The organism is Kribbella sp. NPDC026611 (assembly GCF_040638345.1).
Classification (GTDB): domain Bacteria; phylum Actinomycetota; class Actinomycetes; order Propionibacteriales; family Kribbellaceae; genus Kribbella.
The window spans coordinates 1-55358 of sequence record NZ_JBEZYC010000003.1 but is presented as its reverse complement, the minus strand read 5'-3'; the positions used below and the strand labels follow the sequence as shown (position 1 = coordinate 55358).

General features: G+C 68.6%; 55 protein-coding genes (1 of these 55 running past the window's edge). 34 read left to right on the top strand and 21 right to left on the bottom strand.

Annotation, left to right across the window (positions count from 1 at the left end):
* The 3 genes in view from AB0E69_RS12100 to AB0E69_RS12090 are tightly spaced (at most 20 nt apart) and all read left to right on the top strand, a layout consistent with a single transcriptional unit that may run on beyond the window.
* On the top strand, positions 1 to 130 hold the 3' end of the coding sequence (locus AB0E69_RS12100; RefSeq protein WP_360143145.1) for a hypothetical protein. 407 nt of this gene lie to the left of the window's left edge; 130 of the gene's 537 nt are visible here — the last part of the coding sequence; the start codon falls outside the window, past its left edge; it ends in the stop codon at positions 128 to 130.
* A gap of 20 nt (positions 131 to 150) precedes the next feature.
* Positions 151 to 1338 carry a hypothetical protein gene (locus tag AB0E69_RS12095; protein ID WP_360143143.1) on the top strand — a complete coding sequence of 396 codons (1188 nt, stop codon included), beginning with the start codon at positions 151 to 153 and terminating at the stop codon, positions 1336 to 1338.
* A 6-nt stretch (positions 1339 to 1344) separates the two neighbouring features.
* Positions 1345 to 2442, top strand: coding sequence for a histidine kinase (locus AB0E69_RS12090; protein WP_360143141.1), 1098 nt, complete (start codon positions 1345 to 1347; stop codon positions 2440 to 2442).
* A 122-nt stretch (positions 2443 to 2564) separates the two neighbouring features.
* On the opposite strand, the gene AB0E69_RS12085 is transcribed toward AB0E69_RS12090, so the two are convergent.
* Positions 2565 to 2888: a rhodanese-like domain-containing protein gene (locus AB0E69_RS12085; RefSeq protein WP_360143139.1), complete on the bottom strand. Its 324-nt coding sequence runs from the start codon at positions 2886 to 2888 to the stop codon at positions 2565 to 2567.
* Positions 2889 to 3013: 125 nt separating this feature from the next.
* Between AB0E69_RS12085 and AB0E69_RS12080 the strand changes: the two genes are divergently transcribed.
* Together AB0E69_RS12080 and AB0E69_RS12075 are read left to right on the top strand one after the other, a co-directional pair.
* On the top strand, positions 3014 to 3913 hold the full coding sequence (locus tag AB0E69_RS12080) for a hypothetical protein (protein ID WP_360143137.1): 900 nt from the start codon (positions 3014 to 3016) through the stop codon (positions 3911 to 3913).
* Positions 3914 to 3985: 72 nt separating this feature from the next.
* The gene (locus AB0E69_RS12075) at positions 3986 to 4945 is read left to right on the top strand and encodes a hypothetical protein (protein ID WP_360143135.1); all 960 of its coding nucleotides are present in this window, start codon (positions 3986 to 3988) and stop codon (positions 4943 to 4945) included.
* A 46-nt stretch (positions 4946 to 4991) separates the two neighbouring features.
* Here AB0E69_RS12075 and AB0E69_RS12070 read toward each other — a convergent pair whose 3' ends face one another.
* The gene (locus tag AB0E69_RS12070) at positions 4992 to 5849 is read right to left on the bottom strand and encodes a DNA-formamidopyrimidine glycosylase family protein (RefSeq protein WP_360143133.1); all 858 of its coding nucleotides are present in this window, start codon (positions 5847 to 5849) and stop codon (positions 4992 to 4994) included.
* A gap of 116 nt (positions 5850 to 5965) precedes the next feature.
* Between AB0E69_RS12070 and AB0E69_RS12065 the strand changes: the two genes are divergently transcribed.
* Together AB0E69_RS12065 and AB0E69_RS12060 are read left to right on the top strand one after the other, a co-directional pair.
* Positions 5966 to 6112 (top strand): hypothetical protein, encoded by a 147-nt coding sequence (locus AB0E69_RS12065; protein ID WP_360143131.1) that lies wholly within the window; start codon positions 5966 to 5968, stop codon positions 6110 to 6112.
* Between the two features lie 175 nt (positions 6113 to 6287).
* Positions 6288 to 7454 carry a DUF418 domain-containing protein gene (locus AB0E69_RS12060; RefSeq protein ID WP_360143129.1) on the top strand — a complete coding sequence of 389 codons (1167 nt, stop codon included), beginning with the start codon at positions 6288 to 6290 and terminating at the stop codon, positions 7452 to 7454.
* Here AB0E69_RS12060 and AB0E69_RS12055 read toward each other — a convergent pair.
* Positions 7442 to 7705 (bottom strand): hypothetical protein, encoded by a 264-nt coding sequence (locus tag AB0E69_RS12055; RefSeq protein ID WP_360143127.1) that lies wholly within the window; start codon positions 7703 to 7705, stop codon positions 7442 to 7444. The two genes, AB0E69_RS12060 and AB0E69_RS12055, sit on opposite strands and share 13 nt — an antisense overlap.
* Positions 7706 to 7787: 82 nt before the next feature.
* On the opposite strand from AB0E69_RS12055, the gene AB0E69_RS12050 reads away from it, so the two are divergent.
* The 5 genes from AB0E69_RS12050 (at position 7788) to AB0E69_RS12030 (ending at position 11877) form a co-directional block, all read left to right on the top strand.
* A complete protein-coding gene (locus AB0E69_RS12050; protein WP_360143125.1) occupies positions 7788 to 8741 on the top strand; it encodes a helix-turn-helix domain-containing protein in 954 nt (317 codons plus the stop codon).
* 106 nt (positions 8742 to 8847) lie between these two features.
* Complete coding sequence (locus AB0E69_RS12045) at positions 8848 to 9138, top strand: hypothetical protein (protein WP_360143123.1); 291 nt, start codon at positions 8848 to 8850, stop codon at positions 9136 to 9138.
* Positions 9139 to 9256: 118 nt separating this feature from the next.
* The gene (locus tag AB0E69_RS12040) at positions 9257 to 9952 is read left to right on the top strand and encodes a PadR family transcriptional regulator (RefSeq protein WP_360143121.1); all 696 of its coding nucleotides are present in this window, start codon (positions 9257 to 9259) and stop codon (positions 9950 to 9952) included.
* A gap of 147 nt (positions 9953 to 10099) precedes the next feature.
* A complete protein-coding gene (locus AB0E69_RS12035; RefSeq protein WP_360143119.1) occupies positions 10100 to 11077 on the top strand; it encodes an ATP-binding cassette domain-containing protein in 978 nt (325 codons plus the stop codon).
* Positions 11074 to 11877, top strand: coding sequence for an ABC transporter permease (locus AB0E69_RS12030; protein ID WP_360143117.1), 804 nt, complete (start codon positions 11074 to 11076; stop codon positions 11875 to 11877). The genes AB0E69_RS12035 and AB0E69_RS12030 overlap by 4 nt, the downstream gene beginning before the upstream one ends.
* 86 nt (positions 11878 to 11963) lie before the next feature.
* On the opposite strand, the gene AB0E69_RS12025 is transcribed toward AB0E69_RS12030, so the two are convergent.
* The gene (locus AB0E69_RS12025; protein ID WP_360143115.1) at positions 11964 to 13037 is read right to left on the bottom strand and encodes an adenosine deaminase; all 1074 of its coding nucleotides are present in this window, start codon (positions 13035 to 13037) and stop codon (positions 11964 to 11966) included.
* A 76-nt stretch (positions 13038 to 13113) separates the two neighbouring features.
* Between AB0E69_RS12025 and AB0E69_RS12020 the strand changes: the two genes are divergently transcribed.
* Positions 13114 to 14112: an NAD(P)-dependent alcohol dehydrogenase gene (locus tag AB0E69_RS12020; RefSeq protein WP_360143113.1), complete on the top strand. Its 999-nt coding sequence runs from the start codon at positions 13114 to 13116 to the stop codon at positions 14110 to 14112.
* On the opposite strand, the gene AB0E69_RS12015 is transcribed toward AB0E69_RS12020, so the two are convergent.
* Positions 14102 to 14572: a nitroreductase family deazaflavin-dependent oxidoreductase gene (locus AB0E69_RS12015; RefSeq protein WP_360143111.1), complete on the bottom strand. Its 471-nt coding sequence runs from the start codon at positions 14570 to 14572 to the stop codon at positions 14102 to 14104. The two genes, AB0E69_RS12020 and AB0E69_RS12015, sit on opposite strands and share 11 nt — an antisense overlap.
* Before the next feature lie 111 nt (positions 14573 to 14683).
* Between AB0E69_RS12015 and AB0E69_RS12010 the strand changes: the two genes are divergently transcribed.
* Positions 14684 to 15370, top strand: coding sequence for a TetR/AcrR family transcriptional regulator (locus AB0E69_RS12010; protein WP_360143109.1), 687 nt, complete (start codon positions 14684 to 14686; stop codon positions 15368 to 15370).
* Here AB0E69_RS12010 and aat read toward each other — a convergent pair.
* Entirely contained in the window at positions 15363 to 16028 is a 666-nt protein-coding gene (aat, locus tag AB0E69_RS12005) for a leucyl/phenylalanyl-tRNA--protein transferase (RefSeq protein WP_360143107.1), read from the bottom strand. The genes AB0E69_RS12010 and aat overlap by 8 nt on opposite strands.
* 128 nt (positions 16029 to 16156) lie before the next feature.
* Between aat and AB0E69_RS12000 the strand changes: the two genes are divergently transcribed.
* Entirely contained in the window at positions 16157 to 16852 is a 696-nt protein-coding gene (locus AB0E69_RS12000; RefSeq protein WP_360143105.1) for an EcsC family protein, read from the top strand.
* Complete coding sequence (locus tag AB0E69_RS11995; RefSeq protein ID WP_360143103.1) at positions 16852 to 17238, top strand: VOC family protein; 387 nt, start codon at positions 16852 to 16854, stop codon at positions 17236 to 17238. Before AB0E69_RS12000 ends, AB0E69_RS11995 begins: the two co-directional genes overlap by 1 nt.
* Here the strand turns inward: AB0E69_RS11995 and AB0E69_RS11990 are convergent.
* Together AB0E69_RS11990 and AB0E69_RS11985 are read right to left on the bottom strand one after the other, a co-directional pair.
* A complete protein-coding gene (locus AB0E69_RS11990) occupies positions 17213 to 18052 on the bottom strand; it encodes a helix-turn-helix transcriptional regulator (RefSeq protein ID WP_360143101.1) in 840 nt (279 codons plus the stop codon). The two genes, AB0E69_RS11995 and AB0E69_RS11990, sit on opposite strands and share 26 nt — an antisense overlap.
* A gap of 160 nt (positions 18053 to 18212) precedes the next feature.
* Positions 18213 to 19139, bottom strand: coding sequence for a hydroxymethylglutaryl-CoA lyase (locus AB0E69_RS11985; RefSeq protein WP_360143099.1), 927 nt, complete (start codon positions 19137 to 19139; stop codon positions 18213 to 18215).
* Positions 19140 to 19226: 87 nt separating this feature from the next.
* Between AB0E69_RS11985 and AB0E69_RS11980 the strand changes: the two genes are divergently transcribed.
* From AB0E69_RS11980 to AB0E69_RS11940, 9 genes are all read left to right on the top strand, one after another.
* Positions 19227 to 19898, top strand: a complete 672-nt coding sequence (locus tag AB0E69_RS11980) for a GNAT family N-acetyltransferase (RefSeq protein WP_360143097.1) — start codon at positions 19227 to 19229, stop codon at positions 19896 to 19898.
* 110 nt (positions 19899 to 20008) lie between these two features.
* Complete coding sequence (locus AB0E69_RS11975; RefSeq protein WP_360143095.1) at positions 20009 to 20521, top strand: DUF4365 domain-containing protein; 513 nt, start codon at positions 20009 to 20011, stop codon at positions 20519 to 20521.
* A complete protein-coding gene (locus tag AB0E69_RS11970; RefSeq protein ID WP_360143093.1) occupies positions 20518 to 21627 on the top strand; it encodes a hypothetical protein in 1110 nt (369 codons plus the stop codon). The genes AB0E69_RS11975 and AB0E69_RS11970 overlap by 4 nt, the downstream gene beginning before the upstream one ends.
* A gap of 39 nt (positions 21628 to 21666) precedes the next feature.
* The gene (locus tag AB0E69_RS11965) at positions 21667 to 22290 is read left to right on the top strand and encodes a hypothetical protein (RefSeq protein ID WP_360143091.1); all 624 of its coding nucleotides are present in this window, start codon (positions 21667 to 21669) and stop codon (positions 22288 to 22290) included.
* A complete protein-coding gene (locus AB0E69_RS11960) occupies positions 22287 to 25451 on the top strand; it encodes a DUF87 domain-containing protein (RefSeq protein ID WP_360143089.1) in 3165 nt (1054 codons plus the stop codon). The genes AB0E69_RS11965 and AB0E69_RS11960 overlap by 4 nt, the downstream gene beginning before the upstream one ends.
* Before the next feature lie 199 nt (positions 25452 to 25650).
* Positions 25651 to 26496 (top strand): hypothetical protein, encoded by an 846-nt coding sequence (locus AB0E69_RS11955; protein WP_360143088.1) that lies wholly within the window; start codon positions 25651 to 25653, stop codon positions 26494 to 26496.
* On the top strand, positions 26496 to 27920 hold the full coding sequence (locus tag AB0E69_RS11950) for a hypothetical protein (protein ID WP_360143086.1): 1425 nt from the start codon (positions 26496 to 26498) through the stop codon (positions 27918 to 27920). The genes AB0E69_RS11955 and AB0E69_RS11950 overlap by 1 nt, the downstream gene beginning before the upstream one ends.
* A 691-nt stretch (positions 27921 to 28611) precedes the next feature.
* Positions 28612 to 29163: a MarR family transcriptional regulator gene (locus AB0E69_RS11945; protein WP_360143084.1), complete on the top strand. Its 552-nt coding sequence runs from the start codon at positions 28612 to 28614 to the stop codon at positions 29161 to 29163.
* Between the two features lie 89 nt (positions 29164 to 29252).
* Positions 29253 to 30800: a molybdopterin-dependent oxidoreductase gene (locus tag AB0E69_RS11940; RefSeq protein ID WP_360143082.1), complete on the top strand. Its 1548-nt coding sequence runs from the start codon at positions 29253 to 29255 to the stop codon at positions 30798 to 30800.
* Here the strand turns inward: AB0E69_RS11940 and AB0E69_RS11935 are convergent.
* A complete protein-coding gene (locus AB0E69_RS11935; protein ID WP_360143080.1) occupies positions 30781 to 31311 on the bottom strand; it encodes a helix-turn-helix domain-containing protein in 531 nt (176 codons plus the stop codon). The genes AB0E69_RS11940 and AB0E69_RS11935 overlap by 20 nt on opposite strands.
* An 80-nt stretch (positions 31312 to 31391) precedes the next feature.
* Between AB0E69_RS11935 and AB0E69_RS11930 the strand changes: the two genes are divergently transcribed.
* Positions 31392 to 32264: an NAD(P)H-binding protein gene (locus AB0E69_RS11930; RefSeq protein WP_360143078.1), complete on the top strand. Its 873-nt coding sequence runs from the start codon at positions 31392 to 31394 to the stop codon at positions 32262 to 32264.
* A gap of 17 nt (positions 32265 to 32281) precedes the next feature.
* On the opposite strand, the gene AB0E69_RS11925 is transcribed toward AB0E69_RS11930, so the two are convergent.
* A complete protein-coding gene (locus tag AB0E69_RS11925) occupies positions 32282 to 32887 on the bottom strand; it encodes a TetR/AcrR family transcriptional regulator (protein WP_360143076.1) in 606 nt (201 codons plus the stop codon).
* 56 nt (positions 32888 to 32943) lie between these two features.
* On the opposite strand from AB0E69_RS11925, the gene AB0E69_RS11920 reads away from it, so the two are divergent.
* The 3 genes from AB0E69_RS11920 to AB0E69_RS11910 all read left to right on the top strand — a co-directional run bounded on the left by AB0E69_RS11920 (position 32944) and on the right by AB0E69_RS11910 (position 37070).
* Positions 32944 to 33654: a hypothetical protein gene (locus tag AB0E69_RS11920; protein WP_360143074.1), complete on the top strand. Its 711-nt coding sequence runs from the start codon at positions 32944 to 32946 to the stop codon at positions 33652 to 33654.
* The gene (locus AB0E69_RS11915) at positions 33651 to 35714 is read left to right on the top strand and encodes a YhgE/Pip domain-containing protein (RefSeq protein WP_360143072.1); all 2064 of its coding nucleotides are present in this window, start codon (positions 33651 to 33653) and stop codon (positions 35712 to 35714) included. The genes AB0E69_RS11920 and AB0E69_RS11915 overlap by 4 nt, the downstream gene beginning before the upstream one ends.
* 63 nt (positions 35715 to 35777) lie before the next feature.
* Positions 35778 to 37070 (top strand): DUF222 domain-containing protein, encoded by a 1293-nt coding sequence (locus AB0E69_RS11910; RefSeq protein ID WP_360143070.1) that lies wholly within the window; start codon positions 35778 to 35780, stop codon positions 37068 to 37070.
* 85 nt (positions 37071 to 37155) lie between these two features.
* On the opposite strand, the gene AB0E69_RS11905 is transcribed toward AB0E69_RS11910, so the two are convergent.
* From AB0E69_RS11905 to AB0E69_RS11875, 7 genes are all read right to left on the bottom strand, one after another.
* Positions 37156 to 38397 (bottom strand): hypothetical protein, encoded by a 1242-nt coding sequence (locus tag AB0E69_RS11905; protein ID WP_360143068.1) that lies wholly within the window; start codon positions 38395 to 38397, stop codon positions 37156 to 37158.
* Positions 38394 to 39296 (bottom strand): carbohydrate ABC transporter permease, encoded by a 903-nt coding sequence (locus tag AB0E69_RS11900; RefSeq protein ID WP_360143066.1) that lies wholly within the window; start codon positions 39294 to 39296, stop codon positions 38394 to 38396. Before AB0E69_RS11900 ends, AB0E69_RS11905 begins: the two co-directional genes overlap by 4 nt.
* Before the next feature lie 12 nt (positions 39297 to 39308).
* Positions 39309 to 40199, bottom strand: coding sequence for a sugar ABC transporter permease (locus tag AB0E69_RS11895; protein ID WP_360143064.1), 891 nt, complete (start codon positions 40197 to 40199; stop codon positions 39309 to 39311).
* On the bottom strand, positions 40199 to 41569 hold the full coding sequence (ngcE, locus tag AB0E69_RS11890; protein WP_360143062.1) for an N-acetylglucosamine/diacetylchitobiose ABC transporter substrate-binding protein: 1371 nt from the start codon (positions 41567 to 41569) through the stop codon (positions 40199 to 40201). Before ngcE ends, AB0E69_RS11895 begins: the two co-directional genes overlap by 1 nt.
* Positions 41570 to 41703: 134 nt before the next feature.
* Positions 41704 to 42363: a putative N-acetylmannosamine-6-phosphate 2-epimerase gene (locus AB0E69_RS11885; RefSeq protein ID WP_360143060.1), complete on the bottom strand. Its 660-nt coding sequence runs from the start codon at positions 42361 to 42363 to the stop codon at positions 41704 to 41706.
* Positions 42360 to 43247, bottom strand: a complete 888-nt coding sequence (locus tag AB0E69_RS11880) for a BadF/BadG/BcrA/BcrD ATPase family protein (protein ID WP_360143058.1) — start codon at positions 43245 to 43247, stop codon at positions 42360 to 42362. Before AB0E69_RS11880 ends, AB0E69_RS11885 begins: the two co-directional genes overlap by 4 nt.
* Positions 43244 to 45877 carry a hypothetical protein gene (locus AB0E69_RS11875; protein WP_360143056.1) on the bottom strand — a complete coding sequence of 878 codons (2634 nt, stop codon included), beginning with the start codon at positions 45875 to 45877 and terminating at the stop codon, positions 43244 to 43246. The genes AB0E69_RS11880 and AB0E69_RS11875 overlap by 4 nt, the downstream gene beginning before the upstream one ends.
* Before the next feature lie 109 nt (positions 45878 to 45986).
* Here AB0E69_RS11875 and AB0E69_RS11870 point away from each other — a divergent pair, with 109 nt between their 5' ends.
* Entirely contained in the window at positions 45987 to 46817 is an 831-nt protein-coding gene (locus tag AB0E69_RS11870; protein ID WP_360143054.1) for an LLM class flavin-dependent oxidoreductase, read from the top strand.
* A gap of 90 nt (positions 46818 to 46907) precedes the next feature.
* Entirely contained in the window at positions 46908 to 47993 is a 1086-nt protein-coding gene (locus AB0E69_RS11865; RefSeq protein ID WP_360143052.1) for a glycoside hydrolase family 172 protein, read from the top strand.
* Here the strand turns inward: AB0E69_RS11865 and AB0E69_RS11860 are convergent.
* A complete protein-coding gene (locus AB0E69_RS11860) occupies positions 47990 to 49417 on the bottom strand; it encodes a gamma-aminobutyraldehyde dehydrogenase (protein WP_360143050.1) in 1428 nt (475 codons plus the stop codon). The genes AB0E69_RS11865 and AB0E69_RS11860 overlap by 4 nt on opposite strands.
* Positions 49418 to 49431: 14 nt before the next feature.
* Positions 49432 to 51084, bottom strand: coding sequence for an amidohydrolase (locus AB0E69_RS11855; protein WP_360143048.1), 1653 nt, complete (start codon positions 51082 to 51084; stop codon positions 49432 to 49434).
* 99 nt (positions 51085 to 51183) lie between these two features.
* Here AB0E69_RS11855 and AB0E69_RS11850 point away from each other — a divergent pair, with 99 nt between their 5' ends.
* Positions 51184 to 52563, top strand: coding sequence for an aspartate aminotransferase family protein (locus AB0E69_RS11850; RefSeq protein WP_360143046.1), 1380 nt, complete (start codon positions 51184 to 51186; stop codon positions 52561 to 52563).
* A gap of 685 nt (positions 52564 to 53248) precedes the next feature.
* Positions 53249 to 53380, top strand: a complete 132-nt coding sequence (locus tag AB0E69_RS11845) for a hypothetical protein (RefSeq protein ID WP_360143044.1) — start codon at positions 53249 to 53251, stop codon at positions 53378 to 53380.
* On the opposite strand, the gene AB0E69_RS11840 is transcribed toward AB0E69_RS11845, so the two are convergent.
* Positions 53377 to 54099 carry a Type 1 glutamine amidotransferase-like domain-containing protein gene (locus AB0E69_RS11840; protein WP_360143042.1) on the bottom strand — a complete coding sequence of 241 codons (723 nt, stop codon included), beginning with the start codon at positions 54097 to 54099 and terminating at the stop codon, positions 53377 to 53379. The genes AB0E69_RS11845 and AB0E69_RS11840 overlap by 4 nt on opposite strands.
* Positions 54100 to 54246: 147 nt before the next feature.
* On the opposite strand from AB0E69_RS11840, the gene AB0E69_RS11835 reads away from it, so the two are divergent.
* Entirely contained in the window at positions 54247 to 54708 is a 462-nt protein-coding gene (locus AB0E69_RS11835) for a hypothetical protein (RefSeq protein WP_360143040.1), read from the top strand.
* 99 nt (positions 54709 to 54807) lie between these two features.
* On the opposite strand, the gene AB0E69_RS11830 is transcribed toward AB0E69_RS11835, so the two are convergent.
* A complete protein-coding gene (locus AB0E69_RS11830) occupies positions 54808 to 54990 on the bottom strand; it encodes a hypothetical protein (protein ID WP_360143038.1) in 183 nt (60 codons plus the stop codon).
* Positions 54991 to 55358 lie beyond the last annotated feature (368 nt).

The following is a 55358-nucleotide window of genomic DNA, read 5'->3' as shown; positions in this document are numbered from 1 at the left end:
GGTCGCGGGCGCCCTGCCGATCCTGCTGCCGGGTCTCGCGCTCTTCTACGGGATCGGCCTGTTCGTGCAGAATCGAGTCACCAAGCAGTCCGCCGGGCGCACGCCGGTCCACCAGCGCGCAGCAGCTTGAGCGGGACGGGAGAGTCGGCCATGGGTGGGGTCCTCGGCAGCGCTTACAAGGGCTTCAGGGTCTTTCGCGGGGTCAAGCTCCGCGACTGGGGGCTCGCGGGCGGCCTCACCGCGCTCGGGTTCGCGCTGATGCTCGAGAACGTGCAGTTCTCGGACGAGCGGGTCCGGTCCGCCATCGCGGAGGGATCGATGGCGCACCCGATGAGCTCGCACTCGGCCTGGATGATCCCGGTGTTCCTGGCGGCGTCGGTTCCGGTGCTGTGGTGGCGGCGAAACATTCTCGCCGTCGCCACGGCGTCCGTGCTGGCGATGGGGTTGCACGTCCTGCTGTTCGGCTGGGTGACTCGGTGCGGGGCCGGTCTGCCGCTCGCCTTCGTGCTCGCGTTCCTGGGGGCGGTCGCGGGGACGCGGGCGACGGCGTGGGTCGTCGGCGGGTTGAGCGTCGTGCTGACCTTCCTGGTGCTGGTGGTCGATGCGACTACCGGTCCCGGTGCGATGGCCCTGGCGCTGCCGATCGTCTGCATCGTGTTCGGCGTCGGGCTGGCCGCACGGCGCCGTACTGCGTTGAACCGGGAGCTCGCGGACCGCGAGACAGAGCTGCGGCGGTTGCGGGACGAACGGGCCGCGCTTGAGGTCGCGGACGACCGCGCACGGCTTTCGCAGCAGCTCGACGGGCTGTTGCAGGAGCGGCTGGCCGGACTGGGTACGGCGGCCGAGTCGGGGCGCGGGTTGCCGCCGGCGGAGGCTCGGGCGGCGCTGGAGTCGATCGAGTCCGGGAGCCGGGAGACGCTGGACGACATGCGGGAGATCGTCGGGCTGCTGCGCGGTGACGACGTCGCGTTCACGCCGGCGCCGACCGTTGCGCATCTCGACACGTTGCTCGCCCGGTTGCGGACCGAGCACTCGCGGTTGATCGTGTCCGGCGATCCGCGGGCGTTGCCGGCGACTGTTGAGCTGTCGGCTTATCGGATTGTTGAACATCTGGTCGCGGCGCTGGCCGATCAGAAGGACGCGCCGATCGAGGTGACGGTGCGGTTCGCGCCGGACGCGCTCGAGCTGCGGGTCAACGGTCAGGTCGGCGCGACGGCCGATCTGAAGGCGGCAGTGGCGCGGGCGAAGGAGCGGGCCAAGCTGCTCGGCGGATCGGTCGAGGTGAAGGTCAGCAAAGGCCGGGCGGGTGCCGTGGCCCAGCTGCCGGTGATCGGCTGAGCTGCCATGCGCCGGTTGGAGCAGGTCGCGATCGTGCTGCTGGTCGGCGCGACCATCGCTCTGCCGACCGCGGTGCACGGCTGGCCCTCGGATCTGCTGGGCAACGTGTTTACGGGGTCGCTGCTGGCCGGCGGTCTGATGCTGCTGTGGTGGCGGAGCCATCCGCGGGTGGTCGCCGTACTGGGCGGTGCGTTGTGGACCGTGCCGGCGGTGCTGTCCGACTACGGGTGGTTCCCGGATCCGGCGTTTGCGGTGCTGGCGTTGCTCACGCTGGTCGCCGCGCTGGGGTGGTCGGGGCGTGCTGCGGTGGTCGGTGCTGGGGTGCTGGCGACGTACCTCGTGGCGTTGTGGATCGTGCTGCGGGACGGGTCGGAGGTGCCGCTGCTCATGTTCAGCGTGCCGAGCTTCCTGGCCGGGACGGTACTGCGGTTGCACCGGGAGGCGGCTGAGGCGCTCGACCGGCGCGGGCGGGAGCTGGAGGAGGAGCGGGAGCTGTTCGCGGAGCTCGCCGTACGGCACGAGCGGGCACGGATCGCGGCGGAGCTGCACGACATCGTCGGGCACGCGATCAGCGTGATGGTGATCCAGGCGGCGGCCGGTCAGCGGCTGGCGGAGCGGGACCCGGTGCGGACCGAGCAGGTGTTCACTGACCTGGCGGAGTCGGCTCGGCAGGGGCGGGAGGACCTGCAGCGGTTGGTGGAGCTGCTGGGTGGGGTGGAGGTCAGTGGGCCGGACCTCACGCTGATCGAGGAGGTCGTGACGCGGGCGGCCAGGGGTGGGCTGGACGTGTCGTGCCGGTTCGAAGGGCCGCTGGAGGGGTTGGCTGCGCCGACGGCACAGGTGGCGTTTCGGTTGGTGCAGGAGAGTCTGACGAACGCACTGCGGTACGCACCGGGGGCGGCGGTGCGCATCTGCGTGGCTGGGTCGGGGCGTGGGGTCACGGTCACTGTGGACAACGACAGCTCGACGCGGGAGCGGCCACCGCTCTCCGGCACCGGGCGGGGGCTCACCGGCCTCCGCGACCGCATCCAGGACCTCAACGGACACCTGACCGCCGGGCCCACTCCCACCGGCTGGCAGGTAAGAGCCACCATGCCGGCGTAGAACGCCTTACACCAGCCTGCCTCGTCCCGGACCGCCTGCCTCGTCCCGGACCGCCTGCCTCCTGCGGACCCGCCTGGCTCGTGCCGGAGCGCCTGGCGGGTGGCTAGCTGGTGCTCGAGTGGCTAGTTGGTGCTGACCGGGCGGCCGGAGGTTTGCCAGGCGTGCATGCCGCCGTCGAGGTTGATCGCGTCCCGGCCGAGCTGGTTCAGGAACTGGGTGGCCATCCCGGAGCGGCCGCCGACCGCGCACACGCAGAGCACCTTCTGGTCGAGCGGTACCTCGCCGACCCGCTCCTGCAGCTCACCGAGCGGGATGTGGTTGGCGCCGTCGATGTGGCCGCGGTCCCACTCGTCCGGCTCCCGGACGTCGAGCACGAAGGCTCCCGCCAGCAACTCGTCGTCGAGCTCGGCCACGACCACCGAAGGGATCTCCTGGTTCTGGAACATGACACCAGCATCTCAGACCACCCCCAGCCCGCTCGGTGGCCGGTTCCGGTTGACCGCTGCCCGGAGTGCGGATCGCGCATTGACACCGGGCGGCGGATTTCGGACCGTGGCTCGAGGAGGCTGCGGTGGCTTTGATTCAAGGGATCCCGGGGGAATTCGAACCGCAACCCTGGGGAGAGGCGATCCTGCGGAACCGGGAGCTGCTGCTCCGGATCCTGCGCCGGCCGGCTGACCGCGAGGTACGCCTGCCCGGTCTGGCCACCACTCCGCTGCACGTCGTCGAGGACCGGACCGGCCGGGCGCTGACCTGGCGGCAGGACGGCGACGATCTGGTCGTCCGCCTCCCCGCCGCCGACACCGACACCGACACGGTCGAGTCGCCGGTCGTCCGGGTCGCCCTCGAAGGCAAACTCCGGATCGTCCCGCCAGGAACCGTCACGGCCAATGCCGACGGCGTCCTGGACCTGACCCCGGCCGCCGGGCCGGGCCCATCGCCGGGCGAGGCTGCATCCCGCCACCCGGGCGCACAGCGGGCGTATCTCGTGGCCAGGCGGGCGGCCGATGTCGGCGTCCGGTTCGTCGGCATGGCCGACCCGGACAGCCTGCACCACATCCGGCTCGGCGGCCGCCGGTACGCCGTGAGCGGGCAGCAGCTGACCCGGACCACGATCGGGCCGTTCCCGATGCCGGCCTTGCGGGTCGTCGCGCTGACCGTACCGACCGGCGTACGGCGGGTGCTCGTCGCGCCGGTCGGGACCGTGCTCGCCTCCATCCACCCCGGCCGCGACGAGGTCACCGTCGTCATCACGAACTTCGGCCGGATCCCGGCGCGCGGTGAAGTCGAGCTGCCGCTCCCGCCCGGCTGGTCGGCCGCCGAGCAGGCCTGGACCTTCGACGGACTCGACCCCGGCCACTCGATCGGCTGGGCGACCCGCTTGTCCGGACCACCCGGCCGGCACGAGCTGCGGGCGCGTTTGGACGCAGGCCGGCGCTCGGCGTCGTCACCGTACGTCGTTCACCTGTGACGGGTTGCATTCTGACAGCGATTCCCCTCTACTGAAAGTGATCGATCTACCGCCCCGATCGAGGAGTCACCCATGCGCAGAACCACCGTCCGCCTGCTCGCCGCCGGGATCCTGCTGATCACCGGCGCGACGATCGCCCCAGCCGCCCCGGCCGGTGCAGCACCCATCACCCCGGCCTCCGATGCGACCACCGCCGTACGTGCACCTGCTCTCCCGGCCAAGACGGCGCCCGGCGCACTGGACGCCACCGGCTACTGGACCGCCGAGAAGATGCGGAACGCGATCCCGGCCGACCTGCCCACCGGAACCGCTCAAACCCCCACAAAACAAGGCACTTCCAGCGGTATCGCATCCACGCCGCACGCGCCGCTCGGGCACAAGGTGAACGATGTCGTGCCGAGTACCGCGGGGAAGTTGTTCTTCAGCGACAACGGGCTGAACTACGTCTGCTCGGCGTCGACGATCTACAACAACTACAAGAACCTGATCATCACCGCCGGCCACTGCGTGCACAGCGGCCAGGGCGGCGGCTGGCACTCGAACATCGTGTTCGCCCCGGCGTACTACAACGGCCAGTCCGGCTACGGGCTGTGGAACTGGAGCTCGGCGCGCGCGTTCAACTCCTGGATCACCAGCAGCGACTTCTCCCACGACCAGGCGTTCGTCACGTTCCAGCAGCGCAACGGCGCCAATCTGGTCGACACGGTCGGCGGCAACGGCCTGGTCTGGGGCAACAGCACCAGCCAGCCGAACACCCGTATCTGGGGCTGGCCGGCCGAGGCGCCCTACAACGGTGAGGTCCCGTACTACTGCGACGGCACCACCTACGCGTGGGGCGGCTCCGACGCGGCCCTCCCGTGCTCGATGAACGGTGGCGCCAGCGGCGGCCCCTGGCTGAAGGACCGGATCGACGCCAACCTCGGGTACGTCTTCGCCGTCACGTCCCGGCGGACGACGAGCGGTACGCCGACGCTGCTCTCGACCCCGAACACGCCCGACGTGAAGACGATGTTCGACCAGATGACCACCTGAGCTGGAAGCCCCCGCCCGGGTGGGTATGAGCCACCCGGGCGGGCACCTACTTGAGCAGCTTGGAGAGCCTGCGGTCGGCGAGCGGCTTGCCGCCGGTCTGGCAGGTGGCGCAGTACTGGAGCGAGGAGTCGGCGAAGCTGACCTCGCGGACGATGTCGCCGCAGATCGGGCATTTCTCGCCCTTGCGGCCGTGGACGCGGAGGCCGGACTTCTTCTCCGACTTCAGGTCCTGGACGGCGAGACCGGCGGAGCGGTTGACCGCGTCCTGCAGGGTCTCGCGCATCGTGTCGTACAAGGTCTGGAGCTCGTCCTCGGACAGGTTCGACGCGGGTTTGAACGGGCTCATCTTCGCGACGTGCAGGATCTCGTCGGAGTACGCGTTGCCGATGCCGGCGATCACCGACTGGTTCCGCAGTACCCCCTTGAGCTGGACGCGGCCCTGCTGCTTGAGGATCTCGCCGAACTCCTCCAGCGAGAGCGTGAACGGATCCGGCCCGAGCCGCGCGATCCCGGGCACCTCGTTGACGTCACGTACGATGTACACCGCGAGCTTCTTCTGGGTCCCCGCCTCGGTCAGGTCGAATCCGGAGCCGTCGTCCAGCACGGTCCGGAGCGCGATCGGCCCCTTCCCCGGCCGCACCAGCCCGGTGTTCTGCTCCTCTTTCCACCGCAGCCACCCCGCGCGCGCCAGGTGGATCACCAGGTGCACGCCCTGCGCGGAGATGTCCAGGAACTTCCCGTGCCGCTGCACGTCGTCGATCAACAACCCGACCATCGCCGACACCGGCGGGTCGTAGGTCTTCAGCGCACTGATCGCGGTGATATCGGCCCGCACGAACGCATGCCCCACTGCGCGCTCCCGCAGGAACACCGCCAGCGACTCCACCTCAGGCAACTCAGGCACCCTCCCAGTGTGCCCGAAGCCGGGGACAGTTTCCCGGGGTGGTTCGGGGATACACCTATGGAGGGTGGTTGCAGAGGCGGCTACCGTCGGTGTCAACAGAGCAGGGAGGTCCCCCGATGGGATTCGTGAAGACGCTGGTCAAGGGCGCCGTGGTGGCGACGCTGATGAACGTTGCCCAGAAGCAGCTGAGCAAGCCGGAGAACCAGCAGAAGATCAAGGAAGCGTTCCAGAAGGTCCAGGAGCGGGCCCGCGGCAGTCACTGACCTACAGCGGTAGGTGCGCCTGGAGGGTGCAGGTGGCGGCGAGACGGATTCCCACTCAGCCGCCACCCACCGTCGGCGCCGCGAGCCGGGCCGGGGGGTAGTAGGCGAAAGTCCACCCCTGGAACGGGTTTTAGGCCGACTGTGTCCGCAAGGCTGCCGTGGTGAGCTGGGCGGCATGGGCCAACCGCGGATTCAGGATGTCGACGCACTCCGGGGATTCGCCTTGCTGGGCATCCTGATCGTCAACATCACCTATGCCGCCTCCGGTTTCCCGATCCACCTCGCCGCGGACCCGGCGTACTCGTCGTGGCTCGACCACACGGTCACCTGGATCGGGATGGTCTTCTTCGACATGAAGTTCTACCTGCTGTTCTCGTTCCTCTTCGGCTACAGCTTCCAACTGCAACTGGAGGCGGCACAGCGGGCCGGTGCCTCGTTCAAACCGCGCATGCTGCGCCGCCTGGCCGGCCTGTTCGTGATCGGCGCGCTGCATGCGGTCTTTCTGATCACCGGCGACATCCTCACCGTCTACGCGCTCATCGGCCTGGTACTACTGGCGATGCGCGGAGTGAAGGACCGCACCGCCCTGATCACCGCGGGTGCGATCTACGCCTACCTCTTCGTCACGCTGGGAGCTGCAACGCTCTTCGTCGACACCACGTCGATCCTCGACCCCGGTACGGCGGTCGCTGCGGCGCACCAGACCACGCAGAACCTCGCCGGGTCCCTCAGCGACATCATCGGCGAGCATGTCCGCGCCCTGCCGACCTTCGGCCTCGCACAGCTCACCGTTCAGGGCCCGACCACCCTGGCGGTCTTCCTGCTCGGCATGGTGGCCGGCCGTCATCGCCTGTTGCAGAACCTCAACGGCACCGAGGCCGTACTGCGAGCACTTCAACTGGTCGGCTTCACAGTCGGTCTCGCCGGCGGGCTGTACTACGCATCCGCTGGCGGCAACGAGAACACCGGTGCGGTCCTGATGAGCGTGCTGACAGCACCCCTGCTCAGTGCGGCGTACGCCGCCACTCTCCTACGAGTCATGCACTCCGACCGCGGTCAGGACGTACGACGAGTGCTCGCACCGGCGGGCCGGATGGCCCTGTCCAACTACCTGGGCCAGCAGGTGGCCACGACGCTGATCTTCACGGGCATCGGGCTCGGTCTGGTCGGCGAGGTCTCACCGCTGGAGACCATGGCCATCGCCGTCGCCATCTTCCTCGGACAGGTCCTACTGAGCCACATCTGGGTCAGCCGCCTGCGCTACGGGCCGGTGGAGGGCGTGCTGAGGGCGGTCACGAATGCGACCGCCCTCAGTTGGCGCAAGGTGGATCAGGCCGCGTGACGGCCGTGGTTGTTCAGCAGGCGGGCGGTGCGAATCGCGTGCACCGACCCGGTGGTCGAGGCGGGCTTGTGGTTGAAGGGCTTGGCCGCTGCGCCGAGGGCGAGCAGGTCGAGCTTGGTCCGGGCCAGGTCGCGGTCGTCAGCGAAGCCCTTGGAACCGGTGGTGAGACCGGCGGAGTGGCGACGGTTGCTGATCTCCAGAGCCGCGATCACGGCCAGCACGAGTACTGCGAAAAGGACGTATCCGGTCATGGCAGTAAGTATTCTACCATCCAGATCCCGCCACAACTGGCACTATTGACATACTCCCACAAGATCCTGCCATACTGTCGGGATGCTGCAGAAAATCGCCGTCGTACTGATGGAGGACGTCGCCCTGTTCGAGTTCGGGGTGCTGTCCGAGGTGTTCGGGATCGACCGCACCGATGACGGAGTGCCACCGTTCGACTTCAAGGTGTGCTCGACCACGCCGGGCGTGCCGATGGACACCAGCAGCCACTCGCAGGTGATCGCGCCGTACGGGCTCGAGGAGCTCGAGGACGCGGACCTGATCGGGGTCCCGGCGACCACCTGGCGGCACGAGTACGACGAGCGGGTGCTGGACGCGCTCCGGCGGGCCGAGGCGCGGGGCGCGATCTTGCTGACGGTGTGCTCGGGGGCGTTCGTGCTCGGTGCGGCCGGCCTGCTCGACGGGCGTGCGTGCACGACGCACTGGCGGTACGTGAAGCAGTTCAACGAGCAGTTCCCGACCGCGAAGCTGGACGCGGACGTGTTGTTCGTCGACGACGGGAACATCATCACCAGCGCCGGCACGGCAGCCGGGATCGACGCGGCGCTGCACCTGGTCCGACGCGAGCTCGGCAGCGCGGTCGCGACCCGGATCGCCCGCCGGATGGTCGTCCCGCCGCAGCGCGACGGCGGTCAGCGGCAGTACGTCGAAGTACCGGTGCCGGAGTCCTCTGGCGAGAGCCTGCAGCCGGTACTGGACTGGATGGTCGACAACCTGACCATCGACCACACCGTCCCCGCGCTGGCCCGCCGCGCCCGGATGTCCGAGCGCACCTTCGCCCGCCGCTTCGTCGCCGAAACCGGCACCACTCCCCTGAAGTGGGTCACCACCCAACGCGTCCTCCGCGCCCGCACCCTGCTCGAGCAGACCCGCATGGGCATCGAGCAGATCGCCGCCGAATCCGGCTTCGGCACCGCCGCCCTCCTCCGCCACCACTTCCGCCGCGTCGTCGGCGTCCCACCCCAGGACTACCGCCGAACCTTTCAAACCACAGGCTGAATAGTTCGCCGCCCAGGAAACGGGCTGAAATCCTCGGCGTCCAGTTGGCAATGTCGGTCGAACCTTGCTCGATCCGACGGAAAACCTGGACGTTGAGAGGACGAATATGGCGAAGCCGAAGCCGGACCCGATCAAACAGACGCTGAAGAAGGACAAGGAACGCCTCGAGCGGGATGCCCGGTGGGGCCGGTCGCAGATGGACAACGACGAGGCGGCCCAGGAAGTGCTTGATGACGAGGCAGCCGCAGGCAAGGCCTCCCTGCAGCAGTGGCGGGAAGACAACGAGCACCACGGCCGGCCCGACACCGGGATGGGTGAGCGGCTCGGCACCGGCCGCGGCCAGCACGGCCACCGGTACGGTGGCGCCGCTCGAGGCCGCACCGGCCTCGGCCGATAGCCGGACCCCCGGAGAGCCGGGCACCCCACGGGTGCCCGGCTTCTCGGCTCTGAATACTTGACATCGGATACCCCGGTCCTAATACTCGATTTCGAGTACTCGAGATCGGGGTGGTGTGGTGGCCAGACGTAAGGTGGCGAATCCGCTGGCGTTCGCGGTGCTCGGGAGTCTGAGCGAGCGGCCGATGCACCCGTACGAGATCTCGACGATCTTGCGCGCCCGGGGCAAGGACTCCAGCATCAAGGTGAACTACGGCTCGCTCTACTCGGTCGTGGCCGCGCTGGAGAAGCACGGGTTCGTCGAGGCGCTGGAGACCGTCCGGGAGGGCAACCGGCCGGAGCGCACCGTCTACCAGATCACCGCGGCCGGGGCGGCCGAGTTCAACGACTGGCTGACCGAGCTCGTCGGTACGCCGATCCGCGAGTACCACCCGCTGGAGGCCGGCCTGGCCTACCTGCCTGGCCTACCGCCCGACCGCGCCGTCGAGCTGCTCGAGCAGCGGCTGAAGGCGGTCGACACGGAGATCGAGGAAACCGTCGCCATGCACGATCACATGGCGGCGATGGAGTTCCCGCGGATCTTCTGGGTCGAGTCCGAGTTCCGGCTCGCGCTGCTGAAGGCGGAGTCGGCGTACGTGCACCAGCTCACGGAGGAGATTCGCACCGACGCGCTCGGCGGGATCACGTTCTGGCGCCAGGCCTGGAAGCTGTTCCTCGAGCAGGGCATCAGCCCGGCCGAGCAGCTGAAGGACCCGGTCAAGTACTTCGGGCAGGACTTCGCCTGGATGAAGGCGATACCACCCGAAGCCCAATGAAAGATGCGGCCCTCGATCCGGTGCGGCAACACCAGGATCAAGGGCCGCGGTTCCTCGAGTCGGTCCGAAGACCTGGCACCCAAGGCGCACCCATCAGGATAGCCAGCCGACGACCGGCTCCCACCACCACAAGGGAGTCACCCCACCATGGCTACACCTGCCATCGACGCGGCCGACCTGGTCAAGACGTACCCGGCCGGCCGCAAGAAGCCACCGCTCCGCGCGCTCGACGGCCTGACCGTCAGCGTCCCGGAGGGCGTCGTCCTCGGGCTGCTCGGCCCGAACGGCGCCGGCAAGTCCACCACCGTCAAGATCCTGACCACCCTGTCCCGGGCCGACTCCGGCACCGCCAAGGTCGCCGGGTACGACGTCAACCGCGAGCAGGACCGGGTCCGGCGCGCGATCGGGTACGTCCCGCAGAAGTCCAGCTCGGACCCGGTGGCGACCGGCATCGAGAACCTCGTGCTCAGCGGCCGGATCTACGGCCTGTCCCGAGCCGCGGCGACCCAGCGGGCCATCGAGCTGCTGAAACGGTTCGACCTCAGCGACTTCGGCGACCGCCCGGTGAAGACGTACTCCGGCGGTATGCAGCGCAAGCTGGACGTCGCGCTCGGCCTGGTCCACCGGCCGAAGGTCCTGTTCCTGGACGAGCCGACCACCGGTCTCGACCCGGAGGCCCGCGCCGACCTGTGGAACGAGATCACCCGCCTGTCCGGCGCAGGTCTGACCGTACTGCTGACGACGCACTACCTCGAGGAGGCCGACCGGCTGGCCGACCAGCTCGCCATCGTCGACCACGGCAAGGTCGTTGCCGAGGGCACCCCGGACGGCCTGAAGGCCGAGCTCCGCGGTGACTCGGTGGCCGTCGAGCTGGTCGACCCGGACACCGACGGCACGGTCCGCGTGCTGCTCCGGCAGTTGCCCGGCGTCGGGGAGATTGTTGTAGAGGGCAACATACTGCGAGCCCGCGTGGACAGCGGCGCGACCGCGGTTCCCGCCGTACTGGGAGTCCTCGAGGACAAGGCGATTCCGGTGACGGCGGTGACGGTGTCGCGGCCGTCGCTGGACGACGTGTACCTGCAGTACACGGGCCGTTCGTTCAAGGTTGCGGAGGAGGCGGCATGACCGCGATCGCAGTACCTCAGGCGTCCAGCGGGTTCCTCACGCACACGCGGTACATCGCGGGCCGCTGGCTGCGGGCGTCGTACCGACAACCGGTGCTGATCGCGTTCACGCTGGTGCAACCCGCGATCTGGTTGCTGCTGTTCGGGCAGGTGTTCCAGGGCGTGGTGCGGATCCCGGGCTTCGGCGACTCGTCGTACATCGCGTTCCTGACGCCCGGCATCGTGATGATGACCGCGCTGATGACGAGTGGCTGGAGCGGTACCTCGTTCATCGTCGACATGGACCGTGGCGTGATGGACCGGCTGCTCGCGTCGCCGGTCAGCCGCGGCGGGCTGATGGCCGGGCAGCTGATCAGCAACGCGACCACGACGCTGATCCAGACGATCCTGGTGTTCGCGATCGGCATGGCGGCCGGGGCCCGGTACGACGGTGGCGCGGTCGGCTACCTGGTCACGGCCGGGGTGTCGATGCTGGTCGGCATCGGATTCGGCTCGCTGTCGAACGCGGTCGCGCTGCTCACCCGGCAGCAGGAGGCCCTGATCGGCATCTCCCAGTTCGTCTCCCTGCCGCTCACCTTCATGTCCTCGATCATGATCGACCCGAAGGTGGCCCCGCACTGGGTCGCCGTCGCGGCGCGCTTCAACCCCGTCGACTGGGCCACCATCGCGGCCCGCCAGTCCCTCACCGCCGACCCCGACTGGTCCTCGGTCGCCCACCACAGCGCCTACCTGCTGGCCTTTGCCCTGATCGTCGGCTGGATCTCGACCCGCGCCTTCCGCACCTACCAGCGCTCGGTCTGACCCCGCGCCCGCCCTCGCCGCCTCACCCGGCGAGGGCTTCGGCGTACCTCCCCCTCCCCCTCTTCTTTCTTCTTTTCTTTCCTTCCTCACCCCTGCAGAGCTTCGGCGTACCACGGCTTGATGACTCCGTCGATGATCGCCAGCCGTTCGTCGAACGGGATGAAGGCGGACTTCATCGCGTTGATCGCGAACCAGCGGAAGTCGGCCAGGCCGTAGCCGAACGCGTCGGCGAGCAGGGCGAGTTCGCGGCTCATCGACGTACCGCTCATCAGGCGGTTGTCGGTGTTGACCGTGACCCGGAAGCGCAGCTTGGTGAGCAGGCCGATCGGGTGGTCGGCGAGCGAGTCGGCCGCGCCGGTCTGCAGGTTCGAGCTCGGGCACATCTCGAGCGGGATCCGGCGGTCCCGGACGTACGCCGCCAGCCGGCCGAGCTCGGCCTTGTCACCGGACGGGTCGTAGTTGATGTCGTCGATGATCCGGACGCCGTGCCCGAGTCGGTCCGCGCCGCACCACTGGATCGCCTGCCAGATCGACGGCAGCCCGAACGCCTCGCCGGCGTGGATGGTGAAGTGCGCGTTCTCCCGCTGCAGGTACTCGAACGCATCCAGGTGCCGGGTGGGCGGGTAGCCGGCCTCGGCCCCGGCGATGTCGAACCCGACCACCCCGGCGTCGCGGTACGCCACCGACAGCTCGGCAATCTCCATCGACCGCGCCTTGTGCCGCATCGCGGTCAGCAGCTGCCGCGCCACGATCGGCCGCTCCGCGACCGCCATCCCGTGCTCGAAGCCCTCCCGGACAGCGTCCACGACCTGCTCGAGGCTGAGTCCCTGGGTCAGGTGCTGCTCCGGCGCGTACCGCACCTCGGCGTACACCACGCCGTCCGCCGCCAGATCCTGCACGCACTCACTGGCCACGCGCGTGATCGCCTCAGCCGTCTGCATCACCGCGACGGTGTGATCGAACGTCTCCAAGTACCGCTCCAACGACCCCGAATCGGCCGCGTCCACGAACCACTGCCCGAGCTCGACCGCATCCGTCCGCGGCAACGCATGACCGATCTCCTGCGCCAGATCGACCACCGTCTGCGGCCGCAACCCACCGTCGAGATGGTCGTGCAGAAGAACCTTCGGCGCCGCGACGAGCTGCTCGGGAGTGATCATGCGGACATCTTCGCAGCCGCGACGATTCCCGGGCGGGAATTGAGAGGACCGGTGCCGCCGGGCGACCGTTGACGTCATGAAGAGCTATCACCTGACGTACGGCGGCGGCCTCGAGAGTCTGCGGCTTCGCGAGCACCCCGTGCCGGAGCCTGGACCCACCGAGGTCCTGGTGAAGATCCGGGCCAACTCGTTGAGCGCGCGGGAACTGAACATCCTGGAAGGCCGCTATCCGCTGCCGGTTGCCGACGACATCATCGCCGCGTCGGACGGCGCCGGTGAGGTCGTCGGGATCGGCGCTGACGTAGACCGGTTCGCGGTCGGGGACCGGGTGCTGGGGGTCGTGTTCCCGCGCTGGTTCGACGGGCGGTTCGATCTGGCCCGGGCCGACCAGCTCGGTGGATCGCTGGACGGGCTGCTGACGGAGTACGCCGTACTCGATCAGGAAGGGCTGGTGTCGATCCCGTCGCACCTGAGCTATGAAGAAGCTGCGACGCTGCCGTGTGCCGCGGTGACTGCGTGGAATGCACTGACCGATGGTCAAGGACTGCTGCCGGGCGAGCACGTGCTGACGCTCGGAACCGGCGGGGTGTCGCTGTTCGCGCTGCAGTTCGCGAAGCTGCTGGGCGCACACGTGATCTCGACGGCGGGCAGCGACGAGAAGGCGGCGCGGCTGGTCGAGCTCGGCGCGGACGCGGTGATCAACCGGCGTACGACGCCTGACTGGGCCAAGCAGGTTCGAGAACTGACCGACGGCCGCGGTGTCGACCATGTCGTCGACGTGGCCGGCGCGTTGAACGAATCGACCCGCGCCACCGCCACGGGCGGCGAGGTCGCCTTCGTCGGTTCACTCGGTGGGGCCGATCCGATCGACGCTCGCCTGCTCTTCACCTCGTCGGTGACGCTGCGTCCCATCGCGCTCGGTCATCGCGCGCACTTCCTCGCGATGAACGAGGCGATCGCGGCGTCCGGCCTGCGTCCGGTGATCGACCGGGTCTTTCCGTTCGACCGGACGCCCGAGGCCTTCCGCTACTACTGGGACGGCGGCGGCTTCGGCAAGGTCGTCATCACGCATTGATCTTGAAGGCGGGGACTCCCGGCGCGATGTGGTGCAGGACCTCGTCGGGGGAGTTCTTGTCGACGTCGCCGGTGAAGAACGCGCCGACCTCCCACGCCCACTTCTTCAGGTAGAGACGCAGCACGGGGAGCTTGTCGGCGTCGGCGAGCTCCTCCGCGTGGAAGGTCTCGACCTTGCTGCCGAGCTGGAGCCGGCCCACGCCGCTGGCGCGGAGGTTCTTCACCCACTGGGTGTGGCCGCGCGGGGCGACCAGGTACCGCTGGCCGTCGATGACCAGGAGGTTCACCGGCGTACTGCGCCACTCGCCGGACTTCCGGCCCTGGACGGAGAGGACCCGGCTGCCCATCAGGCTCAGACCGAGCTTCGTCAGCCGGGCGACGACCGAGTTGAACACCCGCATGCTGCCCATCGAGCCGGTGAACACGCGCTTGCTGTCGTAGGTCTGCTTGTACTCGGTCATCTCAGTCTCTTTCTTGGCGGCGAGAGCGGTGCTCTCTGTTGTGATCAGTGAACACCAGATCGCTGATCCCTGTCAAGAGCAGTGCTCTCGTTTCTGTGGCACACTGGGTTCATGAACGCCGGACGTACTGCCCGTGAACGCGCCCGGGCCGAGCTGACCGAGGAGATCAAGGTCGAGGCCAGGCGGCAGCTGACGACCGTCGGCGCCGAGGCGCTGTCGCTGCGCGCGGTCTCGCGCGAGCTCGGCATGGTGTCGTCCGCGCTGTACCGGTACTTCCGGAGCCGCGACGACCTGCTGACCGCGCTGATCATCGACGCGTACGACGCGCTCGGCGAGGCGGCCGAGGCGGCGGCCGGTGGTGACGACCTGCTCGAGGAGTGGCTGGCGATCTACCGCGCGGTGCGGAGCTGGGCGCGTACTTGTCCACAGGAGTACGCGCTGATCTACGGCTCGCCGATCAGCGGTTACAAGGCGCCGCAGACGACGGTCGCTCCGGCGACTCGGGTCCCGTTGCTGCTCCTCGACCTCCTGCGACGGGCCCAGGCGTCGGGCCGGCTCGCAGTACCACCTGACGCTCCGACGCCTACCGGCGTACTGGCTCAGCAGGCGCAGGTACTGGTCGAGCTGGCGCCGGAGGTCCCGACCGCGGTACTGGTTCGGACGATCATCGTGTGGACGCAGCTGTTCGGCATGATCAGCTTCGAGCTGTTCGGTCAGCTGGTCGGCTCGATGGACCCGGCCGACGAGTTCTTCGACTCGGCGTCGCGGCAGATGGCGGCCTTCATCGGGCTCAGGTGAACGCTTTCGGCAGCGGCAGCTCGATTGCCAGTTCCAGCCGCCGTACATAGGACTCCCGGGGGATCTCGGTAGCGCCGAGGGTGGCCAGATGGTCGGTCACCCACTGGATGTCGAAGACGCGGCCGGCGGCGTACTCGTCGTCGAGCAGCTCGATCGTCCCGGCCACCGCCGCCTTCGAGCCGTCGGTCTTGTGGTGGAACATCGACTCACCGGCGAACAGCCCACCGATCGCGACACCGTACAGGCCGCCGGCGAGCTCGTCGCCGTCCCACGCCTCGACCGAGTGCACCCAGCCGAGCCGGTGCAGCTCCGTGTACGCCGCGATGATGTCGTCGTCGATCCAGAACCCGGGCCGCCGCGGGTCGCCGCAAGCGCGGATCACCCGGTCGAACGCGGTGTTCACGCGGATCTCGTACTTCGCCCGGGCCCGCCGCAGCGACCGTGACGGCCGGTACCCGGCGACCTCGATCACGCCGCGGTCGACCGGCGACCACCAGAGGATCGAACCGCGGTGGTCCGGCATCGGGAACAACCCGCGCCGGTACGCCGCCAGCACGGTCCCCGGCGCCAGGTCCGCGCCGCCCGCGACCACGTCGCTCGGCCCGGCCACCCCGACCGGCGGGAACTCCCAGACAGACGCAGCAGGCTCGACAGGCACAGCACCATCCTCACCCACCGACCCAGGGGACACCGAGGGTTTCTCCCGAGTGGCGCGTTCGGTTGGGCCACGTAGAGTTGAAGCACGCCCAGGCTCCGGACGCGGGGGAGGGCGGGAAGGAGCCATCCGTGGCCGGAGTAGCCAGGTTCGTCGCCAGTAGTCTCGCGCCCGCCGCGCAGCGGTTCGCGCCGCAGGCCGCGGCCGGGGTGCTGCGCCAGGTCCTCGAGATCGCCATCGACGGGTACCAGCGGTTCCCGGGCGCCGAGCAGCTCGCCGAGAGCAAGCTCGCCAGGTCCGACGGTGACGTCGAGCTCGCGATCGATGCCGTGATCGACCAGCACATCCGGCTGGCCGGGGTGCAGGGGTTCGTCACCAGCATCGGCGGTCTGGTCACGCTTCCGGTCGCGCTGCCGGCCAACTTGACCGGGCTAGCCGTCGTCCAGGCGCGGATGGTGGCGTCGATCGCGCACCTGCGCGGGTACGACCTGGGCGACCCGCGGGTGCGTACCGCGGTGATCACCTGCCTGCTCGGTGAGGACGGGGTGACGGACCGACTGCGGAAGGCGAGTCTCGTCACGTCACCGCTGGCGATCGCGACGGCGCCGGTGTTCGATCCGGACCTGGACCGCCAGGTCGCGGGCGAGGTCGTAGCGGAGCTGATCGCGCGGATCGGCGGGAAGCGGATGGCGCTGACGGTGACGCGCCGCGTGCCGTTGCTCGGCGGCGCCGTCGGCGCCGGGGTCGACGGGTGGTCGACGTACCGGGTCGGTCAGTTCGCGGACAAGAGCCTGATCCGGCGAGTGCGTCGGCCGATCGAGCAGTAGTGGTCGCTCCGTTCTGGGGGCCGACGCTGGACTGCCCGGATCCGGTGGCGCTGGGGTCGTTCTACCAGCGGGTCGCGGGTGGGTCGTTGGCGGTGGTGACGGACTCCTTCGTCGAGCTTCGGTTCGACGGCTTCAGCATCGGGTTTCAGCGGGACCTGAACTACCGGGCGCCGACGTGGCCGGATTCGCGGGTGCCGCAGCAGTGTCACCTGGACTTCATGGCCGCCGATCTGGACGCGGAGCAGGAGCTGGTGGTCGCGGCGGGCGGTACGCCGACGTCGGTGCAGCCGGAGCCGTCGGTGTTCCGGGTGTTTCTGGATCCGGCGGGGCATCCGTTCTGCCTGACCACGTGGCGGACTGCTAGTGGGCCGCCGGAGTCGCGCTGAACCTGGTGAGCGGGAGCTTCCGGCGGGTTTCGTCGTCGGCCGGGGTCTCGACGAAGAGCAGCAGGTCGGGGTGCGCCGGGAGGGCCAGCTCGGTGACGTTGAAGTGCATGTCGCCGGTTGTCGGGTGGACGATGTGTCGTGGCCTCGGCGTGCAGTCGGCGACCTCGTGGCGGGACCAGAGCTCGGTGAACTCCGGGCTGGTCGACTGCAGACGGGCCAGGTCGGTCTCCCAGTCGGGGTCGCCGATGTGTTCGCCGTACGCCGAGCGCAGGCGAGCGACGAGGTACGCGACCTCGTTGTCGTAGTTGACCAGCTGCTCCCGGGCGGACGGCTCGGTGATGATGCACCAGAGCACGTTCTTGTGGACGCAGGGCAGCGCGTGCCAGTCGTGGAACAGCTCGCGGTACGCCGCGTTCGACCGGACGATGTCGAACCGCTTGTTGGTGATCAGCGCCGGCAGCGGATCGAGCGTGTCGAGAATCTCGCTCAGCACGGCCTCGCTCGCGCACTCGGTCGGCCTGGGCAGCCGCACCGGGGTCGCCTCGGCCAGGCGATACAGGTGCTCGCGCTCCACCGGACTCAGCTGCAGCGTCGCCGCGACGGCATCCAGCACCTGGCCGCTGACGTTGATCTCGCGCCCCTGCTCGAGCCAGGTGTACCAAGTCACGCCCACGCCGGCGAGCTGCGCCAACTCCTCCCGCCGGAGCCCAGGCGTCCGCCGCCGCCCACCCTCCGGCAACCCCACAGACCCCGGCGAAACCCGCGCCCGCCGAGCCTTCAAGAACTCCCCAAGCTCAACCCGGTAAGTACTCACCCCACCATCCTCCCGGCCCCCACCGACAGTTCCGCCCTGTGGATAACTCAACCTCCCCTCCCCCGATCCCCGATAAACTCGAAGCGGAAGAACAGGGGGCGAGGCGTACTCACCCAGCCAGCCCCTGCACGACGACAGCTGGTGCAGGCGCCGGGCGCGCTCAGCCAGCCAATGCCTGGACGACGCGGCTGGGTGATGGCTTGTGGAGTTGTTCGGCCATCCAGGTGCTGGTGGCGACCAGCTTGGGCAGGTCGACGCCGGTGTGGATGCCTAGGCCGTCCAGTTGCCAGAGGAGGTCCTCGGTGGCGAGGTTGCCGGTGGCGGATTCGGCGTACGGGCAGCCGCCCAGGCCGCCGGCTGAGCTGTCGACGGTGGTGACGCCTTCGCGGAGGGCGGTGAGGGTGTTGGCCAGGGCCTGGCCGTACGTGTCGTGGAAGTGGACTGCCAGGTGATCGACCCCGACGCCAGCCGCGGTGAAGGCTGAGATGAGGGCCGTGACCTGCCCCGGGGTTGCGACGCCGATCGTGTCACCCAGCGACAGCTCGTGGCAGCCGAGCTCGACCAGGCGGGCGCCGACCTTGACCACCTGATCGATCGGTACGTCGCCCTCCCACGGATCGCCGTAACACATCGACACGTACCCGCGGACCGCCAGCCCCGCGGCCAGCGCACGCTCGACGGTCGGCGTGAACATCGCGAACTGGTCGTCCAGCGTCGAGTTCAGATTCTTCGCCGCAAACGTCTCCGTCGCGCTCGCGAAGATCGCAATCTCCCGCACCCCGGCCGCGAGCGCGCGATCCAGACCGCGCTCGTTCGGCACCAGGACCGGCGCGCGGACGCCCTCGGGCAGGTCCAGTCGCTCCAGCAGCTCCGTGGCATCGGCCAGCTGCGGTACCCACTTCGGGTGGACGAAACTCGTCGTCTCGACCGTCGTCAGCCCCGCATCCACCAACCGCCGGATGAACTCGGCCTTGACCTCGACGTCGACGATCGCTGACTCGTTCTGCAGCCCGTCCCGCGGCCCGACCTCGTAGATCGTGACCCGCTCGGGCAAACCGTCCGCCCGCACCAACTGCGGTTTCCGCATCCTGCTGCCCTCCGTGGGATCCGACGTGGCGTGTGGGTAGCGCCTCAGGGAGCGAGCTCGCCCGGGGTCTCCGTGACAATGCTCGTGATGACAACTCTTGCTGACATTCTGCGTCGGGTCGAAAAGGGCGTGTACCCACCCCCGGACCTCGGCGTCAGCGTCGTACCCGCGCCGGCCGACCGCGAGTGCTGCGTGGTCGCGTTCAGCGGTCACATCGTGATCGCCGCCGACGTCGACCCGGCCTGGGTCGCGGAGCGGGTCCCACCGGGCGACCTCGCCGCCCCGACCAACCCGCCGTTCCTCTCCGCCCTCGCGGAACTCACCGGCCGCCGCGTCAGTTCCATTGACGCCATGCTTCTGGCCCCCGCCCTCACCGACCCCGCCGAACGCACCACCGCCACCGCAACCCTGACCGAGCTGACCAACCTGAACCACCCCCGGGTGGACCGAGCCTGGCGCTACCGCGAAGAAGTCCGCGTGTACGGCGCCAACCCCGGCCACGCGGACACCGGCGTCGGCCTCGGGGGCCTGGTGATCATCGGGCGCGGGTTGGCCGGCCGGCTCGAGTGCGCGATCGAGGTACCGCCGGCAGACCGCGGCCACGGCACCGGCCGCCGCCTGGCCTACGCCGCCCGCGCCCTCATCCCGCCGACCACCAGCATCTGGGCCCAGGTAACCCCCGGCAACGCCGCCTCCTTCCGCACCTTCCTCGCAGCCGGCTACAAACCGGTCGGATCCGAGGCTCTCCTGGTCAAATGACCTACGGCCCAGTAGAGCCCGACGAAACGCCGACCCGGCTGACAACTGCGGTCTAGCCCCCTAGGGTCGAACAGGTAGTGCGGGGGATCGGCTGGCGTTCCGGGGGTCGGATGCTTGACGCGCTTGTGCATCAGGGCAAGTTCGGTGAGGACTATGTTCGGGTCCTCGCGTCCGCGGCCGGCCTGCTGGTTTCCAAGGACGATGTCGACCACGACGGCGTCGACCTCTGCATCAAGCTGCCGGGCCAGTCGCTGCGCGGCTGGGCGCCGATGATCGAGGTGCAGATCAAGACCACCTCCCGCCCACGGCGCCGCGCGGCCGCGTTCGACTACGACGGCCTCAACCAGAAGCAGTTCAACCGTCTCGCCGGCGCGAACTTCGTCGTACCGCGGTATCTGTTCCTGATCATCGTGCCGAAGGACGCAGCGGAGTACGCCGCGCTCAACACCGGTGGCCTGCTGCTGCGCGATGTCGGGTACTACGTCTCGCTCCGCAACGAGGAGCTGATCGAGCAACCGAGCAGCGCGAAGCACGTCCGGATCGACGTACCGACGGCGAACGTGCTGACCGTCAACACGCTGCGCCGGCTGATCAGCGCCGATCCGGACCAGGACCGCGGATGACCGAGATCAGCGTTGGTGACGTCAACGAATATCTGGCCGACGCCGGCTGGTCGCGCACGGAACAGATCTGGCACGGCGCCACAATCTGGTCGAACGGCTCCGACGAGGTCCTCGTCCCGCCGCGGGACGGAATGGGTGACGGCGTGGCTCGGCTCCGCGAGCTGCTGGCGACCCTGGGACACGTCGAGAACCGCCCGGTCACCGAGGTGGCCCGCGACATCGCCTATCCCCTGATCGACTCGACCGTCTACGTGTCCCCGGCCGCGGCCGGCCCTGAGGGCTTCGTCCCCCTGAACTCGGGCCTGGGCGCGCTCCAGGGCGTACACGGCATGCTGCGAACCGCAGCAGCGGAGGTGTTGTCCGCACCGCGGTTCCAGAGTGGGACGGACAACGCTGTGGCCGACCTGCTCCGGGGTGTTCAGCTTGGCACCGTTACCAGCGAGCAGATCGCCTGGGCATTTGCGATCCCGATCCAGTTCGGACCCAACGGCTACCCGGTCGGCCGCCAGGTGCTCTTGCGCATGTATCAAGCCGCCACCGCGGTACGGCGTGCGCTCGACGTCGGCAATCCGCGATGGGAGCTCGCCGGCGCGGTTGACTCCGAGTTCTGCACGGCGCTGAGCACGCTCGCCGGCGAGGAGCTGACTCGGCCGTTCCAGCTCGAGTTCCACTGGGGTCGCGGGGTCCCGTCCGAACTGCCCGATCAGCTCCTGGCGTTCCCCGCCGGTGCGGGTGAGGCCATCCAGGACATCTCACGACAGCTCGACGAGCGGCTGAGCCTGCCCGCGGCATCAGTGCACGTGCCCGAGCTGGATGGGCCGGCGACCATCGTGGGCCAGATCGAGGCTTTGCACGACAGCGCGACCGGTGACGACCGCTGGCGTGTCAAGGTACGCGGCCAACTGACAGCCGGGGACCGCCGGCCGACGCGGCGAGTGATCTGGGTCCGTCTGGCCGAGCAGGCGGACTACGAGCTGGCACTGGCCGCTCACCAAGGTCAGAAGCGCATCGAGGTCACCGGTACGTGGACCGACCGCATGCGGCCCGTGCGCATCCTCGCCGACGCCGGTGGCATCCGTGTTCTCGATCAGCAGGACCCGCAGTGACGTACGAGCAATTGACCGACCGACCCGGAGGACCGACCTGTGCCCGCTGAATCGCTGACCCTCAAGGAGCGCTCAGTGCTGCTCGCACTGATGGCCGAGGCGCGACCCCTCACCAACGCGCAGCTCCGAGAGACCGCCGGGCTCAGCCTGGACGGTCCGAGCAGGTACAAGCTGAATGACCTCAAGCTGGTGACCAGCCGCAAGGAGGGCCGCGCGTTCGTCCACGAGCTCACCGACGACGGGAGCGCCTGGTGCACGAAGGAGCTCGGCTCGGAGCGCCCTGATCGGGCCGGATCGGTCGGAGGTGCGCTGTACGCCGTACTGGGCGCCTTGCAGCGCTATCTGCAGCGAACTGGGCAGGTGCTGGCCGATCTGTTCCCAGCGCCCACCGAAGAGCAGGACGTGGAGAGCCAGATCAGAGCCGCCTACCAGAAGGTCAGTGCGGCGTCAGGACTGCCCTGGGTGGGTCTTGCTGCCCTCCGCGCCGAGCTGCCGCACCTCCCACGTGAGGAGGTCGACGCAGCGCTGCAGAAGCTCTCCCGCGAGCCAGGCGTCCATGTGCAGGCGGAGGCGAACCAGCAGGCCCTCACCGACGCCGACCACGAGGCCGCGGTCCGGTTCGGCGGTAGCAGCCGCCACCTCCTGAACATCGAGAACCTATGAGGGATGACGAACGCGCCGCGCTGACCGCTGTGCAGTTCAACTGGGCGGTCACTCCGGACGCGATCTGGACTCCAGCGGAGCATCACGTGGCCGGCCTGCACGCGAACGTCATCGGGACGGTACTGGCGTCTGTCGCCACGGCGCGACGGAGCACGAGCGGTAGCCCGATCGGGATCGCACTGGAGGGCGAGAAGGGCGTCGGCAAGACCCATCTGCTCGGCTGGGTCCGGCAACAGGTCCAGGAGACCGAGGGGTACTTCTTCCTGATCAAGCTGGTCAATGGTGCGTCGTTCTGGCCAAGCGCGGTCCGCGGCATCCTCGACGGTTTCCATCCTGGTCAGGGCGACCAGCTGACTGTCCTGCTGAGTCGGCTCGGCGAGCTTGCCGGCCTCGATCCTGAGCTCCAGGCCGGTCTGCGGGGTCAGCGGGCGGCCAGCCGGGTGGACCTCGATGCCTTCATTGCTGGGCTCAAGCGGATCGACGCCCGGGTCGGTTCGGACTGTCAGAACACCGCACGCGCCCTGGTGCTGTACCGGAGCCCTGACCCAGCTGCTCAGGAGGTCGGCTACAGCTACTTCGAGTTGGACGGCGACGTCGAGGAGAAGGACCGCGACGTCTGGGGCTTCCGGCGTGGCCGGCGGCTGCCGCAACAGATCCTAGGCGACCTGTCCCGCCTGTTGGCCCTTACTGGGCCCACGGTGCTTGCGGTCGACCAGATCGACAGCGTGATGGCACAGGTCGCGCCAGGCCGCACGGACAGTACTGCGGGACGCGACGCGAGGAACCGCCTGGTCAATGAGCTGGCAGACGGCCTGATGGAGCTCAGGGAGCTGACACAGCGCACGCTGACGGTAGTGGCCTGCATACCGGCGACGTGGCAGCTGATCCTCAATGTGGCGACCAGTCCGGCAGCGGACCGCTTCCGGGTCGTCCGGATGCAGAGCCAGCTGCCGGAGCCAGGTATCGCGGTCGATCTGGTGGCGCGGCGGCTCGCTGGGCTGTATTCGGCGGCCGGCTTCACCCCGCCGTACACCACCTGGCCCGTACTGCGCTCGGCGTTCGAGAACGACGGTGCGCGGGACTACACCCCCAGGCGGCTGCTGCAGCGAGTCGACGCGCACATTCGAACGTGTCTCGAGACGGACAGGCTGGTCGAACTTGCCAGTCTGGACGAGCAAGCCGAGCCAGCGCCGGTGCGGCCGGGCAAGCACTCGGCACCTTCTGGGCTCGCCAGGCTCGATGCCAAGTTCGCCGAGCTGCGGGAGACGGCGGACATCGACGCGGCCCTGGACCCCAAGACGGAGGACCAGCGCATTCCGAATCTGCTGGCTGCCGCGTTGAGCGCGTACATCGCGGAGCTTGGGGAGGGTGGTCAGGACTTCGAGCTGGACCCGCAACCGGGGACGAAGCCGGCATTGCACGCCCGCTTGCGACGGACGCTGGACGAGCAGACCGACGACGAGATGCATTGGTCCTTCCGCGCGATCGCGAGTGAGCACGCCCGGGCGGCGCTGACACGGTTGCGCGCCGCGCGTACGGAGGCCGGTCTCGAGCCGGGGATGCCGAAGCGGAACCTGGTCGTGCTGCGCAACACCCCGTGGTCGGGCGGACCGAAGACGCGGGAGGAGATCGCGGAGTTCGCCGCTGCGGGCGGGCTGTCACTCCCGCTCACGGTCGAGGATCTGAAGACCTTCTCGGCCCTTGATGCGCTCCGGCGGCGCCCTGATCCTGGCTTCCTACAGTGGCTGGTCGCGCGCCGGCCGGCCGGCTCATCCGAGCTCTTCCGCCGCGTGTTCCCGGCCGGCGAAGCGGTCGTTTCGCGCCCGGAACAGTCGACGGTCGAGCAGCCTGTCGCGGAGCCGCCTCCCGCGGAGCAGCCTGCCGCGGAGCAGCCGCTTGCTCGTCGCCGTACCGGGTCGGCTCCGGTCGCGACGTCGGCAGCTGAGCCGATGGTTCCGATCGGCCGCGCCGGTCGAGCGGAGTACGTCGTGCCGCTGCAGTCGCTCCGGAAGCACGTGGTCACATTCGCCGGGTCTGGATCGGGCAAGACCGTGCTGCTGCGTCGGCTGATCGAGGAATGCGCGCTGCACGGGGTGTCCTCGATCGTGCTCGATCCCAACAACGACCTGGCGCGGTTGGGGGACGCCTGGCCGGAAGCGCCGACGGGCTGGGCGGAGGGCGACGCGGAGAAGTCCCGTGAGTACCTGGCCGGCACCGATGTGGTGGTGTGGACGCCGCGGCGGTCCAAGGGCCGTCCGCTCGCGTTCCGTCCGCTCCCGGACTTCAGCGATGTCCTGGACGACGCCGACGAGTTCACAGATGCCGTCGACGCCGCCGTGGCCGGCCTGATGCCGCGGACACAGCTCACTGGGCGCAAGGTCAAGACCGGACAGGCGGTCCTCACCGAGGCGCTGCGGTACTTCGCCCGCGACGGTCAGGCCGACCTGCGTGATTTCATCGAGCTCCTGTCCGACCTCCCGCACGGCGTGAGCAGCCTGCGCACCGCACCCAAGGTGGCTGCGGACATGGCTGAGGCGCTGATGGCGGAAATGGTGAACGATCCGCTCTTCGGTGGCGCCGGGCAGCCGCTCGACCCGGGGGTTCTGCTGACCCCGGCCGACGGTTACCGCGCCCGGGTCTCGGTGATCAGCTTGGTCGGACTGCCCAGCGATGACCAGCGGCAGAGCTTCGTGAACCAACTGCAGATGGCGCTGTTCGCCTGGATCAAGCGGAATCCAGCCGGTGACCGGCCATTGGGTGGCCTGCTGGTCATGGACGAAGCGCAGACGTTCGCGCCGACGGCACCCGCTACGGCCTGTACCGCCAGCACTCTCGCCCTGGTCGCGCAGGCGCGCAAGTACGGACTCGGCCTGGTCTTCGCGACGCAGGCGCCCAAGGGGCTGCACAACCGGATCCCTGGCAATGCCACGACGCAATTCTTCGGATTGCTCAATTCCGGTGCGCAGATCAATGCGGCGGTAGAGATCGCCAAGGCCAAGGGCGGCCGCGTCGACGACATCGGTCGCCTGTCGGCCGGAAACTTCTACGCCGCCAAGGAAGGACATGCCCCCGAGAAGATCCGGGTCCCGATGTGTCTGAGCTACCACCCACCCAGTGCGCTGACCGCCGACGAGGTCGTCGAACGGGCCCGACGGGCCTGAATACCTCCTGGTCAAGTGACCAGCAGGTTAACAGGGAACGGATTGTTGCTGACAGCATCAAAGTACACAGCTGTGGACAACTCTGGGGACAGTCCGTCGCGGAAGCAGCCGTAGTACGGGCCTGTGGATAACTTCCGCGGCGGTTCTCCGATTCTTGGCAGCCTTAGGTCGTGAGGTTGTCGAGCGATCGGGGAGCCGGATGAGCAAGAACACGAACGAAGCGCAGTCACCGTACGGCCCGGGCTTCATCGCGGCCTGCATCGTGGTCGGCGCGGTCCTCCTGTGCGGCGCGGTGCTGCTCATCAGCAACCTGACGTCGGCGGGCGGGGCTGCTGCTCAGGCGCAGACCGGGGTTGACGCAGGCACGGCGGCCGGCGGGGGTGCGGCGGGTGGCGCGGCGGTGGGTACGGGTACGGCGGCTGAGACTGGGAGCCCCGCGACGCCGGTGAACCCCACTGGCCCGACTGGCTCAACGGGCTCAACGGGCTCTCGGCGGCCGGGAGGCGGCGCCGGTTGCGGCCTCCCCGGTGGGGACCAGGCGGTGCCGACGAAGGCGCCGGTGGTGGACGGGTGGGACGTCAGCCGGCGGGTCGTCGTACCGCGATCGGCGACGTACGGGCCGACCAGGACCGACTCAGACGGCTTCCGAAGATGCTTCGCGCACTCGCCGACCGGTGCCGTGTACGCCGCCTACAGCGCCCTCGCCGCGCTTGCGGACGCCGACAAGCAGGTCGCCACAGCGCGCAAGCTGATGCTGCCCGGCCCGGACACCGAGGCTCTGATCCGCGAGGTGCAGGAGGATCCGTCCAACAGCGGGTACGCCGCCCCTCAGCCGGGCGGGTACCGCGTGGTCGACGCGGGACCGGATCGCGTCACGGTGATGCTCGCCGTACCGGTCGAGACGGCGTACATGAGCCTCACCCTGACGCTCGTCTGGCACGACGATGATTGGCGCCTCCAACCACCTGCCCGCGGCGAGGCAGTGGGCGCGCCGTTCTCCCAGCACAAGGACCTGTCCGACTTCGTCCCGTGGAGTGGTGTCTGATGTGCGGAAATCTCGAGCTCGCCTGTCAGATCAAAGCCGGCTTCGTCGCCGCCGGGACGAACGTCATGGATCAGCTGAACGACCAGGCCAGTCAGGCGGCTCTGCATACTCTCGACTCGGCCACCTTCTGGCTGTACCCGAAGTCGGCGCCGGTCGCGACGGAGCACGGTGATACCTGGACGACCACCACGGCGGTCGGTTTCGTGCAGGACAGGCTGCTCAGTGTCACGATCGCGGTGTTCACGCTGGCGATCATCGTGGCCGGCATGCGGATCGCCTGGGAGCAGCGGGCACGCCCGTTGCAGGAGCTGCTGAAGGCTGTCCTGATCTTCGTCGTGGTTGCCGCGGCGGGTACGGCGACCATGCAGGTCTTGATCGACTGGTCCGACGGGTTCGCGACCTGGCTCATGGGCGAGACCCGTTCGAATGTCTCGCTGGCGAATGCGTTCGGCGGACCGGTAGATGCCGACGGGAAGGCGAAGCAGCTCGTCTCGAGCACGGTGCCGGTGCTGCTGGCGATGTCGATGTCGCTGCTGGTGATGATCTCCGGACTTGTGCAGATGGTCCTGATGCTGGTGCGGACGGTGATGCTCGTGCTGCTGTCCGGCGCGTTCCCGCTCGCGGCTGCGGCGACCAACACGGAGCTCGGGCAGACGTGGTTCCGGAAGTTCTGCGGGTGGTCGCTGGCGTTCATCGCGTACAAGCCGGCGGCGGCGCTCGTGTACGCCACAGCCATCAAGCTGACGCAGACGGACCTGCTGGGCGGCGGCGACGCGATCGTGCAGGCGATGACCGGGATGATGATGCTCCTGATGGCAATCCTCGCCCTGCCTGCCCTACTGCGCTTCATGGTCCCAGTCACGGCAGCCGTCGCGGGCGGGAGCGCAGGAATGGGCAGCTCGTCCGTAGACCCAGGCGGAGCAGCCTCCGGCGCAATCAACGTAGGCCGCTCCTTCTCCACCCGCCTCGGCGGCGCCCGGGCAGGTGGTGCCGGAGGCGGAGCCGGGGCCGGTGGCGGAGGTGACGCCGGGGCTGGTGGCGGCGGGGCAGGTGGCGGCGCTGGGGCCGGTGCGGGTGGCGGCGGTGGCGCGTCCGGCGCCCGGGCCGTCGGATCGGCACTAGGTGCCGCCGCAGGAACTGCCGGCGTCGGCCTAGCCGCCGCCCGCAAGACCGCCGGCGCCCTCGCCGGCGCAGTCTCACACTCATCCGGCGAAAGCGCCGGCGGCTCAATCACCCCACCCTCAGCCACCGGCCCCATGACCGCCCGCCGCCCATCCCCCTCCGGCACCAGCCGCCCCACCCACTCGGGCGCAAGCCCGCCCTTCTCCACCGCAAGCTCCGACCCACCACCCGAGGGCCCATCAGGCTCCAACCCCTCAACCCCCACCTTCGCAACCCCCAGCCCAACAGGCGCCGCCCCGTAGACACCCAGTTCCGCGAAACTCCGACCCCGAGCGCACCCCCTGTCCTCCGAACCACGAGATCCCCCACCCACAAGCCCGACCTGGTACTCGGACCCAGATGCTCAAACCAGCGCTCGGAACCGGACGCCGCGGACCACAGGTTGCGCGAAGCCGAACGCTGCGGACCCTGGGGTGCCCGGAACCGGGGGTCTCGGGCTGGCATCCTCGGGCCCGGGGGTCCTCGGGGTCGGGGTGCTCGGGATCGGGGTGCTCGGGATCGGGGTGCTCGACGTCGGCGTGCTCGGAGCCAGGTACTCGGGCTCGGGCTTTGGCCCGTCGACCCGTCCCCTTGCTGACCTCCGGTCCCGGGGCTCAGCTTCCTAGAACTGCTCTTAGGAGCTTGCGGAGCCGGTGCCGATACCGGCGCCGGACCCAGTGCCCGGACCCGGTGCTCGGGTTCTGGGTCCGTGGGCTCGTCGACTCGCCCGAAGTCCCGAGCCGGCCGTGCGGGCTTAGGTTCCTAGAACTCCTGGCTAGTCTCGGGGCAGTTTGGCGGTGGGGGTTAGGCGGGGGGAGTGTTCTAGACCGGTTGGGATTGTAGGGGGTTTGGGGCGTAGGTTGGGGCTCGGGAAGTTTGCGGTTGTGGGTCGATGTGTAGCCGAAAGGTCACCCCGTGTAGCGAAGTGACCTAGTCAGCTAATAGAGTCCGCGCATGACCATCGCGCCTTCGCTTTGCTCGCCCCTAGCGCTCGCCGATGCAGAACCCACTCGCGCCGCCGAACCTTGGGAAAGCGACGTGCTGACGGCCTACGGTCTGCTGCGAGAAGCCGCAGCTGAGCTGGATCACCTGATGCGCCATTCCCTGAAGCGCAGTGGACTGCAAATGGCAATGTTCGAACTGTTGCTGCGGCTTGCCCGCAGCCACGGGGAGAAACAGCGTCTCACCTCCCTTGCCCGGGAGTTGACCGTCACCACCGGCGGCATCACCCGGCTGGTCGACCGCGCCGAGAACCTCGGCCTGGTCCGGCGGGAGCCATGCCCCGACGATGCCCGCGGCTCGTTCGCCGTCCTGACCGAGGAGGGGAAGCGGCGGCTGCGCGACGCACTGCCGGATCACCTCCTCGAGATCGACAGCCTCTGGATGTCCCAGTTGGCCGACGAACGCGACGTCGTACTCGGCAAGCTCCGCCGGGTCCGGGACAACGCCCGTCGCTGGCCGAACGGCCGGCCCGGGCTCGGACCGATCACCCCTGACCGCATCTGAACTCCCCGACAACTGGATAAGCATTACCCGCGACTAACGGATGGGGCGCCCGACTGGTGTTGGGCGCCCCGCCGCGTAATGGTTGAGCAGTGAAGCAGAACCGATCGGGCCGATCGGACACGGCGGCTCGCCCTAACGTCACCCGTTGGCGAGGCGCCCTCGGTGGCGTCCTGTCGGCACTCGCCGGTTTGGCGGTCGGCAGCGTCGCGGCCGGCATCCTCGGTACGCCGCTGACGCCGGTCGTCGCGATCGGATCGGCGTTCATCGACCGCGTCCCACCGTGGCTGAAGGACCTCGCGATCTCCTGGTTCGGCACCCACGACAAGGACGCGCTCCGCATCGGCATCCTGATCGTCGTCAGCGCCCTCGCCGCACTCGGCGGTGTGCTCGCCGTACGCCGGTACTGGGCCGGCGCGCTGATCACCGTCGTACTGACGGTGGCCGCCGTGATCGCCGCCTTCACCCGCGCGGACGCCGGACAGACGGGGATCCTGCCGTCGCTGCTCGCCGGTCTCACCGCGCTCGGGATCCTGCGGCTGTTCAGCCGGCGGCTCGAACCGCTGATCGACTTCCCCGACGACGGCACCAGCCGCCGCGGCTTCCTGCAACTGGGGGCCGGGGTCGCCCTCGGCTCGGTCGCGGCCGGCCTGCTCGGGCGCGTCGTCAGCGGCAACCGCGCGGCCGTCGCCGACGCCCGGAAGACCCTCAACCTGCCGCAGCCGTCGAGCCTCGACCCGCCGCCCGGCGTACAGGCGGACGGCGCCGTACCGTGGGCGACCCCGAACGACGACTTCTACCGGATCGACACGGCCCTGTCGGTCCCGCAGATCGTGCCGGCGGACTGGAAGCTGCGGATCCACGGCATGGTCGACCGCGAGCTGACGCTGACGTACGACGACCTGCTGAAGCGCCCCGTGATCCACAAGTGGGTCACGTTGACGTGTGTCAGCAACGAGGTCGGCGGCGACCTGATCGGCAACGCGTTGTGGAGCGGCGTACTGCTGAAGGACCTGCTCGAGGAAGCGGGACCGGCGAAGAACGCGGATGCGATCCAGTCGACGTCGAAGGACGGGTTCACCGCCGGTACGCCGTTGCCGACGCTGCTCGACGACCGGCAGGCGATGCTTGCGTTCGCGATGAACGGGCAGCCGTTGCCGGTCGAGCACGGGTTCCCAGTGCGGATCGTCGTACCGGGGCTCTACGGGTACGTGTCCGCGACGAAGTGGCTGGTGGACATCGAGGTGACGCGGTTCGACCAGTTCCAGGCGTACTGGACGCCCCGCGGCTGGTCGGCGCTCGGACCGATCAAGCTGTCGTCACGGATCGACACCCCGCTCGGGAAGAAGGTCGAGCCGGGCCCGGTGACGGTTGCCGGAGTGGCCTGGGACCAGCACGTCGGCGTGTCCAGGGTCGAGGTCCGCGTCGACGGTGGCCCTTGGCAACAAGCCACGCTGGCCACCGATCCGTCGATCGACACCTGGCGGCAGTGGCACTGGACATGGGATGCGCCCCGCGGTCAGCATCTGCTGCAGGTACGGGCGTTCGACGGCCAGGGCAAGCCTCAGATCGAGTCCTCGGCTCCACCTGCGCCCGACGGCGCAACCGGCCTGCACACCATCAGCGTGAAGGTCGGCTGACCCGGAGCCCGGCGATCGCCACCTCCAGGCCGAGGCCGCGACGATCCGGTGGGAGACGGCTCTCGGTTGCGAGTACGCCGGCCAGGATCGCGTGTACTTCGGCCGCCGTGACGTCTCGCCGTACCAGTCCCGCACGCTGCGCGTCGGCGAGCAGCACCTCGAACGCACGGGACAACCGGGCGGCAGACTCGGCGCCATCGGTGCCCAGCGTGCCGTCGAGGGCGGCGGACAGGACGAGGTTGTCGCGGCCCGAGTCGACGAGCTCGGCGAGGTAGGCGAAGAAGTCGTCGGCCTCGGCCGCGCGGTCGGCCAGTTCGTCGAGCCGGTCGGCGATCACCGCACTGACCAGCGCTTCCTTGGTGGGGAAGTGCCGGTGCACGGTCCCCGCACCGACGCCGGCGCGCTCGGCGATCGTGTCGAGCGGTACGTCGACGCCGTCCTGAGCGAACGCCGCCCGCGCAGCGCTCAGGATCCGCGCGCGATTGCGGACAGCGTCGGCACGTGGGCTCACGCAAACTCCTCCTAGCTAACCGGGGCGAGCGCCCCGTATATTTAGCGGGGCGATGACCCCGTTTAGTTTAGGAGATCGAGATGGTGCTCGCAGTAACCGGAGGCCACGGCGAGTTCGGCGCGGCCGTACTCACCCACTTGAAGACGCTGACGGACGAGCCGGTCGTTGCGACCGTGCGCGCACCCGGCGAACCGCGACGTGGTGGGCAGGACGAAGGCGGCGGTGTGGCGGGGGTGGAGTATCGGCCTGGTGATTTTGCGGATCCGGAGACGTTGGCCCGGTCGCTCGAGGGTGTGGACAGCGTTCTTGTCAATGCGACGTTCTTCGGGGCGGATCCATCGCGGCGGGAGCCGCTGGTGCGGGCGGCGATCGGTGCTGCGGTGGAGGCCGGCGTGGGGCGAATTGTGTTGACCAGCTGGCCGCAGCCAGCGGCGATGCCGACCGTGCAGGACTACGCGGCGCTCGAGGAGGCCGTGCGGGAGTCGGGGCCTCAGTGGACGAATCTGCGGATGAGTGTTGGGCTGGCTGATGCGCTCGCGCGGGATGTGGTGTGGGGGCGGAAATCAGGTGAGCTGGTTGCCCCAGCTGCTGGCGCGGTGGTGACTCCGGCGGCGTTGAGGGAGCTTGCCGAGGCGTCTGCGGCTGTGCTTGTGCAGCCGGACTTCGCGGCGGAGGTGCTCGAGTTGAGCGGGCCGGACGCGATCGGCTGGGACGAGTTGGCAGCGTTGGCCGGAGTATCGTTCCGTGCGGTCACGGACGACGAGTTCATTGCCTATGTCAGCGGGACCTTCCAGTTGCCCGACCCGGTCGCACGTCAATTGGCTGCGCTGTACGCCGACTTCCGCGGCCCGTGGGCCAGTACGCCGACCAGCACCCTGGCCGAACTGCTGGGACGTCCGGCGACACCCGGCATCGACGCCGTACACCAACGAGTCAGCCGCTTCCCCAGCTAACCCAGCGCCGTACCTCTTCAGGGCTTGGTGATGGCGGACAGGACCATGGGTAGGAAGGTGTGTTCGAGCTCGCCGGCCGGGACCTTGCGGGGCTCGAGGAGGCTCTGGGAGCGAGCGCCCTCGTGGAGGGCGATGACCATGCGGACGAACTGCTCGGCGGGGACGGTGAGGGTCAAGTTGCTGGTCGCGCAGATGCGCTCGACCAGGCGGGTCAGGCTCTCGCGAAACATCGCCCGCTGCTGGTTGAGCGCCCGCGCCGCCTCCGGGTCGCGCAGTGCGTGCAGGGTGAACTCGGTCGAGATCAGGTGCCACTGCCGCTGGTCCGGCGCAGTGTCGTCCAGCAGGCCCAGGACGGCGTCCAGGAGCGTCCCGGGCTGGTTGGCCAGGTCGGGCAGCAGGCTCTCGATCTGCTCGAGCAGGCGGTCTGTCGTGGCCTGGAAGAGGGCCAGGACCAGCTCGTCCTTGGACGCGAAGTTCGAGTAGAAGGCGCCGCGGGTGAACCCGGCGCGCTCGCAGATGTCCTCCACCGACGCGCCGTGGAACCCGCGCTCGGCGAAGACCTCGAGGGCTCCCTCGAGCAGTCGGGCCCGGGTGTTGGAGCGGCGGCGCTTGGGCGTTTCCATCTCCATAGGATACAGTTCTGTATTGAATACACAACCGTATTGAACGGGGATCTCAGATGGAGCTCCAGGCCACCGCGATCAGCGTGCACGGTCCGCACGCGTCGATGCTGGACGCCACGTCGGTGCAGGTCGCGGATCACCAGGTCGTGCTGCTGACGGGGTACCCGGGTCCGGGGCACGTCGCGGCTGCGCTGGGGCTGTCCGGTCGGCTGAAGCCCGACACCGGCATGGTTCGGCTGGACGGCAACCCTGACCTCGCTCTGCTCCGTCGACGGGTCGCCGCGGTCGACGCACCCGGGATCACGGAGCCGGACGACGCACTGCCCGTCCAGACCGTGGTCGGCGAGGAGCTGGCGATCGCAGGCCGCAAGGCGGGGCGGAAGGCCGTTCTGGCGTGGCTGGACGAGCAGGGCGTCGCTGAGCACGCCGGCAAGCGGTTCGAGCACCTGCCGGTCGACGTACGGACCAGACTGCTCGCTGAGCTGACCGTGGCGCGGCCCGACGTACAGGTGGTCATTCTGACGATGCCGGACCGGCATGGTGGCGATCCGCATGCGTGGTTCGCGCTGGGGCGGGAGCTGGCGGGCCGTGGGTACGGCGTGATCATCACGTGCGCCGACGCCTCGGCACGGTTGCTGGACGTGAAGGCGGCACAGATGGGCTCGACCGACCAGCCCGACCCCGTGCAGGTAGCTGCGATCGCTCCGGTCGCACCACTAGAGGCTGTTGAAGACGTGGAAGCTGATGTCGAGGAGGAAGAGGCGTGACCGCGCTGCGGATGGCCCTGAGTGAGTTGCGGCGACTGACGGCTGGGCGGCTGCCCAAGCTGGCCGTGGTCGCACTGCTGCTGGTGCCGGTGCTGTACGGCGGCCTGTACCTCTACGCGAACCACGACCCGTACGGCCGGCTGGACAAGATCCCCACCGCGGTCGTCGTCGAGGACGCGGGTACGACGCTCGCGACCGGGGAGAAGCTGAACGTCGGACCGCAGGTCGCGGACGAGCTGGTGAAGTCGAAGAGCTTCGACTGGCACCAGGTCGACCGGGCCGACGCGACGTCGGGGGTGTCGGACGGGAAGTACGAGTTCGCGCTGGTGCTGCCGAAGTCGTTCTCGGCGGACCTGGCGTCGAGTGCGGAGTTCACGCCGCGGCAGGCGCAGCTGGAGCTGCTGACCAACGACGCGAACAACTACATCGCGCACACGATCGCGAACCAGGTCGTGGCGCAGGTGACCAAGACTGTGGCGTCGCAGGTGAGCGAGACGGCGGCGAGCAAGCTGCTGGCCGGGTTCAACACGATCCACACGCAGGTCAGTTCGGCGGCCGCCGGGGCGGCGCAGTTGCAGAGTGGGCTGACATCGGCGGCCGCCGGGGTTGACAAGCTACAGACTGGCGCTGGGCAGCTGAACACAGCGCAGAAGGAGCTGTCGGCTGGCGCTACTCAGCTGGCAGACGGTGCTGGTGAAGCTTCGACGGGTGCGGCATCGCTGGCCAACGGCGCGGCTCAGCTGGACAGCGGTCTAGGGACATTGAAGCGGAAGACAGCCGCGCTGCCCAAGCAGACCAAGTCGCTGGCCGCCGGGGCCGATCAGGTTGCTGACGGCAATGAGAGGGTCGCTGGCGTCGGCCGGCAGGTTGCTACCGCATCGTCGACGCTGGTGAAGGACCTCAGCACCTTTGACAAGGGTTTGGCCGCACGGCTGAAGGCGCGTGGGTTCAGCCAGCACCAGATCAACCAGGTCCTGGCGGAGACGGCGCAGTTGCGCGCCCCCGTCGTACGCGCGAACACGAAGATTCAGTCGACCTCCAAGCAGCTCAACCAGCTCGCTACCGGGGCTCGTAAGGTGTCGAACGGCGCTGCGGCGCTCGCCAAGGCGACGCCTGCGTTGACGTCCGGCATCGGGGATGCGTCCCGCGGTGCACACCAGCTGAGTGGTGGGGCGTCGCAGCTGGAGACTGGCCTTGGCAGCTTGCAGACCGGGGCTCAGAAGCTGGCGGCCGGCGAGAAGCAGGCTGTCGTTGGGCAGGGTCAGTTGCTGACCGGTGTGAACAGCCTGGCCACCGGCGTAGGCAAGCTGAAGACCGGTGCGACCCAGTTGAACACCGGACTGGCCAACGGTGTCAAGCAGATCCCCAACCCGTCCGCTAACCAGCGCAAGGCGGTCGCCGAGACGCTGGGCGCACCTGTCACCCTGCAGAACGTTTCGCAAGCCACAGCCGACAGCTACGGCGCGGGCCTGGCCCCCTTCTTCCTCAGCTTGGCCTGCTGGATCGGGGCGTACGTCCTGTTCCTGCTGGTCCGTCCGCTGTCGCCCCGCGCGCTCGCTGCCCTCCAGTCGCCGTTCCGGGTGGCACTGGGCGGTTGGCTCCCACCTGCCCTCTTCGGCGCGATCCAGGCGACGCTGGTCTTCACCGCTGTCTCGCTTGGCCTAGGTATCCACGCCGCTCACCCGTGGCTGACAGTCGGCTTCCTGATCCTCACGTCCTTCACCTTCGTCGCCATCCTGCATGCGTTGTCGGCGTGGTTCGGTGCCGTAGGCAAGTTCCTCGGCCTGGTGCTGATGGTCGTCCAGCTGGTCAGCGCCGGCGGCACCTTCCCCTGGCAGACCATCCCCCACCCGCTCTACTTCTTCCACCACGCGCTCCCCATGAGCTACGCCATCGACGGCGTCCGCCACCTCATGTACGGCGGCCCCGGCAGCTCCCTGGGCCAGGACCTCCTCGCCCTACTCGCCTGGTTCGCCGCGGCGCTCGCCGCCTCGACCCTCGCAGCCCGCAACCAACGCCTCTGGCCGGCAAAGAAGCTGCAGCCGGAGCTTGTCCTCTGATTCCCTTGAAAACAAGGCATTCTGGGTTTGGAAAGTGTCGGTGGGGGTGCCTAGAGTTGGGGCATGAAGCAGTTGGGTGAGCGGGCGCCGTGGTCGATGAGTGGAGGCGAGTTGCTCTCCACTCTCGACCAGCTGGACGTTGCGATCGCCCAGGCGGAGACGTACCGCTTGCAGGTGATCGCGCGGCTCGACGTCATCGGTCACGCGCGTGAGATCGGTGCGTACGACACGGCGCAGTTGCTGGAGTACCGGTACCGGTTGGATCGTTCGCGGGCTCGTCGGGACGTGCAGTTGGCGCGGGCGTTGCCGAAGTACGACGCTGTTGCGAGCGCCTTGCCTGCTGTAGATGTTGCGGACGAGGTGGTGCTGCGGCCCGCGCAGGCTGAGGCGATCGTGTCTGCGTTGGAGAAGGTGCCGGCCTCGGTTCCTGTTGACGATGTGGTGGTTGCGGAGCGCGAGTTGGTCACGCTCGCTCGGCACCTGTCGCCGTCCGAGCTTCGACGGGCTGGGCAACGGGTCCGCGACCTGCTGGATCCCGACGGGCCGGAACCCGAAGAACAGAAGGCGTATGCGCGCGAGAGCCTCGTCCTGTCGGTCGCGGATCGGGGGGTCAAGTTCCGCGGGTACCTCGCCAATGAGAACGCGGAGTTGCTCCGCAGCTTGATCCACGCCGGCGCCCGTCCGCACAAGACCGGCGATGGAGAGCTCGATCCTCGCTCCCGCGAGAAGCGGCAGGCCGACGCGCTGACGGCGGCGCTGACTGTTGCTGCCGGGGCGTTGGATGCGGGTGACTCCAGCGAGGTCCCTGGGTTTGGCGCGAAGGCGAACATCACGGTCACCATTGACCTCGAGGATCTGAAGGCTGCCGCGGCGGACTCGCTCGGGGACGTGGTGTACGGCGACAGTCTCTCCGCGGCGACCGTACGACGCCTCGCCTGTGACGCGAAGGTGCTACCTCTGGTGCTCGGCAGCAACTCCGAACCCTTGGACGTAGGCCGTTCCGAGCGCCTGGTCACGCGGGCGATGCGCCGCGCCCTCAACGCCCGCGACCGCGGCTGCGTCATCTGCGGCGCCCCACCGCTCAACTGCGACGCCCACCACCTGACCTCCTGGATCGACGGCGGCGAGACCTCCGTCAACAACCTGGCCCTCCTCTGCCGCCGCCACCACCTAGCCACCCACACCGGCGAATGGACCATCACCCTCACCAACGGAGTCGTCCAGGTATCCCGCCCCACCTGGTCCGACCCACCCTCAAGACCTCGAAGACACCTCCCCCCACCCAACCTCATCCCCTGGGCCACTCAGCCACGTGCAACCACACCCCACCACCACCCAACCTACGCAGCCAGCTGAATCCCCTGGCCGAGGCTTGGGCCGGGGCAGCCGGGTGGATAGGAGCAGGCGGGCGGCGTGCAGTGCGCGTGGTCGCGTGGGGTTGTTAGGTGTTGGCGAAGGTGGTGGTTTGGGTTAGGAGGTGGGTGGTGGTGGGTTGGTCGAAGTAGGTGATGAGGGCTTCGTAGGTGCCGGTGGTGGCGGCGGATGGGTCTACTACGTAGCCGTAGTAGCCGTCGGTGTAGCCGATGGCTCGGGTGATGGGGTGGTGGGAGTGGGCCTGGAGGGTGGCTCCGTGGGCGGCGAAGAGTTCTACGGGGAGGTTGATCCAGCAGACGTCGCCCAGGGTGATGACGCTGATGGGGAGCTCCAGCACCGGGGGGAGGTTGGCGGCGGCCATGAGGGCTTGGCCTCGGGCTCCGTCGAGGCGGGTTTGGGAGATGCGGCCGGAGGGGTCGTCGGTGCCGTTGACTCGGCTTTCGGCGGCGACCACCACCTTCTCGGCCTCGTCGGCCGTGGGGATCGTGCGGACCGGGAGGTCGAGGGTGGTACGGCGGATCGCCGGCGCGGACTGCGGAAGCGTGAGCCCGGGACCGGCCAGCGCCTCCCGGACCCGCGCGGCGAGCAGACCGCCCAAGCGAGCGACCTCCGCCGCACCCCGGCCCTGGCGGGTGAAGCGGGGGCTGACGTCGCCGGCCGCACCCTGCAAGAAGCCGACGACAGCGGGGGCCAAGGCAGCACGCGTGGCGCCGGGCCAGTCGGCGGAGTACCGCAGGTTCTCCGGCCCGTACGTCGTCGGGTGGCAGGCGAAGTCCAGCAGCACCGCCTCCAGCGAGCCGGAGAGGGAGTGCAGCGCCAGGATCCCGGCGGTGTTGTCGTGCGGTCCGCTGCGGCTGTGCCGGTTCGTGCCGACTCCGACCACCTCGATCGACCGCCACGACGCGACGGCCGGCCGCCGCTCGAGCAGCGCTCCGCGCACCGCACTCACCAATCCGGACACCAATGACGGCTCCCGATCGGCCGGAATGACCGGGTGGATCTGGCCGGTCCACCCCGACGGCCCCGAGTGCGTGTGCGACGCCGACACCACCACGTGCGACGGCGGGATCCCGGCGGCAGCTCCGGCGGCCGCGGCCAGCTCGGACGTGAGCGCCGTACCGACAGCGATCGCATCGAGCGTGAGCCACAACACACCTGGGTCGTCGACGGTCGACAGCCAGATCAGCGTCGCCCGCAGCGGGTCCGCCGTACCGGTCGAGACGCCGGTGCGCGCGGCGTACCCATCGAGCCGGTGGCCGGGCGGCGGGGTGACGTCCAGAGACGTCGCGGCCAGGAGGAGTTCGCTCACTTCAGGGCTCCAGCGGTCATACCGGCACTGATCTGACGGTGGAAGCCAAGATAAACGGCCAGCACCGGAATTATCGAGATGGTCAATCCCGCGAACAGCCCCGAGAAGTCGCTGTGGTACCCCTGCGTGACCGCGATGTTGGCCAAGCCTTGGGTGACCAGGTACCGCTTCTCGTCGGTGTTCAGTACCAAGGGAAGCAGGTATTCGTTCCACATGCCCAGGAACTGGAAGATCCCGATACTCACCAGCCCCGGCCGCGCCAGCGGGAGCATGATCCGGAACAGCACGCCCCAGTGCGAGCACCCGTCGACGAGCGCCGCCTCCGCCAGCTCCTGCGACTGCGTCCTGAAGAAGGCCGTCAGGAAGAACACCGAGAACGACATCCCGTGCGCGGCGTACACCAGGATCAGCCCGAGGTACGAATTCGTCAGCCCGAGGTTCTGCACCACGAAGAACAGCGGCACCAGCGCCAGGAACCCCGGAAACACCATCCCGGCCACGAAGACGTAGTACAACGCCCGCGCCCCCGGGAAGTCGAACCGCGCCAGCACGTAGGCCACCGCCGACGACAGCAGCAGCGTCAGGACGACGCCGCTGCAGACCACGATCACGCTGTTGAAGAAGTACGTCCCGATGTGCGACTCGTTCCACGCCCGGGAGAAGTTGTCCCACCGCCATCGCGACGGCAGGCTCCACGGGCTGGTGAAGATGTCCTCGTCGGACTTGAACGAGCTGAGCAGCGCCCACAGCAACGGGAACACCACCATCGCGCCCCACACCAGCAGGAACCCCTGCGACACCCCGCCGAGCACCCGCGCGCCGGCCGCGGAGCGCCCCGGCGGATCAGGCGGTACGGCGGGAGCCGCAGCCGGCCGCGCTGGAGAAATGACTGCCACCATGCCTCCTCAATATCAGTACTCGACCCGCTCGCGGCGGGTCAGCCGGAACGTCAGCAGCGTCAGGATCATGTTGATCAGGAACAGCGTCACCCCGATCGCGGACGCATACCCGAACTTCCCGTACGTGAACGCGTTCGTGTACATGTACAGCGAGATCACCTGCGTCGCGTCGTCCGGCCCACCCGGCCCGACCGACAGGATCTTGACGAGCGCGAACAGGTCCAGCGCCCCGATCACCAGGAATGCCAGCGCCGTCTGCACGGTGTTCCAGATCAGCGGCAACGTCAGCCGCCAGAACGCCTGGAAGGCGCCGGCGCCGTCGAGCAGCGCCGCCTCGTACAGGTCCCGCGGAATCGCGGCCATCGCCGCCGTGAAGAGTACGACGTAGAACCCGACGCCACCCCACACCACCACGGACATGATCGAGCCCAGCGCCGTACGGCCGTCCCCCAGCCACAACCCGGCGAGCCGGCCGAGGCCGACCGACCGGAGGAACCCGTTCAGCAGCCCGCTCCGCGGCTCGAAGACGAACTGCCACAGCACGCCCACGACAGCGATCGACAGTACGCCGGGAAAGAAGTACACGACCTTGTAGATCCGCGACCCCGGCACGCCGCCGCGGTAGTTCAGCGCCGCGGAGAAGAACAGCGACAACGTCACGATGATGATCGGCAAGGACACCAGCAGGAACAGGTTGTGCTTCAGCGCCACCCAGAACACGTCGTCGTGCAGCAGGGTGGTGAAGTTCCCGAACCCGATGTACTGGTAGTCCGCCGACAGCCCTTCCCAGTTGGTGAAGGCGATCGGGAACGCCTGCACGTACGGCGACACCACGAACACCGCGTACACCAGCAGCGGAACCACCAGCAGGCTGACGACGAACCGGTACCTGCCGTGGTGCATCAGGCGTGGAACTTCTTGATCGACGGGTCCTTCGCCGTCTCGTCGGCGTACTTCTGCATCTGCTTGCTCCACTCGTCCGGCGTGACCTTGCGGTTCATCAGCGCGGCCATCGCCTTGTCCGAGTTGTCGAGCAGCTTCTTGTACCAGAGCCGGAACGACCAGTCGAGGAAGATGTTCGTCCCGGCCGCGTCGATCATGTCCTGCATCGACTGGTTCGCCGAGGACAGCTGCACCCCTTGGGTGGCGCCCTTGGTGATGCCCAGCGAATTGGTCACCTTGGTGAAGTTCTGCATGCACTGCTTCGAGATGATGATCCGGATCAGCTCGAGCCCGCCCTGCGGGTTCTTCGCCTTGGCCGGCACGATCAGCGCACCGCCGGGCCCACCGGTGACGGTCTCGAACGGCGCCTTGTCGTCCTTCGACAGGCCGGGTACCGGGACCATCGTCATCCCGAGGTCCTTCGGCGCGATCGCGCCGAGCTCGTTCTCCAGCCAGCCACCACACGGAATGAAGACCGCCTTGCCCTGCGCCCAGTACGTCTGCGACTGGGTGTGCGACAGCGCCTGCGACCCCTCCAGCAGATACCCCTTCGAGGCCAGCTCCTGGTAGCCCTCGGCGGCCGCGATCAGGGCGGGGTCACGCCACGCGTTCGGCTCCAGGTTGTCGATCCGCTTCTTCAGGTCCGGCCCGGCTGCCTTGTACGCCGTCATCAGCATCGGGCTGGTCAGGTAGCCGGGGTACTTGCCCTGGTACGTCCACGGCGCGAGCCCGGTCTTCTTGATCTCGGCGCAGAGCGCGAGCATCTCGTCCCAGTGCTTCGGGTACGTCCAGCCGTGCTTGTCCATCAGCGGCTTGGAGTACCAGATCCCGGCCACACCGAAGGTGTACGGCATCTCGTACTTGACGCCGTCGTACCGCCCGGCCTCGGCGACTCCCGGCAGCAGGGTGTCCTTGACCTTCACGCCGGGCTGGTCGTAGGCCTCCATGTCGAGCACCGCGCTGATGTCCATCAGCTGCTTCTGCGACGCGAGCGAGGCGCCGTCCAGGCCGACGTTCTCGATCAGGTCCGGCGGGTTGCCCTGGATGAACCGCGGCTGCAGCTGCTGCTGGAGCTGCTGGCCGCTGTTCAGCTTCACGTCCGCGTTCGGGAACTCCTTGCGGTACAGGTCGAGCGGCATCTCGGTCCACTTCTTCCCGTAGCCGCCGTCGAAGTTGAAGAACTCGAGCGGCTTGCTGCCGTCCACCGCGGTCCCGGACCCGGCCGCCTTGGCGGTCTTGTCCTGCACCGGCTTCGCGCAGGACGCGAGCGTGGCGACGGCGGATCCGGCCAGCGCGGCGCGGAGCAGGGTACGGCGGTCGACCTCGATCATGAGGGCGTCCTCTCTGGGCGTTCTCGGGCGTTGTGCAGGGGGCATTGACCGGTTCATGGATACGCCCGTCGGACACCCGCGGGGAAGAGGATTCGAGCCACGTCGACAAGGTCGACTAGACCACTGCTCAGCGGTTAAATAGCCGCGGCCAGGCGGGCTGTGATGTCCATCGGGTTGGTGATCGCGTGCCCGACCACCACGGCGTACGCGCCCGCCGCACGGACATCACGGACGTCTTCGGGCGTGCGGATCCTGCCTTCGGCAACGACCGGGCAGTCCAGCTTGGTGGCGAGCTGCCGGACCAGTTCGACATCAGGTCCGGTCGGCGTACGGCCATTGGTATAGCCCGACAGCGTCGTCGCGACCAGGTCGGCGCCCGCGTCACGGGCCGCTAAACCGGCGTCGAGGGTGTCCACATCGGCCAGCACGGGGACGCCGAGCTCGTCGTGGATCCGGGTGATCTGGGCGCCGAGCGACTGCCCGTCCGGCCGCGGTCGGAGGGTGGCGTCGAGCGCGACCAGGTCGGCGCCGGCCGCGACGACCGCGATCGCGGACTCGTACGTCGGGGTGATGAACACGCCGGCCGGATCACCGAGCTTGTGGATGCCGATGATCGGCAGGTCGGTGACCGCGCGGATCGCGGCGATGTCGTCCGGCCCGTTGGCCCGGATCGCTCCGGCGCCACCGGCCGCGGCGGCCTTGGCCATCAGGGCCATCGAGGTCGGGGAGTGCAGGGGGTTACCAGGACCGGCCTGGCAGGACACCACAAGGGTGCCTTGGGCAAGGGCTCTCATCGACGGTGGGTCACAATCAGGTCGGCGTACGGCGTGACGTCTCCGGTGGCGAGCCGCTCCGCGCCGTCGAGCGAGTTCCCTGCCGGTGGCGTGAGCTGCGCGCGGGGCGGGAGGGCGTCGCGGACCGGGTCGAGGAGTTGGGCGCCGGCGCCGGTGAGCAGGCCACCGACGCAGGCGACCGGGACCTGTCCTTCCCCGGCGAGGTGTGCGACGGCCGCGGCGATCGTCTCGGCGATGTCGTGAGCGGCGCGGACCAGCACGTCATGCGCGACCAGGTCGCCTTCGGCGGCGCAGCGCAGTACCTCGGGGGCGAAGCGGGCGACGTCGTCGACGAGGGTCGGGGACCGGTAGAGGGCGATGGGGTCGAGCGCGGTGTCCGCGAGCTTGGTGACCGGGCCGCGGCCGTCCCTGGCTCGTTGTACGGCGACCAGGCCGGCGCGGCCGATCGCGAACGCGCTGCCGGCGTCGCCGAAGAGGTACCCGTGGCCGTCGAGTTTGCGCCAGGTGCCGTCCTTGTCGACGGCGAGGCAGACGAGTCCGGTGCCGGCGGCAACGACCACGCCGTACCCGTCGGGGAGCGCACCGGCGTGCGCGGTGACCATGTCCTGGGTCAGGCGTACTTCGTCGGCGTCGAGCAGGGCGCCGATATCGGCCGCGAACGCCTCGGCGGCGCCGGTGGCCGGTGGGTAACCGGTCAGGCCGAGGGCAACGACTCCTGTCCGGCCGGTCAGCTCGGCGTCGGCCGCGGCAGTTGCGATCGCGTCGAGCATGCGTTGCAGCGCGTCCGGGCCGTGGGTGTAGCCGGGGCCGGTGCCGATCCGTCGGGACCCGAGCACCCGGAGCCGGAGGGCGGACTGGCCGCCGTCGATCGCGAGATTCGTCATGCGGTGATCCAGTGGGAGTAGTCCTGCCAAGGGAGGTGCCACCGGTTCACCTTGCGGGTACTGCGTTCCTGGCCGGCGACATCGTTCGCGGTGAGGCGAACCGTGCCGAGCTTCTCGTCGTACAGCACCGCGGGCGAGCCGGTGAAGTGCAGCGTACCGACAGCCTCCCACGGCGTGTGACCGCCGCGGACGTCGATCATCGAGCAGTGGTGGATGTGGCGGTCGGCGCCGAGAACGTAGACCTCGATCGCGTCGGCGCCCGGGTTGAAGGCGACGACCGGTTCGTCGGCGAGCTCGAGGTCGCCGACCTGGTGCCAGCGACCTTGCCCGAGGCGGTCGTCGAGGTAGGTGTGGTGCAGGTGGTTGTCCTCCCCGCGGACGTAAATCTCGTAGGAGTTGGCCGGATCGTTGCGCACCCAGACCGGTTCGCCGGCGGCGTGCAGGTCCCCGAGCACGGCTCGTACCCCGGCCTGGATCCGGACGATCCGTCCGTCGTCAGCGCGGTGGAATGTTGGCGGTGCGGTCTCGCCCTGGTGAATTGATTCGAACTCCGCGCGGACAGCGCCGACCGCGTCGGGGTTGTGCTGTGGTTCGGGGAAGAACGTCCCGCCCTGGAGGTATTGCATGGCGCCGATCAGGCTGGGGGCGACGGACCAGCCGGTCTCGACGCAGTACGGTCCCCAGCCGAGGTCGGCGTTCGAGCCGAAGTACTCCCAGGCGTCGAAGTCGAACGCGCGTTGCCAGGTGCCGTGCAACTGGTCATCGGCGGGGTCGTCGATCTGGATCCGGCTGAGGTAGTCGAGGACACCCTCGGCGAGCTCCTGGAAGATCGGCTCGCCGGTGATCTGATGGACGATCGGGAGCGCCCAGGCGGCGAACGGGGTGCCGTAGAGCTGGTCGGTGACGGGGTCGCCGTTGGATTGGAAGATCGAGGCCTCGTCGACTCCGTACGCCTCGTTGCTCGGCGGGCACTTGCCGTCCCACTCGGCGAAGCCGCCGTCGGGGCCCTGGCGGGACTTGAGGTAGTCGCCGAGCTCTCGGAGTGTCTCCAGATAGAGGGGTTTGCGGGTGTAGAAGTAGCCGCCGGCGAGCGGCAGCAGGAACCGGCCGGCCTCGCAGGTACGACTCGTCTCGAGGCGGACCTTCGGATAGTTGGTCGCCATGTGGTCGAGACCTTTGGTGGCGAGGTCGAGGTACGACGGTTCGCCGGTGAGGCCATAGGCGTAGAGGTAGGCGCAGAGGGATGAGCTCTGCCAGTGCGAGGTGAGGTCGAGCCCGTCCTCGATCGGCGTCCGGCTGATCTCGTCCCAGCCCTTGACCAGGATCGTGCTCGGGGTCCGCCACGGGTCTACCTGCAGGCCGAGCTCGTCGTTGGCGGTGCGGATGAGCGACTCGACACCGCGCAGGCCGGCCTCGAGGTGTCCGGAGACGAGCGCGAAGAGACTGATCCATCCGTTGTCGTCGGCAAACAGGTTGTTGGTCGCAGTCAGGTCGGTCCGCGCGCCACGGGGCTCCCAGGCACCGTAGAGCGCGTTGCGGTCGGTGAGCTGCTCTTCCTCGACCACGAGCCGCATGAGGTTGTCGGCGACGGTCCTGCCCCGCTCAGTCCCCGTCATCCGGAACGCATGCGCCACCTGTGTATAACAGTCCCCCCGCGGCACCGCCCTGAACGGCAACGTCCCGTCCACCCGCACCTCATTCGAAAACCCCTCAGCAACCCCCTTCGACCCGTCCGGCGCGTCGTAAAACATCCCCGCCCGATCAAACCACCCAATCCCCCGCTCAACCATCCGCTCATACCGCTCCCGCCGCGACCCGACGACGACGGTCACGCTCTCACCGCCCACGACGAACGTGTGCTCGCCGTCCGGAAGCACTGCCGGCTCGGACTCGAACCGACCAGGGTTGACCTGGAGCAGGTCGATCTCGGAGTCAGGTTTGTGGGGGGAGCGGACGACCAGCTTGATCGGTTCGCCGGAGGCGGCCCAGATGCGGGGTTCGGTGAAGAGCTCGGTGTCTGGGGGTGGTTCGGTGGCGACTAGTTCGGATGTAACTAGTTGCAGGAGGCGGGTCCAGCGGCGGGCTGGTTTGTAGCGGCCCTGGACGTGGTGGGTGAGGGCGGTGGTCGCGTAAAGGAGACGGCCGGCGCCATCCCGGATGTCCAGCAGTGCAGGGAAGGTCTCCGCAGGTGGTCCGAAGACGGCTTGGTGCGTGCCCGCGACCGAGCCGTAGCTCAGCAGCTCGGTGGCGTTGCTCGCGGCAACCACCTGCTGAGCCCGGGAGAGATGCTCGTCGAAGATCGTGTACGGCGCGATTCCGGTCATGGCCGGAGTCGTGAAGATGCGCTCGATATGCGCGTCACGCACCGCCCCGCCCGGCAACCACCCGTCGTCCACGGCGAACTCGACGTACGCAGATCCGCCCGCACGCACGTATTCCGCGAGCGACGACGTGTCGACGTACGCCGGTTCCGGGTACCGCGCCGCCACCACGACGACCGCGCGGCAGTCGCCGAGCGAGGCCGGAAGTGCGTCGTACCGGACATGCGGGACGTTCAACCGATCGAGGGCGGCGATGAACGTCGCTGCGGGACCCGGCGGGCCGATGACGGCGACTGGCGAAGCGGTCACCGCTTCACTGTTACCGAGGAATCGCGCACGGTAAAGCACCTGAGGTAGACCACTGGGCCCACGAACCCGCCGCTGTGGCACCCTGATCCAGAACCTTGGGAGGGTACGAATGCGATTCGGGCTGAAGGTCAACCCAGCGGACTGGGATCAGGCGTCGTACTGGGCCGGGATCGCGGAGGACGCCGGCTTCGACGGCCTCTGGACCGGCGACAACCTGCGCCATCCCCGCGACCCCGCGATCCCGGTGCACGACGGGCCGACGGTGGTCGCCGGCTGGGCCGCAACCACACGCCGGATCCGGGTCGGACTGCTGATCGCGAACCTGGTGTTCCGGCAGCCGACAGTGCTCGCCAAGCACGCGGTCACGCTCGACCACATCTCCGCCGGCCGCTTCGACCTCGGCATCGGCTCGGGCGTCTGGCCGACTGATCACGGCATGGCCGGTACGCCGCAATGGGGTGCGCCGGAGCGCAGTGAGCGACTGGCCGAGTTCGTGGCCGTGGTGGACCGGCTGCTGTCCGGCGACGTCTCCGACCACGACGGGCCGTACTACCCGTACACGCTCGCCGCGATGACTCCCGGACCGGTGCAGGACCGGCTCCCGCTGATCATCGCCGCGAACGCTCCGAAGGCGCTGGCCGTCGTCGCGGCGCACGCGGACGGCTGGGTGACCTTCCCCGGCGCGGCGGCCGAGGAGGAGTTCTACGCACGCTCGACCGAGCGTTCCCGCGCTCTGGACGCGGCGCTCGGCGGCCGGAAGATCCGGCGGCTCCTGCTCGCGTACGGCGTGATCGATCCGTGGGCGTCGGTGGAAGGGTTCGCGCGGCTGGTCGAGCGGTGGGGAGGCATCGGCTTCGACGAGCTGGTGCTCTACGCGCCGAAGGAGCACGAGCGGGCCGTCTTCGACCAGGTGACCAAGCGTCTGGATGACTACCGGTAGACCAGTCAGGGAGCGGGCGGACCGGGTGGTCTGCCGGGGCCACCGGAGTGTCGCACCATCCACCTCTCCCCGGCCGTAGCGTCGTTGCCCATGGGTGACTTCAACGGGCTCGACGTCCATCTCGGCAACCTCGCGCGGCTCTCCTCCGCGCGGTCCTACTCGATCAGCGCGGAGAACCCGGACGGCGCGAAAGCAGGTGGTGCGCGGGCGACCGAGGGAGTGATGTCCCGCCAGGCCCGCGACCTCGGCCCGGGCTGGAAGATACAGCCGTGCATCAACCTCGCGCCGAGCTCGACCACGACCCTTGCGGACATCGAGGGCTCCGGCGCGATCACGCACATCTGGATCACGGTTGACGCGAAGACGTGGCGTTCGCTGGTGCTGCGGATGTACTGGGACGGCGAGGAGACCCCGTCCGTCGAAGTACCGCTCGGTGACTTCTTCTGCAACGGCTGGGGCCGGCACTGCCAGGTCAGCTCGGTGCCGATCGCGGTGAACCCGACGGGTGGCTTCAACAGCTACTGGCAGATGCCGTTCCGCGGCGGTGCGCGGATCACCGTCGAGAACCTCCTGGAGACGGAGGTCGAGGGCTTCTTCTACCAGGTCGACTTCACGCGCACCGACGTACCGGAGGACCGCGCGTACTTCCACGCCCAGTTCCGCCGTAGCAACCCGGTCCCGTACGGCGAGGTGCACACGCTGCTCGACGGTGTCCAGGGGCAGGGGCAGTACGTCGGCACCTACCTTGCCTGGGGCTGCAACAACTCGGGCTGGTGGGGTGAGGGTGAGTTCAAGTTCTACCTCGACGGCGACGACGAGTACCCGACGATCTGCGGCACCGGTACCGAGGACTACTTCGGCGGCGCCTGGGGTTTCGCGGACCCGCCCGGGCAGTACGCCACCTTCACCACGCCGTACCTGGGTATGCCGCAAGCGATCGAGCCCGCCGGGTTCTTCGACAACCAGCAACGGTTCGGCCTGTACCGCTGGCACATCCAGGACGCCATCCGCTTCACCGAGAACCTCCGCGTCACCGTCCAGGCCCTCGGCTGGCGACGCGACGGCCGCCTCCTGCTCCTCCAGGACGACCTCGCCAGCACGTCCTTCTGGTACCAGTCCGAGCCGCACGCACCCTTCCCCGACCTCCCGGATCGCGACTACCTCGAGGTGATCTAACCCTCGAGGTTCGACATCACGTGCTTGATGCGGGTGTAGTCCTCCATGCCGTACATCGACAGGTCCTTGCCGTGCCCGGAGTGCTTGAAGCCGCCGTGCGGCATTTCGGCCGCGATCGGGATGTGGGTGTTGATCCAGACGCAGCCGAAGTCGAGGCGGCGGGACATGCGCATCGCGCGGGCATGGTCGCGGGTGAAGACCGAGGACGCCAGGCCGTACTCGACGCCGTTGGCCCAGCGGAGCGCCTCGTCCTCGTCGGTGAAGCGCTGCACGGTGATGACCGGGCCGAAGATCTCCTGCTGGATCGCGTCGTCGTACTGCTGGAGGCCGGAGACGACTGTCGGTTCGTAGAAGTACCCACGGTCTCCGGTGGGCGAGCCGCCGGCGTGGACGATGGCGTGATCCGGCAGGTTGCGGACGAATCCGCTCACCCGCTGGAGCTGCGACGCGTTGTTCAGAGCGCCGTACGTCGCCTGCGGGTCGTCCGGCTGACCCGTGTGCGTCTGGTTGGCCTGCGCGGTCAGCGCGTGCACGAAGTCGTCGTGGATGCCGGGACCGGCCAGCACGCGCGTCGCCGCCGTACAGTCCTGGCCGGCGTTGAAGTACCCGGCGGCCGCGATCGCCTCCGCGGCCTTCTCCAGGTCCGCGTCGTCGAAGACCACGACCGGCGCCTTCCCGCCCAGCTCGAGATGGGTGCGCTTGAGCTTCCGCCCGGCCGTCTCGGCGACCTCCATCCCGGCGCGCACCGACCCGGTGATCGCGACCAGCTGCGGTGCGTCGTGACTCACGATCGCCCGGCCGGTGTCGCGGTCGCCGCAGACCACGTTCAGCACACCCGGCGGCAGGAACTCCTGGCACAGCTCCGCGAGCAGCACGGTCGACATCGGCGTGGTGTCACTCGGCTTGAGGACGACGGTGTTCCCGGCCGCGAGCGCCGGCGCGATCTTCCAGACCGCCATCATCAGCGGGTAGTTCCACGGCGTCACCTGCCCGACCACGCCGATCGGCTCCCGCCGGATCCACGACGTGTGGCCGGCCAGGTATTCACCCGCCGACCGGCCTTCCAGCAACCGCGCCGCCCCGGAGAAGAACCGCAACTGGTCCACGCAGGGCGGGATCTCGTCGGTCTCGGTGATCGCCAACGGCTTGCCCGTGTTCCGGCTCTCGACCGCGACGAACTCATCGGCTCGCCGCTCCAGCGCGTCCGCGATTCGCAGCAACGCCAACTGCCGCTCGGCCGGCGTCGTGTCCCGCCAGCTCTCGAACGCGCGCTCGGCCGCACCCATCGCCTGGTCGACGTCTTCGCGGCCGGACAGCGGCGCGCGAGCGTACGCCGTACCGTCCGCCGGCGCGATCACGTCGTACGTCGCTCCGCTCAGCGCGCTCGCCGGTTTGCCGTCCACGATGTTGCCGATGGTGTCCATAGCTGTTCCTGTCTTTAGGAGTCGAAGACACACTCGCCCTCGACGTACGTCGCGCGCACCCGGGCCGCGGCGATCTCGTCGGGCGGTGTGGTGAACAGGTCGCGGTCGAGGATCACCAGGTCCGCGAGCGCGCCGACCTCGATCCGGCCGGTGTCGTCGGCGTGGTTCACCCACGCACTGCCTGAGGTGTACGCCGCGAGCGTGGTCGTGAGGTCGAGCGCCTGCTCGGGAAGGAACGGCTCGTCCGTCGGGGCGTCGCGCCGATTGACCGCGACGTGGATCGCGGCCAGCGGGTCCGGGCTCGACACCGGCCAGTCCGACCCGGCCGCGAGCCGGGCACCTGACCGGGCGAGATCGCCGAATGGGTACTGCCACCGGGTGCGCTCGTCGCCGAGGTACGGGACGGTCAGCTCGACCATCTGTGCGTCGTACCTCGCCCACAACGCCTGGAGGTTCGCAGTGATCCCGAGATCGGCGAACCGCTTGACATCATCGGGATGGATCACCTGGAGGTGTGCGAGGTGGTGGCGGAGGTCGTTGTCGCCGTTCTCCTTCAGCGCGGTCTCGAACGCGTCGAGCGCTTCGCGGACCGCGCGGTCGCCGATCGCGTGCACGTGGACCTGGAAGCCGGCCGCGTCGAGCTGGGTGATCGCGGTCCGGAGCTCGATCGGGTCGACGAAGGACAGGCCGGTGTTCGCGGTCCGGCCGCCGCGGCCGTCGAAGTACGGCTCGAGCAGGCCGGCAGTGAAGTTCTCGGCGACACCGTCCTGCATGATCTTGACCGATCGGGCGCGGAACCTGGGGTAGCCGATGGCGTCTCTCTTGGCCTGCAGCTCGGGGATCTGGTCGGTGCCGCGGTCGCGCTGCCACCAGAGGGCGCCGTTGACGCGCGCGGTCAGCCGGCCGTCCTCGGCGAGCTCGCGGTAGGCGGCGGTCGCGTCCGGCATGTTGGCGTAGGCGCCGAGGATCGCGTCCTGCCAGCCGGTGACGCCGAGCGAGTGCAAGTACGCCTGGGCGTCCATGAGCGCGGCGACCAGCTCGACGTGCGTCGTCGGCGGGACGAAGCCGCCGACGAGGTCCATCGCGCCTTCGTGCAGCGTGCCGGTGGGGTTGCCGTCGTGGTCGCGCTCAATCCGGCCGTCGGGCGGGTCGGGGGTGTGCTTGTCGATGCCGGCTCGTCGGAGCGCTGCGGAGTTGACCCAGGCACCGTGGTGGTCGGCGTTGACGAGGAACGCCGGGCGGTTGCCGGTAACCCGGTCCAGGTCGGTCGCCCTTGGAGCGGCGCCGGGGAAGTCCGGCTGGTGCCAGCCGCCGCTGAGGATCCACGGGAGGGTCGGGCGCAGGTCGGCGTACTGCTTGATCGCCTCCTGGTACGCCGGGAGTCCGTGGAGCGGCGCGAGATCGCAGCGGCCGCGCTCGAGACCGCCCTGCACCGGGTGGACGTGCGCGTCGACGAATCCCGGGAGGAGGAGGCCTCCGTGGAGGTCGACGGTCTCCGCCGCCTCCAGGTTTTGGCCGACGGCCACGATCCGGCCGGAGCGGACGCCGACGTCCAGGTCCTCGTGGTACGTCGTCCCGTCGAAGACCGCGCCGTTGACGAACAGGGTGTCCACACAACCTCCCGTCGTACTGATTCCGCACCAGATGCCGCCTTGGACCGTCGACATCGACACACTATCGGTTCTTCTGGTGCGAAATCACTTGCTTGAACCTACTTTTCCAGGCACGATGACGGGCAACGGCCAGTCTGCGACAGGGGAACCCTTATGCCGTCCGATACGCCCGACTACGACCACCTCCAGCAGTCGGCGCGCGACCACCTGTGGATGCACTTCACCCGGTTGTCGAGCTACCAGACCGGTGAGATCCCGGTGATCGTGCGCGGCGACGGCGTCTACATCTACGACGCGCGCGGCAAGCGGTACCTGGACGGACTGGCCGGGTTGTTCGTGAGCCAACTGGGCCACGGGCGGACGGAGCTCGCCGAGGCGGCGGCCAAACAGGCGTCCGAGCTGGCGTTCTTCCCGCTGTGGTCGTACGCGCACCCGAAGTCGATCGAGCTGGCCGAGCGGGTGGCGGCGTACGCACCGGGCGATCTCAACCGGGTCTTCTTCACCAGCGGCGGCGGCGAGGCGGTCGAGTCGGCGTGGAAGCTGGCGAAGCAGTACTTCAAGCTCACCGGGAAGCCGGGCAAGCACAAGGTGATCAGCCGGGCGATCGCGTACCACGGGACGACGCAGGGGGCGCTGTCGATCACGGGTCTGCCGGAGCTGAAGGAGCCGTTCGAGCCGCTGGTGCCGTCGACGTTTCGGGTGCCGAACACGAACATCTACCGGGCGCCGCTGTACGGCGACGACCCGGTGGCGTTCGGGAGGTGGGCGGCGGACCAGATCGCGGTCGCGATCGAGAACGAGGGGGCATCGACGGTCGCCGCCGTGTTCCTGGAGCCGGTGCAGAACGCCGGTGGTTGCTTCCCGCCACCACCTGGGTACTTCGAGCGGGTCCGGGAGATCTGCGACGAGTACGACGTACTCCTCGTCAGCGACGAGGTGATCTGTGCGTTCGGGCGGCTGGGGCACATGTTCGGAGCCACCCGGTACGGGTACCAGCCGGACATCATTACTTGCGCGAAGGGCATCACGTCGGGCTATTCACCGCTCGGCGCGATGATCGCAACGGATCGGCTGATCGAGCCGTTCCTGACGGGGGACACCACATTCGCCCATGGCTACACCTTCGGTGGCCATCCCGTGTCAGCCGCGGTCGCGCTGACCAATCTGGACATCTTCGAGCGCGAAGGCATCAACGAGCACGTCCGGAGCCGGGAGGGGGATTTCCGGGCGACCCTCGAAAAGCTGCTCGACCTGCCCATGGTCGGCGACGTCCGCGGCGCGGGCTTCTTCTACGGCATCGAACTGGTCAAGGACAAGGCCACCAAGGAGACCTTCAACGACGAGGAATCCGAGCGTCTGCTGCGCGGCTTCCTCTCCAAGGCCCTCTTCGACGCCGGCCTCTACTGCCGAGCCGACGACCGAGGCGACCCCGTCATCCAACTCTCCCCACCCCTGATCTGCGACCAGCAACACTTCGACGAAATAGAATCCATCCTCCGCACAGTCCTCACCGGAGCCGAATCCCACCTGTAAAACCACCCCACGCGATGCGACGCGCGGCTCCTTCGTCGCCGTGCTACGCCCCGCTCCCACCCACCCTCCGGCTTAGCGCCGGCCTTTCTGCCAGCTACCGCTGGCTTGTTGCGAGCTGCCGCTCGCGGGTGACTACTCCCGGGCTGGCGCACTACTCGTCGTGCTGCTGGTGAGTGGTGCAGGTGGTAATCCCATCGCGGTGCTACGCACGGCTCCTTCGTCGCCGAGCTACGCGCCGCCCCACCCACCCTGTTTGTTTCGGGGGCTGGCGCCCCGGTGCATCCGGCTACCGCCGGGGTTCGCTCGCTACGCTCGCGGAGTTGCGAGCTGCCGCTCGCGGGTGACTACCCGGGCGGGCGCACTACTCGCCGTACTGCTTGCGCGTGGTGCTGCTGGTAGTCCCAGCGCGGTGCTACGCACGGCTCCTTCGTCGCCGCACTACGCGCCGCCCCACCCGCCCTGCTTGTTCGGGGGCGAGTGCCCCCGGTGCATCCGGCTGGCGCCGGGGGTTCGCTCGCTGCGCTCGCGGGGATGCTCGCTCCGCTCGCTGATTGCGAGCTGCCGCTCGCGAGTACGCGGCTGGCGCCGCGGGGTTGCTCGCTGCGCTCGCGGGTGAGTGCAGCGGGCTGGGGTTCTACGTTGACGGAACGGTGGTGACGGGTGCGGGCCCGCTTGGGATCTGGTCGTGCCTGTAGCTGACGTCGAGGTTCGAGGGCGGCGCCGGAACCCAGCGATCTCGATCGACAACTTCCTCAAGATCCTGCGCACCAGGTACGGGATGGACGAAGCGGTCGCCCGCGTCAACGAAGAGCGCTAACGCTCGAAGAGTTTCCAGGTGCCTTCGGAGATGACCTGGATGTTGTTGTTGGCGACGGTGATTGCGGTGGCGTCGTCTATTGCGTAGGTGGGGGTGGGGATTCGGGATGCCCAGAGGTCGGCGTTCTCTGGGGAGGCGTCGGGGTGGTCGGGATGGGTGTAGTGGGGGATGACGCCGAAGTTGACGAGGCCGGCGCCTTGGCCGGTGACGAGGATTCGGGGGGCGTCGCCTGCGGGGGTGGAGAAGGTGACGTTTTCGGTTTTGAGGGGGCCGTCGGTGCCTCGGGGTGGGTCGGTGTAGGTCTCGACGAAGGTGGTGGTGGCGGCGATGCTGCCGGCGCTGTTGCCGACGTACACCGCGTCTTCGTTCAGGGTTGGCAGCAGGGCCGCGAGGCCGGAGCGGCGCATCCAGCTGGAGAGGAAGAGGGGGTCGCCGCCCCAGAAGAGGAGGGCGTCGGCTTCGCGGACGGTCGGGATCCAGGCGGATTCTTCGATGCTCGGGAGGACCGAGAGTTCCAGCAGGCCGATCGACTTCCAGCCGAGGGTGCTCATCGAGCTGGTGACCGCTCGCCACGCGTAGTTGGCGCCACCTGGGAACGGATAGATGGCGGTCGGGATCAGCAGGGCCCTCGACTCGGAGATCGGTTTGCCGAGGAGGTCGACGAGCGCGGACTTGATGGTGTCGTTCGTGATCCCGGACGAGGTGAGGAGCGCTTTCATCGGCCTACCTTCGGTCAGACGTCGAAGCCGGAACGGTCCAGCGATCTTAGCCAGCAGGAGCGGGGGATCGGAGTTCGTGACTGTGTGTATCAGACGCGTGGGCTGTGGGTTCTATTCGCCCTAGCACCATCCAGGGGGAGGAAGAACATGGACCACCACGACCAACCGCCGTACGCACCCGGCCCCAATCCAGCACCATCGCAGCCGTACGTGGCCGGGCCTAACCCGGGACAGCCGCAGTCCCACCCCGGGCAGTCCCAACAACCGCAGTACGGCCAGCCCTCACAGTACGGCCAGCAGCCGCCGTACGGGCAGATGCAGCAGTGGCAGCCGCAGCAGCCGATGCCTTATCAGGGGATGCAGCCGGTGGTGAAGGCGAAGAGCCCGGGCGTGGCAGCCGTGCTCAGCTTCCTGTGGCCGGGGCTGGGGCAGATCATGAACGGCGACATCGGGATCGGGATCCTGATGATGGTGCTCGTGGTGATCGCGTGGCTCTCGCTGATGATCCTGATCGGCGTCGTCCTGCTACCGGCTCTCTACATCTGGTCGATCGTCGACGCCTACTCCAAGGCCAACCGCTGGAACCAGGCCCACGGGATCATCTCCTGACCGCCCAGCCCCCGCGACGTCACCGACCCTTCCGCAGTGACGTCGCGAAGAGCAGGCGTGGTCGACCTGACGAAGCGGAGCCGACCACGCCTGAAATGCTCAGTCCGGATAGACGCAGGTGACTGCGGTGACGGAGCACGGGACGTCGGCCGACGGTGGCGCGCCGGGACGGAGCACGCCGCCTCCCACCAAAGTCACCAGGAGCAGCAACTCCGTGATGCCGATGAGCGGCCTGGCCTCTGGAGCCTTGTTCTTTCTTCTCTTCTTTTTGATGCTGGACATTATGTCCCTCCATTCTTGATTGGTGTGCACGGTCAGATGTTCGGCTCGGCACTTCAATCAATGAATGAAGTTGTCCTCGCTTCCGTAGACTGCGCTTATACATGAAAAATGCCACACATCTGATGATGCGCGGCATTTCCTTCTAGCTATTCTTAGAATAGCACATGGGCACTCGGATGGCAAGAGATTCGACGCCGTCAATTACCCCGACCCACGCTTCAAGTATAGCCGACGTAACGCCACCCTGAAACCGCACGTAAATGCAATTGGAGCAGCTAGTGGCGCGCGTCGTTAGTTGATTTACGGTTGGTGGTTGGGATGATGAGGCATGGCGAATCGTCCTGCTGCTGCGTTGGTGTTGCGTGAGG

Bases quoted from the DNA above. Each gene is read 5' to 3' on its own strand.
- AB0E69_RS11880 (WP_360143058.1), bottom strand. From the start codon at position 43,247: ATGACGAATCTCGCGATCGACGGCGGCCAGTCCGCCCTCCGGCTCCGG.
- AB0E69_RS11885 (WP_360143060.1), bottom strand. From the start codon at position 42,363: ATGAGAGCCCTTGCCCAAGGCACCCTTGTGGTGTCCTGCCAGGCCGGT.
- AB0E69_RS12010 (WP_360143109.1), top strand. From the start codon at position 14,684: ATGAACGCCGGACGTACTGCCCGTGAACGCGCCCGGGCCGAGCTGACC.
- AB0E69_RS12095 (WP_360143143.1), top strand. From the start codon at position 151: ATGGGTGGGGTCCTCGGCAGCGCTTACAAGGGCTTCAGGGTCTTTCGC.
- ngcE (WP_360143062.1), bottom strand. From the start codon at position 41,569: ATGATCGAGGTCGACCGCCGTACCCTGCTCCGCGCCGCGCTGGCCGGA.
- AB0E69_RS11910 (WP_360143070.1), top strand. From the start codon at position 35,778: ATGAAGCAGTTGGGTGAGCGGGCGCCGTGGTCGATGAGTGGAGGCGAG.
- AB0E69_RS11960 (WP_360143089.1), top strand. From the start codon at position 22,287: ATGAGGGATGACGAACGCGCCGCGCTGACCGCTGTGCAGTTCAACTGG.
- AB0E69_RS11895 (WP_360143064.1), bottom strand. From the start codon at position 40,199: ATGCACCACGGCAGGTACCGGTTCGTCGTCAGCCTGCTGGTGGTTCCG.
- AB0E69_RS12020 (WP_360143113.1), top strand. From the start codon at position 13,114: ATGAAGAGCTATCACCTGACGTACGGCGGCGGCCTCGAGAGTCTGCGG.
- AB0E69_RS11840 (WP_360143042.1), bottom strand. From the start codon at position 54,099: ATGAAAGCGCTCCTCACCTCGTCCGGGATCACGAACGACACCATCAAG.
- AB0E69_RS12045 (WP_360143123.1), top strand. From the start codon at position 8,848: ATGGCGAAGCCGAAGCCGGACCCGATCAAACAGACGCTGAAGAAGGAC.
- AB0E69_RS12055 (WP_360143127.1), bottom strand. From the start codon at position 7,705: ATGACCGGATACGTCCTTTTCGCAGTACTCGTGCTGGCCGTGATCGCG.
- AB0E69_RS12030 (WP_360143117.1), top strand. From the start codon at position 11,074: ATGACCGCGATCGCAGTACCTCAGGCGTCCAGCGGGTTCCTCACGCAC.
- AB0E69_RS12065 (WP_360143131.1), top strand. From the start codon at position 5,966: ATGGGATTCGTGAAGACGCTGGTCAAGGGCGCCGTGGTGGCGACGCTG.
- AB0E69_RS11860 (WP_360143050.1), bottom strand. From the start codon at position 49,417: ATGGACACCATCGGCAACATCGTGGACGGCAAACCGGCGAGCGCGCTG.
- AB0E69_RS12085 (WP_360143139.1), bottom strand. From the start codon at position 2,888: ATGTTCCAGAACCAGGAGATCCCTTCGGTGGTCGTGGCCGAGCTCGAC.
- AB0E69_RS11980 (WP_360143097.1), top strand. From the start codon at position 19,227: ATGACAACTCTTGCTGACATTCTGCGTCGGGTCGAAAAGGGCGTGTAC.
- AB0E69_RS11830 (WP_360143038.1), bottom strand. From the start codon at position 54,990: ATGTCCAGCATCAAAAAGAAGAGAAGAAAGAACAAGGCTCCAGAGGCC.
- AB0E69_RS11850 (WP_360143046.1), top strand. From the start codon at position 51,184: ATGCCGTCCGATACGCCCGACTACGACCACCTCCAGCAGTCGGCGCGC.
- AB0E69_RS11985 (WP_360143099.1), bottom strand. From the start codon at position 19,139: ATGCGGAAACCGCAGTTGGTGCGGGCGGACGGTTTGCCCGAGCGGGTC.
- AB0E69_RS11955 (WP_360143088.1), top strand. From the start codon at position 25,651: ATGAGCAAGAACACGAACGAAGCGCAGTCACCGTACGGCCCGGGCTTC.
- AB0E69_RS11970 (WP_360143093.1), top strand. From the start codon at position 20,518: ATGACCGAGATCAGCGTTGGTGACGTCAACGAATATCTGGCCGACGCC.
- AB0E69_RS11900 (WP_360143066.1), bottom strand. From the start codon at position 39,296: ATGGTGGCAGTCATTTCTCCAGCGCGGCCGGCTGCGGCTCCCGCCGTA.
- AB0E69_RS11855 (WP_360143048.1), bottom strand. From the start codon at position 51,084: ATGTCGACGGTCCAAGGCGGCATCTGGTGCGGAATCAGTACGACGGGA.
- AB0E69_RS12060 (WP_360143129.1), top strand. From the start codon at position 6,288: ATGGGCCAACCGCGGATTCAGGATGTCGACGCACTCCGGGGATTCGCC.
- AB0E69_RS11865 (WP_360143052.1), top strand. From the start codon at position 46,908: ATGGGTGACTTCAACGGGCTCGACGTCCATCTCGGCAACCTCGCGCGG.
- AB0E69_RS11870 (WP_360143054.1), top strand. From the start codon at position 45,987: ATGCGATTCGGGCTGAAGGTCAACCCAGCGGACTGGGATCAGGCGTCG.
- AB0E69_RS12075 (WP_360143135.1), top strand. From the start codon at position 3,986: ATGCGCAGAACCACCGTCCGCCTGCTCGCCGCCGGGATCCTGCTGATC.
- AB0E69_RS12015 (WP_360143111.1), bottom strand. From the start codon at position 14,572: ATGACCGAGTACAAGCAGACCTACGACAGCAAGCGCGTGTTCACCGGC.
- AB0E69_RS11945 (WP_360143084.1), top strand. From the start codon at position 28,612: ATGACCATCGCGCCTTCGCTTTGCTCGCCCCTAGCGCTCGCCGATGCA.
- AB0E69_RS11950 (WP_360143086.1), top strand. From the start codon at position 26,496: ATGTGCGGAAATCTCGAGCTCGCCTGTCAGATCAAAGCCGGCTTCGTC.
- AB0E69_RS11920 (WP_360143074.1), top strand. From the start codon at position 32,944: ATGGAGCTCCAGGCCACCGCGATCAGCGTGCACGGTCCGCACGCGTCG.
- AB0E69_RS12050 (WP_360143125.1), top strand. From the start codon at position 7,788: ATGCTGCAGAAAATCGCCGTCGTACTGATGGAGGACGTCGCCCTGTTC.
- AB0E69_RS11835 (WP_360143040.1), top strand. From the start codon at position 54,247: ATGGACCACCACGACCAACCGCCGTACGCACCCGGCCCCAATCCAGCA.
- AB0E69_RS12090 (WP_360143141.1), top strand. From the start codon at position 1,345: ATGCGCCGGTTGGAGCAGGTCGCGATCGTGCTGCTGGTCGGCGCGACC.
- AB0E69_RS11930 (WP_360143078.1), top strand. From the start codon at position 31,392: ATGGTGCTCGCAGTAACCGGAGGCCACGGCGAGTTCGGCGCGGCCGTA.
- AB0E69_RS11925 (WP_360143076.1), bottom strand. From the start codon at position 32,887: ATGGAAACGCCCAAGCGCCGCCGCTCCAACACCCGGGCCCGACTGCTC.
- AB0E69_RS11975 (WP_360143095.1), top strand. From the start codon at position 20,009: ATGCTTGACGCGCTTGTGCATCAGGGCAAGTTCGGTGAGGACTATGTT.
- AB0E69_RS12025 (WP_360143115.1), bottom strand. From the start codon at position 13,037: ATGATCACTCCCGAGCAGCTCGTCGCGGCGCCGAAGGTTCTTCTGCAC.
- AB0E69_RS12035 (WP_360143119.1), top strand. From the start codon at position 10,100: ATGGCTACACCTGCCATCGACGCGGCCGACCTGGTCAAGACGTACCCG.